At 36.8% G+C, this 57,671-nt stretch carries 53 protein-coding genes and 1 tRNA gene (1 of these 54 only partly in view); 35 read left to right on the forward strand and 19 right to left on the reverse strand.

What is annotated here, in order from left to right; translation table 11 throughout:
• Together KHA93_RS20200 and KHA93_RS20205 are read right to left on the reverse strand one after the other, a co-directional pair.
• A protein-coding gene (locus KHA93_RS20200; protein WP_213112359.1) for a DinB family protein crosses the window boundary here: on the reverse strand, nucleotides 1-306 show its 5' portion. It extends 210 nt beyond the left edge of the window; the window shows 306 of its 516 coding nt (coding positions 1-306); its start codon is at nucleotides 304-306; its stop codon lies beyond the left edge, outside the window.
• A gap of 351 nt (nucleotides 307-657) precedes the next feature.
• Nucleotides 658-1,503: a helix-turn-helix transcriptional regulator gene (locus KHA93_RS20205; protein ID WP_213112360.1), complete on the reverse strand. Its 846-nt coding sequence runs from the start codon at nucleotides 1,501-1,503 to the stop codon at nucleotides 658-660.
• A 122-nt stretch (nucleotides 1,504-1,625) separates the two neighbouring features.
• On the opposite strand from KHA93_RS20205, the gene fabF reads away from it, so the two are divergent.
• Entirely contained in the window at nucleotides 1,626-2,861 is a 1,236-nt protein-coding gene (gene fabF, locus KHA93_RS20210) for a beta-ketoacyl-ACP synthase II (protein WP_213112361.1), read from the forward strand.
• A gap of 419 nt (nucleotides 2,862-3,280) precedes the next feature.
• On the opposite strand, the gene KHA93_RS20215 is transcribed toward fabF, so the two are convergent.
• Nucleotides 3,281-3,354: transfer RNA gene (locus KHA93_RS20215), tRNA-Pro, on the reverse strand.
• A 119-nt stretch (nucleotides 3,355-3,473) separates the two neighbouring features.
• On the opposite strand from KHA93_RS20215, the gene KHA93_RS20220 reads away from it, so the two are divergent.
• The gene (locus tag KHA93_RS20220; protein ID WP_213112362.1) at nucleotides 3,474-4,010 is read left to right on the forward strand and encodes a GNAT family N-acetyltransferase; all 537 of its coding nucleotides are present in this window, start codon (nucleotides 3,474-3,476) and stop codon (nucleotides 4,008-4,010) included.
• 48 nt (nucleotides 4,011-4,058) lie between these two features.
• On the opposite strand, the gene KHA93_RS20225 is transcribed toward KHA93_RS20220, so the two are convergent.
• Nucleotides 4,059-4,760 (reverse strand): GTP pyrophosphokinase, encoded by a 702-nt coding sequence (locus KHA93_RS20225; protein ID WP_213113054.1) that lies wholly within the window; start codon nucleotides 4,758-4,760, stop codon nucleotides 4,059-4,061.
• A 174-nt stretch (nucleotides 4,761-4,934) separates the two neighbouring features.
• Here KHA93_RS20225 and KHA93_RS20230 point away from each other — a divergent pair, with 174 nt between their 5' ends.
• The 7 genes from KHA93_RS20230 (at nucleotide 4,935) to KHA93_RS20260 (ending at nucleotide 9,629) form a co-directional block, all read left to right on the forward strand.
• The gene (locus KHA93_RS20230) at nucleotides 4,935-5,318 is read left to right on the forward strand and encodes a GntR family transcriptional regulator (protein ID WP_213112363.1); all 384 of its coding nucleotides are present in this window, start codon (nucleotides 4,935-4,937) and stop codon (nucleotides 5,316-5,318) included.
• Complete coding sequence (locus tag KHA93_RS20235; RefSeq protein ID WP_213112364.1) at nucleotides 5,315-6,223, forward strand: ATP-binding cassette domain-containing protein; 909 nt, start codon at nucleotides 5,315-5,317, stop codon at nucleotides 6,221-6,223. Before KHA93_RS20230 ends, KHA93_RS20235 begins: the two co-directional genes overlap by 4 nt.
• On the forward strand, nucleotides 6,192-6,941 hold the full coding sequence (locus tag KHA93_RS20240; protein ID WP_213112365.1) for a hypothetical protein: 750 nt from the start codon (nucleotides 6,192-6,194) through the stop codon (nucleotides 6,939-6,941). The genes KHA93_RS20235 and KHA93_RS20240 overlap by 32 nt, the downstream gene beginning before the upstream one ends.
• Nucleotides 6,941-7,627: a hypothetical protein gene (locus KHA93_RS20245; protein ID WP_213112366.1), complete on the forward strand. Its 687-nt coding sequence runs from the start codon at nucleotides 6,941-6,943 to the stop codon at nucleotides 7,625-7,627. The genes KHA93_RS20240 and KHA93_RS20245 overlap by 1 nt, the downstream gene beginning before the upstream one ends.
• A 40-nt stretch (nucleotides 7,628-7,667) precedes the next feature.
• Nucleotides 7,668-8,222, forward strand: coding sequence for a hypothetical protein (locus KHA93_RS20250; RefSeq protein WP_213112367.1), 555 nt, complete (start codon nucleotides 7,668-7,670; stop codon nucleotides 8,220-8,222).
• A gap of 21 nt (nucleotides 8,223-8,243) precedes the next feature.
• Nucleotides 8,244-8,978, forward strand: coding sequence for an SDR family NAD(P)-dependent oxidoreductase (locus KHA93_RS20255; RefSeq protein ID WP_213112368.1), 735 nt, complete (start codon nucleotides 8,244-8,246; stop codon nucleotides 8,976-8,978).
• A 78-nt stretch (nucleotides 8,979-9,056) separates the two neighbouring features.
• On the forward strand, nucleotides 9,057-9,629 hold the full coding sequence (locus KHA93_RS20260; RefSeq protein WP_233711239.1) for a superoxide dismutase family protein: 573 nt from the start codon (nucleotides 9,057-9,059) through the stop codon (nucleotides 9,627-9,629).
• Nucleotides 9,630-9,696: 67 nt separating this feature from the next.
• Here KHA93_RS20260 and KHA93_RS20265 read toward each other — a convergent pair whose 3' ends face one another.
• On the reverse strand, nucleotides 9,697-10,437 hold the full coding sequence (locus tag KHA93_RS20265; RefSeq protein ID WP_213112369.1) for a TIGR00266 family protein: 741 nt from the start codon (nucleotides 10,435-10,437) through the stop codon (nucleotides 9,697-9,699).
• Between the two features lie 189 nt (nucleotides 10,438-10,626).
• On the opposite strand from KHA93_RS20265, the gene KHA93_RS20270 reads away from it, so the two are divergent.
• From KHA93_RS20270 to KHA93_RS20285, 4 genes are all read left to right on the forward strand, one after another.
• Nucleotides 10,627-10,989, forward strand: coding sequence for a DUF2089 domain-containing protein (locus tag KHA93_RS20270; protein WP_213112370.1), 363 nt, complete (start codon nucleotides 10,627-10,629; stop codon nucleotides 10,987-10,989).
• Between the two features lie 15 nt (nucleotides 10,990-11,004).
• The gene (locus KHA93_RS20275; RefSeq protein WP_213113056.1) at nucleotides 11,005-11,397 is read left to right on the forward strand and encodes an SHOCT-like domain-containing protein; all 393 of its coding nucleotides are present in this window, start codon (nucleotides 11,005-11,007) and stop codon (nucleotides 11,395-11,397) included.
• A gap of 5 nt (nucleotides 11,398-11,402) precedes the next feature.
• Complete coding sequence (locus tag KHA93_RS20280; RefSeq protein ID WP_213112371.1) at nucleotides 11,403-11,690, forward strand: hypothetical protein; 288 nt, start codon at nucleotides 11,403-11,405, stop codon at nucleotides 11,688-11,690.
• 106 nt (nucleotides 11,691-11,796) lie between these two features.
• On the forward strand, nucleotides 11,797-12,792 hold the full coding sequence (locus KHA93_RS20285; protein ID WP_213112372.1) for a nuclease-related domain-containing protein: 996 nt from the start codon (nucleotides 11,797-11,799) through the stop codon (nucleotides 12,790-12,792).
• A 718-nt stretch (nucleotides 12,793-13,510) separates the two neighbouring features.
• Here KHA93_RS20285 and KHA93_RS20290 read toward each other — a convergent pair.
• The 4 genes from KHA93_RS20290 to KHA93_RS20305 form a co-directional block, all read right to left on the reverse strand.
• The gene (locus KHA93_RS20290) at nucleotides 13,511-14,233 is read right to left on the reverse strand and encodes an amino acid ABC transporter ATP-binding protein (RefSeq protein ID WP_213112373.1); all 723 of its coding nucleotides are present in this window, start codon (nucleotides 14,231-14,233) and stop codon (nucleotides 13,511-13,513) included.
• 1 nt (nucleotide 14,234) lies between these two features.
• Nucleotides 14,235-14,897, reverse strand: a complete 663-nt coding sequence (locus tag KHA93_RS20295; protein WP_213112374.1) for an amino acid ABC transporter permease — start codon at nucleotides 14,895-14,897, stop codon at nucleotides 14,235-14,237.
• Nucleotides 14,898-14,937: 40 nt separating this feature from the next.
• Nucleotides 14,938-15,708 (reverse strand): transporter substrate-binding domain-containing protein, encoded by a 771-nt coding sequence (locus tag KHA93_RS20300; protein ID WP_213112375.1) that lies wholly within the window; start codon nucleotides 15,706-15,708, stop codon nucleotides 14,938-14,940.
• Between the two features lie 216 nt (nucleotides 15,709-15,924).
• Entirely contained in the window at nucleotides 15,925-16,671 is a 747-nt protein-coding gene (locus KHA93_RS20305; RefSeq protein ID WP_213112376.1) for a GntR family transcriptional regulator, read from the reverse strand.
• Between the two features lie 261 nt (nucleotides 16,672-16,932).
• Between KHA93_RS20305 and KHA93_RS20310 the strand changes: the two genes are divergently transcribed.
• The 11 genes from KHA93_RS20310 to KHA93_RS20360 all read left to right on the forward strand — a co-directional run bounded on the left by KHA93_RS20310 (nucleotide 16,933) and on the right by KHA93_RS20360 (nucleotide 32,788).
• The gene (locus KHA93_RS20310; RefSeq protein WP_213112377.1) at nucleotides 16,933-17,919 is read left to right on the forward strand and encodes an N-acetylglucosamine kinase; all 987 of its coding nucleotides are present in this window, start codon (nucleotides 16,933-16,935) and stop codon (nucleotides 17,917-17,919) included.
• Nucleotides 17,916-19,229, forward strand: coding sequence for a 6-phospho-beta-glucosidase (locus tag KHA93_RS20315; RefSeq protein WP_213112378.1), 1,314 nt, complete (start codon nucleotides 17,916-17,918; stop codon nucleotides 19,227-19,229). The genes KHA93_RS20310 and KHA93_RS20315 overlap by 4 nt, the downstream gene beginning before the upstream one ends.
• A 586-nt stretch (nucleotides 19,230-19,815) precedes the next feature.
• Nucleotides 19,816-21,147 carry an extracellular solute-binding protein gene (locus KHA93_RS20320; protein ID WP_213112379.1) on the forward strand — a complete coding sequence of 444 codons (1,332 nt, stop codon included), beginning with the start codon at nucleotides 19,816-19,818 and terminating at the stop codon, nucleotides 21,145-21,147.
• Between the two features lie 162 nt (nucleotides 21,148-21,309).
• A complete protein-coding gene (locus tag KHA93_RS20325) occupies nucleotides 21,310-24,243 on the forward strand; it encodes an extracellular solute-binding protein (protein WP_213112380.1) in 2,934 nt (977 codons plus the stop codon).
• A 45-nt stretch (nucleotides 24,244-24,288) separates the two neighbouring features.
• Entirely contained in the window at nucleotides 24,289-25,236 is a 948-nt protein-coding gene (locus KHA93_RS20330) for a carbohydrate ABC transporter permease (RefSeq protein ID WP_213112381.1), read from the forward strand.
• 3 nt (nucleotides 25,237-25,239) lie between these two features.
• Nucleotides 25,240-26,109 carry a carbohydrate ABC transporter permease gene (locus KHA93_RS20335; RefSeq protein ID WP_213112382.1) on the forward strand — a complete coding sequence of 290 codons (870 nt, stop codon included), beginning with the start codon at nucleotides 25,240-25,242 and terminating at the stop codon, nucleotides 26,107-26,109.
• A gap of 15 nt (nucleotides 26,110-26,124) precedes the next feature.
• Nucleotides 26,125-27,585 (forward strand): NHL repeat-containing protein, encoded by a 1,461-nt coding sequence (locus KHA93_RS20340; RefSeq protein ID WP_213112383.1) that lies wholly within the window; start codon nucleotides 26,125-26,127, stop codon nucleotides 27,583-27,585.
• Entirely contained in the window at nucleotides 27,569-28,195 is a 627-nt protein-coding gene (locus tag KHA93_RS20345; RefSeq protein WP_349772325.1) for a Yip1 family protein, read from the forward strand. Before KHA93_RS20340 ends, KHA93_RS20345 begins: the two co-directional genes overlap by 17 nt.
• A gap of 15 nt (nucleotides 28,196-28,210) precedes the next feature.
• Nucleotides 28,211-30,838: a DUF5696 domain-containing protein gene (locus KHA93_RS20350; RefSeq protein ID WP_213112385.1), complete on the forward strand. Its 2,628-nt coding sequence runs from the start codon at nucleotides 28,211-28,213 to the stop codon at nucleotides 30,836-30,838.
• 2 nt (nucleotides 30,839-30,840) lie between these two features.
• A complete protein-coding gene (locus KHA93_RS20355) occupies nucleotides 30,841-31,752 on the forward strand; it encodes a carbohydrate ABC transporter permease (RefSeq protein WP_213112386.1) in 912 nt (303 codons plus the stop codon).
• 13 nt (nucleotides 31,753-31,765) lie between these two features.
• Complete coding sequence (locus tag KHA93_RS20360; protein ID WP_233711240.1) at nucleotides 31,766-32,788, forward strand: carbohydrate ABC transporter permease; 1,023 nt, start codon at nucleotides 31,766-31,768, stop codon at nucleotides 32,786-32,788.
• Between the two features lie 66 nt (nucleotides 32,789-32,854).
• On the opposite strand, the gene KHA93_RS20365 is transcribed toward KHA93_RS20360, so the two are convergent.
• Entirely contained in the window at nucleotides 32,855-33,457 is a 603-nt protein-coding gene (locus KHA93_RS20365; protein ID WP_213112387.1) for a YesL family protein, read from the reverse strand.
• A 19-nt stretch (nucleotides 33,458-33,476) separates the two neighbouring features.
• Entirely contained in the window at nucleotides 33,477-34,328 is an 852-nt protein-coding gene (locus KHA93_RS20370; RefSeq protein WP_213112388.1) for an AraC family transcriptional regulator, read from the reverse strand.
• 257 nt (nucleotides 34,329-34,585) lie between these two features.
• On the opposite strand from KHA93_RS20370, the gene KHA93_RS20375 reads away from it, so the two are divergent.
• The 10 genes from KHA93_RS20375 (at nucleotide 34,586) to KHA93_RS20420 (ending at nucleotide 45,411) form a co-directional block, all read left to right on the forward strand.
• A complete protein-coding gene (locus KHA93_RS20375; protein WP_213112389.1) occupies nucleotides 34,586-35,530 on the forward strand; it encodes an aldo/keto reductase family protein in 945 nt (314 codons plus the stop codon).
• Between the two features lie 313 nt (nucleotides 35,531-35,843).
• Entirely contained in the window at nucleotides 35,844-36,599 is a 756-nt protein-coding gene (locus KHA93_RS20380; RefSeq protein ID WP_213112390.1) for a sugar phosphate isomerase/epimerase family protein, read from the forward strand.
• A gap of 14 nt (nucleotides 36,600-36,613) precedes the next feature.
• A complete protein-coding gene (locus tag KHA93_RS20385; protein WP_213112391.1) occupies nucleotides 36,614-37,777 on the forward strand; it encodes a Gfo/Idh/MocA family protein in 1,164 nt (387 codons plus the stop codon).
• Nucleotides 37,778-37,857: 80 nt separating this feature from the next.
• Nucleotides 37,858-39,219, forward strand: a complete 1,362-nt coding sequence (locus tag KHA93_RS20390) for an MATE family efflux transporter (RefSeq protein WP_213112392.1) — start codon at nucleotides 37,858-37,860, stop codon at nucleotides 39,217-39,219.
• Nucleotides 39,220-39,235: 16 nt separating this feature from the next.
• Nucleotides 39,236-39,835, forward strand: coding sequence for a VanZ family protein (locus tag KHA93_RS20395; protein ID WP_213112393.1), 600 nt, complete (start codon nucleotides 39,236-39,238; stop codon nucleotides 39,833-39,835).
• Nucleotides 39,836-39,930: 95 nt separating this feature from the next.
• Nucleotides 39,931-41,157 (forward strand): S1C family serine protease, encoded by a 1,227-nt coding sequence (locus KHA93_RS20400; RefSeq protein ID WP_213112394.1) that lies wholly within the window; start codon nucleotides 39,931-39,933, stop codon nucleotides 41,155-41,157.
• A gap of 99 nt (nucleotides 41,158-41,256) precedes the next feature.
• Nucleotides 41,257-41,958, forward strand: coding sequence for a response regulator transcription factor (locus tag KHA93_RS20405; RefSeq protein ID WP_213112395.1), 702 nt, complete (start codon nucleotides 41,257-41,259; stop codon nucleotides 41,956-41,958).
• Nucleotides 41,955-43,358: a sensor histidine kinase gene (locus KHA93_RS20410; RefSeq protein WP_213112396.1), complete on the forward strand. Its 1,404-nt coding sequence runs from the start codon at nucleotides 41,955-41,957 to the stop codon at nucleotides 43,356-43,358. The genes KHA93_RS20405 and KHA93_RS20410 overlap by 4 nt, the downstream gene beginning before the upstream one ends.
• Nucleotides 43,359-43,474: 116 nt before the next feature.
• On the forward strand, nucleotides 43,475-44,362 hold the full coding sequence (locus KHA93_RS20415; RefSeq protein ID WP_213112397.1) for a peptidylprolyl isomerase: 888 nt from the start codon (nucleotides 43,475-43,477) through the stop codon (nucleotides 44,360-44,362).
• Between the two features lie 296 nt (nucleotides 44,363-44,658).
• Nucleotides 44,659-45,411 carry a hypothetical protein gene (locus tag KHA93_RS20420; RefSeq protein WP_213112398.1) on the forward strand — a complete coding sequence of 251 codons (753 nt, stop codon included), beginning with the start codon at nucleotides 44,659-44,661 and terminating at the stop codon, nucleotides 45,409-45,411.
• A gap of 249 nt (nucleotides 45,412-45,660) precedes the next feature.
• Here the strand turns inward: KHA93_RS20420 and KHA93_RS20425 are convergent, their stop codons facing one another.
• Entirely contained in the window at nucleotides 45,661-46,350 is a 690-nt protein-coding gene (locus tag KHA93_RS20425) for a DUF421 domain-containing protein (RefSeq protein ID WP_213112399.1), read from the reverse strand.
• A 429-nt stretch (nucleotides 46,351-46,779) separates the two neighbouring features.
• Here KHA93_RS20425 and KHA93_RS20430 point away from each other — a divergent pair, with 429 nt between their 5' ends.
• On the forward strand, nucleotides 46,780-48,987 hold the full coding sequence (locus KHA93_RS20430) for an FIMAH domain-containing protein (RefSeq protein ID WP_213112400.1): 2,208 nt from the start codon (nucleotides 46,780-46,782) through the stop codon (nucleotides 48,985-48,987).
• A 99-nt stretch (nucleotides 48,988-49,086) separates the two neighbouring features.
• Here KHA93_RS20430 and KHA93_RS20435 read toward each other — a convergent pair whose 3' ends face one another.
• The 7 genes from KHA93_RS20435 to KHA93_RS20465 form a co-directional block, all read right to left on the reverse strand.
• Complete coding sequence (locus tag KHA93_RS20435; RefSeq protein ID WP_213112401.1) at nucleotides 49,087-50,790, reverse strand: DL-endopeptidase inhibitor IseA family protein; 1,704 nt, start codon at nucleotides 50,788-50,790, stop codon at nucleotides 49,087-49,089.
• Between the two features lie 79 nt (nucleotides 50,791-50,869).
• A complete protein-coding gene (locus KHA93_RS20440; RefSeq protein WP_213112402.1) occupies nucleotides 50,870-52,255 on the reverse strand; it encodes a sensor histidine kinase in 1,386 nt (461 codons plus the stop codon).
• Nucleotides 52,252-52,953: a response regulator transcription factor gene (locus tag KHA93_RS20445; RefSeq protein ID WP_233711613.1), complete on the reverse strand. Its 702-nt coding sequence runs from the start codon at nucleotides 52,951-52,953 to the stop codon at nucleotides 52,252-52,254. Before KHA93_RS20445 ends, KHA93_RS20440 begins: the two co-directional genes overlap by 4 nt.
• 134 nt (nucleotides 52,954-53,087) lie before the next feature.
• A protein-coding gene (locus tag KHA93_RS20450) for an IS3 family transposase (RefSeq protein ID WP_213108995.1) occupies nucleotides 53,088-54,424 on the reverse strand; the annotation gives its coding sequence in 2 pieces (ribosomal slippage) (nucleotides 53,088-54,043 and nucleotides 54,043-54,424; 1,338 coding nt in all).
• Nucleotides 54,425-54,756: 332 nt separating this feature from the next.
• Nucleotides 54,757-55,260, reverse strand: coding sequence for a sigma-70 family RNA polymerase sigma factor (locus KHA93_RS20455; RefSeq protein WP_213112404.1), 504 nt, complete (start codon nucleotides 55,258-55,260; stop codon nucleotides 54,757-54,759).
• 125 nt (nucleotides 55,261-55,385) lie between these two features.
• The gene (locus tag KHA93_RS20460; RefSeq protein WP_213112405.1) at nucleotides 55,386-56,498 is read right to left on the reverse strand and encodes a Ger(x)C family spore germination protein; all 1,113 of its coding nucleotides are present in this window, start codon (nucleotides 56,496-56,498) and stop codon (nucleotides 55,386-55,388) included.
• Nucleotides 56,495-57,592: a GerAB/ArcD/ProY family transporter gene (locus KHA93_RS20465; protein WP_213112406.1), complete on the reverse strand. Its 1,098-nt coding sequence runs from the start codon at nucleotides 57,590-57,592 to the stop codon at nucleotides 56,495-56,497. Before KHA93_RS20465 ends, KHA93_RS20460 begins: the two co-directional genes overlap by 4 nt.
• Nucleotides 57,593-57,671 lie beyond the last annotated feature (79 nt).

Genomic DNA, 57,671 nt, shown 5'->3' on the forward strand with positions numbered 1-57,671 from the left:
TTGCTGAACTTCAAATGGTTTTATATCTGGTTCAACGATTTTTGGAGCTTTAATCTTCTTGGTTCTATCCAATAATATAAGGTCAACATTTTTACGTTCTTTTTGAGTACTATCAATCACTTTTAATCCCCATGCAATAGCTTTTATAGATGCCTCTTCCACTAAAACTAGGTGATGGCAAACTTGTGCTATACTCCACTTATTCATATCAGGCCTACTATTAAATTGAGCATCACTTAATAAAGTAATTTCCTTTACGAGGTTATTTCTCGTATCACATAAATTATCATTTACTGTTTTATTCATGTGATTTCTCCCTTCAGCAGAAATGTGTACTTAGACTCCCATTCTGTATATATTCTCTATTGTTAAAAGTATTCTCGTCTGTCTGATTATTTTAACCCCTTTCTTATGTAGATGGGTCGAATTCCTTCTCTGATTTTTCCAGTTTTTTATCTAACTGTCCGTATGCTCTCCCATAAGTGGAATACGAAATAGAAAACATGAATGCAAATTAGCTTATTTTTCATCGACTACTGCCATCCGCCCTTGGAAAAAGGGGGCATTGTAAAGTCAACTCTTTTTCCCATAAGGAAAAATGACTTAGTTCTGTAATAAGTATCATTTCACTAGCGAAATGAAATTTCTTTATTAATTTTAAACGGAAACACTCTTCATTAATCGCTTTAATTTATTTTCCGTATCTGTTTCCTCTACTGGTGTATAGATACTGCACCGTAAATCCATATCACCTTGAACTTGAAGAGAAGTTAAATTAAACAACATTTTGCCTACTTTAGCATGTCTGAATTCAATTATCATTTCTGGTGCCTTACTCACTTGACTTTCTTGCCATAAATCCTGAAATTCTGAATGTGATTCACTCATTTCTTTAATAAATTGGTTGTACCATTCATCGCCTAAATAGTGGCCATAATAGGTACGGAAAATAGCAAGAAAACCTTTCGCAAAATGTTCCCAATTGACGGCCAATGCTTTTAATTCTTTTCTAGTGAACACTAAACGAATCAAATTTCTTTGATCATGCGGTATTTGTTCAAAATCTAAAAATACATGAGCAGCTGCAGGATTCCAACCCACAATATGGCAATGTCGATCCGAAATGATAGTCGGACAATATGTTAATTCAGCTAATATTCGTTTTAAAGAAGGGCTGAGCTCTGATTGATCCTTTTTTGGATTTGTAATTTCCGATTTTGCTTCTAATGCCAGGTCATATAAGTAGTCTGTTTCATCATTATTTAATTGCAAAGCTGTAGAAATACAATCAAGTACGCTTGAAGAAACTTTTATATCTCTTCCTTGCTCTAGCCATGTGTACCAAGTTGTACTTACACCTGCTAATTGTGCAACCTCTTCTCTTCGTAACCCAGGTGTCCTTCTCCGGGTTCCGGCAGGCAAACCAATAGACTCTGGCTTAATTTGGGCACGCTTAGCTTTTAAGAATGTCGACAAAGCTTCAAGCCTAGTTTTATCATTCATTTTTAAAACTCCTCATCATACCAATTTAACCTAGTAGTAGTTATACCAGGATAAACAACAACTTGTAATAGGATAAAAGGACTGTAAAATACAAGTATATTATTGATTTGGAGTGATGAAAAGTGGAAAGAGTTGTGATTACCGGTATGGGAGTAGTCTCTCCTATAGGAAACAACCTCAAAACATTTTGGAACAATCTAATTAACGGAGAGTCTGGTATATCCCTTATTGATACATTTGATGTTACTAATCATAAGTCAAAAATTGCAGGCATCATACGAGATTTTGATGCAGATGAAATTTTAGGAAAGATAGAAGCAAGACGTTTAGATCGCTTTTCTCAATTTGCTTTGGCCGCAGCTGGTCAAGCTTGGACAGATTCTATGTTAGATCTCGATTGTATAGATGCAGAAAGATTAGGTGTATACGTAGGTTCAGGCATCGGGGGAATTGAAACCTTAATTGAAAATATTGATGCGCTCAGACAGAAGGGGCCAAGAAGAGTCAGTCCAACTCTAGTACCATCTATGATTTCTAATGCTGCTGCAGCACAAATTAGTATTAAATGGAACGCAATGGGACCTTCTATGTCGCCAGTTTCTGCTTGTGCAATCGGAAATACAGCAATCGGAGAAGCCTTTAGACTAATTCGTTCGGGAGAAAGTGACGTTGTGTTTGCGGGTGGAACAGAGGCAGCTATAACAGACTTATCAATAGCAAGCTTTGGTAATGCAACTGCATTATCGACAAGAAACGATGATCCCAATAAAGCTAGTCGTCCATTTGATGAAAATCGAGATGGATTTGTCATGTCAGAGGGAGCTGGAATTCTAATCTTGGAATCTTTATCGCATGCTTTAAGTAGAGAGGCAAAGATTTATGCAGAAGTCATTGGATATGGTGCAAGTTCAGACGCACACCATATGGTAGCTACACATCCAGAAGGTAAAGGGGCCTATCTTGCGATGAGATCAGCTTTAAAAAATGCCAATATAGCTCCTGAAGAAGTTGATGTTATTAGTGCCCATGCTACAAGTACAAAAGTGGGTGACATCTCTGAAACAATAGCTATTAAGCAGCTGTTTGGAAAACAAGCTTATCAGATTCCAGTAACAGCTAATAAATCTATGCTTGGTCATATGTTAGGGGCAGCTGGTGGAGTTGAAGCAATTGCTTTAGCAATGAGTTTAAAAGAAGGGATAGTTCCTCCAACTATTAACTTAGAAAATCCTGATCCATTATGTGATCTTGATTATGTACCATCTGTTGCTCGCGAAGTGAAAATAAATACGGGTCTATCTAATTCATTTGGTTTTGGAGGTCATAATGCAGCTATTGTTTTAAAGAAATACGAGTGAATAAACTTTCTCTCGTTAATCTAACCGTTTCTTCTAGGAACGGTTAGATTTATTCAATTAAATTGCCTGATTGTTGAATTGAAAATTTCAATTTATCAATGTGATTGTGCCAAGCTGTTTTATTAATTAATTGGAGATTATTGAAACGATCAATCTTTATTATAAATTATCAAACTTTATTCCAAATCAACACTTTTCCCAATTCTCACCTTGATTCGAGTTTCCTAGTCCAACTCATTCAATCTTTTGATGTGATCGTAAATCTATTATGCCATCTCCTTTCACGTAAAGAGCGAAAAAATAAACAATATACCACAATTAAACCCCGTAACATCTGTGCTATTTAGTATCAGTTAAACTGTATCAAAATAAAAGCGCCAATCCCTTTATACTAAAGGATTGAACGCTAATCTGATATATCGGGATGACAGGAATTGAACCTGCGACCCCTAGCACCCCATGCTAGTGCTCTACCAAGCTGAGCTACATCCCGAATATTCAGTTTTATTATAGGATACTGGAAAAGAATAAACAATCTACTAAATATGGGAGCCTGAATATTTGATAAAATAAAAATGGATGTTCTTTCTACTTTGCTAAGGTGGTGATAATGTGGATGAACTACTTTTTAAAAGATGTAATAATGAGTTGGATGATTTGGTCTCCATTATGACTAATAATACTTGGGAATATCATTCAGATCCAAATCCTTCATCCGAACAAATTATTAAAGCTTTCAATAATGGGTGGTATCATGAAGACAGAGAAACTTACTGGATTGAAAACCATAATGAAAAAATTGGATTGATTATCATTCACGATATAGAAGATACTATTCCCTTGTTTGATATTCGTTTAAGCACCAAACATAGAGGAAAAGGTTTTGGAACAAATGCTGTTAGATGGATCACAGATTACCTTTTTCGTTTACCAGATAAAAAGATAAGAATAGAGGCATACACACGAAGCGACAACATAGCTATGAGGAAGACACTTAGCAATTGTGGGTTTGTGAAAGAAGGATACTTGCGAAATGCGTGGGAGAATAAGGATGGAAGTGTTTCAGACTCCATCTGCTATGCCATTATTCGCACTGATTGGGAAAACAAAGAACAAACCCCTATAAAGCTTAATGATTTGCCTTTCTAAAACAAACGCCCAGAGTACAGGTGCTCTGGGCGTTTGTTTATGTTTACTTTATTCAAGCTTTTTCTGGTACTCAGACAAGGTTTTCAATAAAATAGCCGGAATTTGCCCGTTTTCTAAAAACGCAAGTCCATTCTCCTCTTCATTTTCTTCCTTAATGACAGACACTTCTTTGTGTAGCCATTCCATTTTTCGATCAAGTTCTGCTGCGACGACAGCAGCATTTCGAAGTTCATTTGCCAGTCCTTCGGGAATTTCCTTATTGTACTTGTAATAAATTTTATGTTCCAAGCTTGCCCAAAAATCCATCGCAATCGTACGGATTTGAATTTCTACATATGTATGCTCCGTTCGGTCCGACATAAAAATAGGAATTTCCACGATCATATGAAGACTCTGATACCCATTTGGTTTCGGATTTTTAATATAATCCTTCACTTCAACTACTTTTATATCCCCTTGATTTTGCAGCATTTCGCTGAGCACATAAATATCAGAAATAAACGAGCACGTAATCCGAACGCCCGCAATATCCCTAATATTCTCCCTGATCGAATCAGGAGAGAAATCGAATCCTTTTCGCAGCATCTTTTTAAAAATACTTTCGGGCGACTTCACACGAGACTTCACATTCTCAATAGGGTTGTAATCGTGAATATAGTTAAATTCGTCTGATAAAATATTGATTTTTGTATTGATTTCATCACACGCAAATTTATAAGCCATCATGAAACGAGTTAGTTCCACCCTCATTTCCTTGAAACGATTTAAGTCAAAAACATGATCATTTTCCACGTAGAGACATTCCTTTCCTGCTGAACTTCTAAAAATATCGTATCATATTTAATTTGCATCTTGCATTATTTAACGATTTATTATATAGTACATTACAACAGTAATGCACTATGGTTGAGAGGAGGTTGCTTTGTGATATTAAACTCGGACAGTTCAAAACCGATTTATGTGCAAATATCGGAATGGCTTGAGAACGAAATAATTAGCGGGAACTTTAATAACGATGACAAAGTGTACTCACAATATCAGCTTGCCGAGTTGTTCAATATTAATCCAGCTACGGCAGCAAAGGGGTTGAATATTTTGGCGGAAGAGCAAATTCTTTATAAAAAACGTGGGCTCGGGATGTTTGTTGCAGACGGCGCACGAGCAAGAATTCTTGATAAACGAAAAAATGAAACATTAAAAGAATTAGTTGATGCTCTAGTCATAGAAGCAAAGCGGTTAAACGTTTCTGAAAATGAACTTATCAATATGATTCAAGAAACAAGCAGAAGAAGGAGTGAAGAAAAGTGAATGTGATCCAATGCGCGAATTTAACGAAAAAGTATGGTCGGCATACTGTACTCGATCAAATGTCCTTCACGATTCAAGAAAATAAAATTACAGGCTTGATTGGTCGAAACGGAGCTGGAAAAACAACTTTATTAAATATCATTTCCGGGTTTATTCATGAAACTTCAGGTAATATTGAGGTTTTTTCAGAAACCCCATTCAATAACTTGATCGTATCGGCAAATAGTATTCATATTGATGATCAAATGACTTTTCCTTCTTCTATGAATCTCGCTGAGATTTTAAATGAAGCAAGGCGCTTTTACGGAAATTTTAACGCTGAGCTTGCAGATGGCCTTTTTAACTATTTTTCTCTTAATCCAAAACAGTTGCATAACAATCTTTCTAAAGGGATGAAAAGTACATTCAATATGATTTTCGGTCTAGCATCGAGATGCGCGCTTACGTTATTTGATGAACCGACAACTGGAATGGATGCGGCGGTTCGGAAAGATTTTTATCGGGCATTGCTAAAAGATTATATCGCCTTTCCGCGTACGATTATTATTTCAAGTCATCATTTGAATGAAATAGAAGATCTTTTGGAGGATGTGCTTTTAATAAAAGGCGGAAAAGCTCATCTTCATCTACCAATTTCCGATTTAAAAGAGTGGGCGGTTGGTCTTCAAGGAAAAAAATCAGCAGTCGCCGGTTGGACACATGGAAGGGAAATCATTTACAAGCAAGAAAGTCAAAATCGTACTTTTACGGTTGTGCGTAATGACTTTACTGAAAGCGATTTTCAAAATTTAAAGCTGGATGGTATAGAAGTTAAGTCGGTGTCATCAAGCGATGTATGCGTATACTTGACGAACTCAGATAAGGGGGGAATAGATGATGTCTTTAATCGAATTGAGTCTATCTGATGTTGTGAAAAAACAATATAAATTTAAATTAAGAGCCTTTTTTGGTAGCTTTAGTTCCCTTGCTTTTATGCAAGTGTTAGGGTTGTTATTTTCATTAGGCGGTTCTGGGGGAATGGGATTTTCTAGTGAGCATTATTCCATTCATATTTCGTATTATTCTGCGGAAGTGGTCCTTATTTTTACGTTTCTATGGGCATTTCTTACAGCCATATTGATTACAGCTAGAGCGGCAAGATATGATGATTTTTCATTCGTATCAAATCGTGTAAGCAGTAATATTGCCAATGCCCTGTTTCTGGTTTCAACTAGTGTTATCAGTGGAACAACGGCAATTTTATCAGGCTATTTACTCAGGGTCATCACCTATTTCACATCGGATATCCAATACGGTGTTAATAGTGGGCTACTTGTTGCTCCAAAAGAATTCTTTCTTGGTATTTCTGCAACTATTTTGTATGTGCTTTTATTCAGCTCAATTGGTTATATGTTCGGCATGCTTGTTCAAATAAACAAAATATTTATTGTGTTACTCCCTTGTCTGATCATTGGGGCCTTCATTTTCTTAGGAATTACAAACGAGGGAATGGTAAAAGTTGTACTCGATTTTATTTTTAGAGAGTCAGTTTTTTCATTGTTCCTCATAAAAGTGGTCGGCATTTCAGGTTTACTTTTTGCAGGTGCTTCGGCATTATCCAACAGAATGGAGGTTAGGAAATAATGAACTTATTAATATTTGGATTATTCTTTGTTCTTATTATCCTCCTTGTCTGGTTTTTGGTAAGTAGTCGATTAAAATACATCTTTATAAATAAACATTTTGTAAAAATCTTTTTATTCACATATGCTGTTCTTTTGGTGTTATCTGTTTTTGTGTACGAAATGCTCCCTCATGATGTAAAGGAACTTCCGATGACCAAAGTGGCTAATTTAGATATATTGGAGTCTGATGTTTTTAATGGAAGAATCGATGATATTGATCCTTCCCTCATTCGTGAAGAGTGGAAGTATGATTATAGTGGTAAAGAGCTACAAATTCGTCAGGTAGAAGGCTATTTCGATGGTACGATTATAGTAGATAGAAAACCCGAAAATGATGGATCAATAGAAGTGAAATATATAGCTGCTAGTAACCTAGATGGATTCGACATAACAGACGAGATGTCGCCATTAAATGCTGAGATTCAAAATAATAACTTAAATCTAAGTTTTAAATCTAGACAAAGAGAAATTAGTTTCACAACGTATAAAAAAGAATTTGTGATTAACCAGTTTACAGGAAATAAAAACTATAATATGTGGTCATCTAGTTCATTTGGAGAAGCTAGGTACGTATTTTTAAAAATCCCAAAGGACCTAAAAATTGTAGAAGATGAGGATATTTGGGTGAACTATACAAATGAATAAGAGAGGTAAGTTATTCCTTATCAACAGGGGAGAAATTGATTTGAAAAGTATAAAATTAGCCATACCATTAATCACTTTAATCATTGTATACCTTATAGGGAGTTGGTTTTACCCATACTCTTGGATAAGTATTAATAAATCTTATTCCTATAACCAAGACAATGTATCAGGAAAGGAATTCCTTGAAAAATACAAACTCGCTAAGGAGTTTGCTAAGGAACAAAATACGGATAAAGTGTCTCTTGCGGTCATGGATTTCTATAACACGGTTGATGATTCATTTATTGTAGAATTAGGGAAACAATCAATCTCTAAGCAAGAATTAGCTTCACTTGAACGGGCGCTAAAGAAAAACAGAAAATCCTTTACAAAATTATTAGCAGACAAAAATGTTAAAATGACTGAAGAATCGAAACAATGTTTATTAAAGGTGATCGATACAATAGAAAATACCGAGAACTGGCTAGAAGACATACAACATCAACTTTTTGATAGGAAGACTGTGAGAAGGTCGATTCGCAACACGCTTGTAACTCTAGTATTTGCAAGCGAGTTAACGGATGATTTTTACCGTAGTTATGTAGAATCAAAATAAAACTACTAGGATGTGGATGTTATGCAAAATCTAGTTGTCATCATTACAGGGGCTGCAAATGGAATCGGAAAAGGAATTGCAAAAGTTTATGCTGAACAAGGGGCAAAAGTGGTATTGGCGGATATTGATGTGAAGAGCGGAGAAACTGTCGCTGAAAAATTAGGTGCATGTGCCTTGTTTCAACGGACAGATGTACGCAAAGCGGATGAAATCATTCAATTAATGGAAAAAGCGGTAGAACACTTCGGCAAAATCGATATATTAATCAACAATACCGGAAAAGGTATAAACCGTTCTCCATATGATTTATCAATCGAAGAATGGGATGAGGTCATCAATACAAATTTACGAAGTGTATTTCTTTGTTCCCGTGAAGCTGCAAAATATATGAGGAAAAATGAAAATGGTGGGGCAATTGTCAATATTGCCTCTACTCGAGCGCTGATGTCAGAGCCGAATTCCGAAGCTTACGCTGCTTCAAAGGGAGGTATTGTTGCAGTGACTCATGCTCTAGCCGCATCATTTGCGGAGGATCGGATTACTGTAAATGCCATTTCACCGGGGTGGATCGAAACGGGGGATTATGCTGCATTACGAGATGTAGATCATACTCAACATCTTTCCCAAAGAGTTGGGAAACCTGAAGATATCGCTAGAGCGTGCCTCTATTTGACTAATCCTTTAAATGATTTTGTAACTGGCATTAACTTAGTCGTGGATGGCGGAATGACTAGAAAAATGATGTATGAAGAATGAAATCGCATAAATTCCTGTGTTTAAAATTTGTATTCTTGGTAATCATGCTAAGGATTTAAAACACAGGAGGTTTTTACTTTGAAAAAAGCAATCATGCTCATCACAACTATGGTTTTTACCATTGCTTTAACGGCCTGTGCTTCTGATAAGGAAGTAAATCCACTGCATCAAGAAGAGGCCATTCCAGTTACGAGCCATACCCCTATTTACGTTAACATGATTAACGCAGAAGGAATCAAAACTGGAAATGCAACACTCACGGAAACAAAAGAAGGCGTTAAGATTCTTCTTGAAGCAGAGGGACTCGAGCCGGGAACAAAAGCGATCCATATTCATGAAACAGGAAAATGTGAAGCACCAGATTTTAAATCAGCAGGTGGCCATTACAATCCTGGACAGAGACAACACGGTTTTAACAATCCGAAAGGGTTTCATGCAGGAGACTTGCATAATATTGAAGTTACGGATAAGGGGACTGTTAATGTAGAAATTACAGCTCCGAATGTTACCTTAAAACAAGGTGAGAAAAATACGTTACTTGATGAGGATGGAAGTGCTCTTATGATCCACACACAAGCGGATGATTATAAAACAGATCCTGCTGGCAACGCTGGTAATCGAATTGTATGTGGAGTTATTAGTAAAAAATAATAGAAGGAAGGGGCTTGTCCAAAGTATTTGGAAGCCCCTTTAAAAATGATCATTCTCAATAGACTTCTTAATCTTTCGAACCTACACCTGACATTGCTGCATAAACACGGCTTGCAAGTCTCGAGAATGGAAGAGATTGGATCCAAACTGTTCCTGGACCGCGAAGTGTCGCAAAAAATAGTCCTTCGCCACCAAATAGAGCAGTTTTTACACCGCGAACCATTTCAATATTGTAATCAACTTCTCCCGTCATCGCTACGAGACAGCCTGTATCCACTTTTAAAATCTCACCTGGACCTAAAACTTTTTTATGAATCGTTCCTCCTGCATGAACGAACGTCATGCCATCGCCTTCAAGCTTCTGCATGATGAAACCTTCACCACCGAAAAAGCCTGCGCCGAGTTTGCGTTGAAAGGCGATTCCGACCGAAACCCCTTTTGCCGCAGCGAGAAAGGAATCCTTTTGACAAATGATTTTTCCGCCCAATCCACTTAAATCCATAGGGATGATTTTTCCAGGATATGGTGAAGCGAACGAAACGTGTTTTTTACCTATACTATCGTTTGTAAACATTGTCATGAAGAGACTTTCACCAGTTAAAAGTCTTCTTCCAGCCCCCATTAATTTTCCCATGAATCCATTTCCTTCATTGGATCCATCCCCGAAAACAGTCTCCATTCTTATGCCATCATCCATCATCATTAAACTACCAGCTTCTGCGACAACCGTTTCGCCAGGGTCAAGCTCAACCTCGACAAATTGCATATCGTCGCCAAAGATTTCGTAATCAATCTCGTGATTAGTCATCTATTCCACCATCCTTTAAGTAAGAGTACGGATTGTTGCATAAAAAAGATTCAATAAATCAATTTATTTAATTAAAAACTGAAGAAAAATTAATTATTTTAATTAAAACATTAATATTTTTAATAAATATTATTTACATTTTTAATTTCGTGTAATATGATGTTAATAACATTAAGAGAGGAGAAGAATATGGCTTACCCAATTATCACGAATTGCCCTGTTTGCAGCGAAGCGTTAAAGATTACAAAATTGCAATGTACGCATTGCCATACAACGATTGAAAATGAATTTGAGCTATCTAAGTTGGCAACTCTTAGTCAAGAACAGCTATTTTTTATAGAAATATTCCTCAAAACTCGCGGAAATATTAAAGAAGTTGAAAAAGAATTGGGAGTATCCTATCCGACTGTACGCGGGAAGTTGAACGAAATCGTTTCTGCACTGGGGTACGCCGAAAAGAAAAGTGAAGTAGATGAAAAGAAAGTAATTACAATGCTTGAAAGAGGGGAAATCTCTCCTGATGAAGCATTAAAAATAATAAAGGGAAATTAAAGGAGGAACTGGATGATGAAAGAAGAAATTACAAAAGTACTTACGATGGTTCAAGAAGGAAAGCTTGACTCAGATGAAGCAAGTGAATTAATCCAAGCGTTAAAGGAAAAAGATACTACTCCAGCTACAATTAAAGGATCGAACTACCTTGATAAAATGTTAAAAATTCGCGTTATGTCTGAGGAAGGCGATAAAGTAAACGTAAACTTGCCATTGCGTCTAATCAAAGTCGCTTTAAAAACGGGCCTTAGCATTGCTTCTGCTATACCTGAATCCGCAAAGTACGTTAAAGATATCGACGTTATTGATGTAGACTTAATAGTAGAGGCCATTGAAAATGAATTGTCAGGTCAAATTGTTGATGTAGAGAGTTCGAAGGGCGAAAAAGTCTCTGTAGTTATTGAGTGATTGCCATGTTAAAAGTCAAAGTAAAACTTAAAGACAAGAAAGAATTCACAGTTCCTTTACCGTATGCGCTTTTACAAGCTGGCGGGTGGGTTGCATCTTCACCTATGCTTTGGAAATTTGTAAATAACACTATTATCCAGAAAAACGTAGACCAAACAGCGCAATCCTTTATTCCAACCTCAATTGATCGAAAAGCGGTTAGGCATTTATTGAGAGAAATCAAACGATATCGCGGGTTAACAATCGTTGAAGTGAAAGAAAAGGATGGGACCGAAGTGGTTGTTAGGTTATAGGTGCAGGGGCATTCCGAGGTGCGGGATGCCTTTATTATTTTATAAAAAGAGGGGAAATAGAAGTATTGTAGAAGACGTATCATACTATCATTTTTGAGGTGATGAATTGATTAAGAAAAAACGAATCATTCCAATTATTATTTTTATGCTTGAGGCATTGTTAAGGAGACTACCGCAAAATCATCCAAAAAGGAGTGACATCGTAGACGAATTATCCAGACGATGGGCTGGATATCGTGGAGAGCAGAGCCTAGATTACTATGTCGAGAGTCTTCTCGACGGTGGAAAATATGTTGTTTTTCATGATTTACGTCTTCCGCTTGCAGCTGAAAAATGTTTTCAAATAGACACCCTAATAATCAGTCTAAGCTTTTTCGTCATTCTAGAAGGAAAGAACATTCTAGGTGAACTGTTTTTCGATCCAAATCAGTTGGAAAGAATATTGGATGACAAGGTAGACATATTCCCCAATCCGATTCTTCAAGCAGAAAATCAACAGTATTTTTTATCCGCTTTGTTGGAGAAACATTCTATACCCCAAGTGCCGAATCCCTCCTTTGTAGTGATCACCAACCCAAATTCCATCATCAAACCGAATCCCCATTATCCCGCGGTTTCCCAAAAAGTCATACGCCCAGCTGCCATTAGAACTAATTTAGAAATGGTCAGCCATAAATTCCGTAATCCGATTTTAGATAAAAAAGACATACAGAAAATAACTCGTCTGTTGTTAAAACTGCACACACCCGATAGGCCTAATGTAATGGAGAGATTTCAAATACGTGAGAACGAACTTTTACGGGGGATGTATTGTCATGCATGTAGTCGTTTATCCGTTGAAAGAAAAGGGCATTCCTGGGTTTGCAATATTTGTAGTGGTGAAGAAAAACATGGACTTATTAATGCATTGATCGACTATATTCTTCTTGTGGATTCTAAAACTACAAATGGTAAGTTTAGGGATTTTGTTGGGATACCTTCTGTGCATGTGGCCTCCAAAATACTAAAATCGCTAAATTTAACGTATAAAGGTGACCGACGACATAGAGTATATGAATTGAATCTAAATGACCTTCGGAAGCTGCGGGATCTTGATGAATAGGGATGATCCAGTGTAATGAAGGTAAACTTTAAAACTATAGAATCGCAAAGAATAGAGCGGCCTAAACATATAAGAAAAGCGAAACATCTAATAGAGTTCTCCAAACGTCTAATAGAAAAGCGAAACATCAAATAGAGTTCTCCAAACGTCTAATAGAATGGCGAAACATCAAATAGAGTTCTCCAAACGTCTAATAGAATGGCGAAACATCAAATAGAGTTCTCCAAACGTCTAATAGAATGGCGAAACATCAAATAGCGTTCTCAAAACGTCTAATAGAATGGCAAAACATCAAATAGAGTACTCAAAACGTCTAATAGAATGGTGAAACATCTAATAGAGTACTCAAAACGTCTAATAGAATGGCAAAACATCTAATAGAGTACACAAAACGTCTAATAGAATTGCAAAACATCTAATAGAGTACTCCAAACGTCTAATAGAAAAGGGAAACATCTAATAGAGTACTCCAAACGTCTAATAGAAAAGCGAACCATCTAATAGAGTACTCCAAACGTCTAATAGAAAAGCGAAACATCTAATAGAGTACTCAAAACGTCTAATAGAAAAGCGAAACATCTAATAGAGTACTCCAAACGTCTAATATAATTGCAAAAAATCTAATAGCATCGCGATTCTCGGTATTTATAAAAAAGCATTGAAAAAACCGCCTCTCACCAAATGGAAAGGCGGTATTCTCTCATATTTTTAATATACACTACAAAATCTTACTCAAAAACTCTTGGGTCCGCGGATTTTCGGGTCGATCAAAAATTTGTTCGGGGCATCCTTCTTCCATTACTATTCCTTCGTCCATAAAGATTACTCGGTCGCCGACTTCGCGGGCGAATCCCATCTCGTGAGTCACGACGACCATCGTCATTCCTTCTCCCGCTAATTCTTTCATGACTTGGAGGACATCGCCGACGAGTTCTGGATCGAGGGCTGATGTCGGTTCGTCGAATAACATCACTTTCGGGTTCATGGCCAGTGATCGGGCTATGGCTACTCGTTGTTTTTGGCCGCCCGACAAACTCAGTGGAAAATCATCCGCTTTATCTGACAACCCGACTTTTTCCAGTAAGGGCAAGGCTTCTCGTTTCGCTTCTTCCCTAGACACGCCCTTTACTTTAATAGGTCCCAATGTGATATTTTCTAACACGGTCATATGTGGAAATAGATTAAAGTGCTGGAACACCATGCCGACTTGAGAACGCAAACGGTTAATGTCCACTTTATCGCAGGTAAGATTTTCTTCGTCGATGATGACATCTCCTGAGGTTATATCCTCGAGCAAATTCAAACAACGGAGAAAGGTGCTTTTCCCAGACCCGGATGGACCGATGACGCAAACTACTTCATTTTCTTCAATTTCGGCATTGATTCCTTTCAATACTTCTAGGTCACCAAAGTATTTATGCAAATTTTTCACAGTGATCATACTAGACAACCATCTTCCTTTCTAGTCTTCTTAAAAAATATGAGGTTGGTATCGTTATAATTAAATAAAGGACACAAACCATCGTTAATGTTTGGAAAGGTGTATAGGTAACGTTGTAATATTGCTTACCCATGTATAAAAGCTCTCCTACTGCAATGACGGAAAAGAGGGATGTATCTTTTAAACTAATAATAAATTGGTTTCCTAATGGGGGGATCATGCGTTTAAAAGCTTGAGGCCATATGATATAGCGCATCGTTTGCTTTTTTGATAGTCCAATCGATCTTCCAGCTTCATGCTGACCTTTATCAATTGAATCGACAGCTCCTCGAACAATTTCAGCTATATACGCCCCCGCATTAATAGAAATTGCAATGATAGAGGCGGTCACTTTATCAATATTCACCCCGATAACTTGTTCAGTTAATCCTAAGTAAATGAACAAAACCTGTACAAGGATAGGAGTCCCGCGGATCACTTCGACATAAACGGTACAAATCATACGGATAAATTTCTTATTTGAAAGTCTTCCGAGTCCAACGAGTGCCCCAATGATAAATCCCAAAATGAGGCCAATCACCGTAATCAGTATCGTCCACACCAATCCTTTTAAGAGGAAGGGTAGACTTTGCATATAATGACTTTCGATAAAAGTATTTATCATTCAATAAATCTCTCCCTTTGCTAAATGAATTGTTTTCCTCTTAATGTTCTTTTCCGAGCCATTTGTCGGCAGGTGGTTCTCCAAAGTATTTTTCAAAAAGCTCTGCATATGTGCCGTCATCAATCATACTTTGTAAGGCTTTGTTCGCATCATCAACGATCTCGGACCCTTTTGAAAAAGCTATACCGTACGATTCACCTTGTAGTACTTCTCCGACTGTTTTTAATTTGTTTTCTCCCTCTGTAGCAATATAATTCTTCACGTTTGGCAAGTCATAGAGAGCGCCGTCAAGCCGGCCTTCCTTTACATCCAGATAAGCTGTTACAATTTCGGGAAACGCTTCTACTTTCGCTGAAGTAAATTCTTTTAAATACGTTTGACTTGTAGAGCCTTGACGGGAGCCGATTTTCTTCCTACTTACATCATCAATAGATTGTATATTACTATTTTCCGGAACCATTAAGATTAACCCAGAGTCATAATACGGAATTGAAAAATCTATTGATTCTTTCCGTTTTTCGGTTATGGACATACCTGCAACTCCAATTGGGTAACGACCAGATTGCATTCCAGCGAGCAAGCCATCAAAATCCATTGTCTCAAACTCAACTTCAAATTCTGCTCTTTTCGCAATTTCTTTAATTATATCGATATCAAATCCTTCTAATTCTCCAGTTATCGGATTTAGATATTCAAAGGGTTTGAAGTTCGAATCCGTTGCGACTGTATACTTCTTTACATCACCGCTTGACTTAGAACTGCTCCCACATGCGGTTAGCGGGACTAAAAGCATCATAAACACTAAAAACATAACGATCGTTTTCTTAAAAATAATAGATTCCTCCTATGTTTTTCTATTTTTAGACATTCTACTTTACCCTTTATTCGACAAGGTAATCGCGGAAATAGATCATTTGATACGCATTTCATCTGTTATCACAAAAAAAGAGCCCTTCCTTAATAGGAAAGTCTCTATAAATGATAACGTTTTCAGCTTACTTTTGCGTTAATATTTATTACAATATAACTATATATCCAGAGCTGTATAAAAACGTTCGATTGTAAACTTAGAACGATCGCCCCTAAATACAGAATCTGAAAACTCAATAGGTTTCAAATCTTCATTATAGGTAACGGTTTCTAATGAAAAAACGGGTGATCCTTCAGAAATGCCTAGATACTCACTTACCGTCTCATTTGCAAGGATTGGTTCAATGGTTTCGATCGTTTTATGAACTTCAACGTTATATTTTTCTTGTAAAAGTTGAAACAATGAACTTTTGCATCCTTCTTCATCATTTACTAATCCCGGAGCAAATTTCCATGGAATATATGAAATGGAATAAAAAAGCGGCTCATCATTAGCGTAGCGGATGCGAGTTAATCGCGTAACAGGATCATCTTCATTTATTTGTAAATGTATGGCAAGTGTTTGATCAGCGGGAATAACTCTAAGATCAAGAATGTCTGTTTTTGGTTTATAGCCTTGTTCAATTAATTGACTAGCAAATCCTTTTTCAGTAGTGGATAAAGATGTTTGAATTTTTGGTTTGGATACAAATGTCCCTTTACCTTGAATTCTGTGAATTCTTCCTTCAAGGGCTAGTTGCTGCAGAGCGATTCTTACGGTTGTACGACTAACGCTATATTCCTCACATAATTCCATTTCAGTCGGAAGCTTATCGCCAACTTTGAATTTGCCTGCTTTGATTTGATCAAGAATTTTATTTTTAACGATGTTATATAGTGCTGGCTGCTCTTTAACAGAATCCATGAATACTCCTCCCATCTTCTTTCTATTATGGTCATAACAAATAAAATGTTTCGTTATAATCGGATTAAAATCTATTATAATCGTATATTTTTGCAAAAGATATAGGAATTTTTATTATTGACTATTTGTTATAACAAGTGTAAATTAATGATAGTAACAATTTTTTGTGTATAAAATATCATCTGTCGTTAATGCATACGTGTTTTTTCGCATTAAAGAAAACGCTATCAAAACAAACGAATTCGGTTGAGGGGGATGAGAATGCCAATCATTATGGGTGTGGACGGTGGAGGTAGTAAGACATTTACCGTCATTTCCGATGAACATGGAAATTTGCTTGGAAAAGGGGTATCTGGTGGAGGCGGTGGAAATTATCAAACTGTAGGGATTGATAAGGCAGTTGAAAATATCACAGCATCTATTGAAGCCGCATTGAAGTCTGCCGGACTTGATTACAAGGATATTGATTTTGTTCAATATGGCCTTGCAGGTGCTGATAGGCCAAAAGATATCGCCATTATTGAGTCTGGTTTAAAAAGAATTCCGTTTGAAAATTGGGGTCTCGTTTGTGACACGATGGAAGGTTTACGGATCGGTTCTAAAAACTTTACTGGTGTCGTATTAGTATGTGGAACAGGGACAAACGCAGCAGGTAGAAACAAAGAAGCGAAACAAGTCCAAATAGGTGGATTTGGTTACTTTTTTGGTGATTATGCTGGCGGATCGGCAATGGCTCAAGAGACGTTTCGGGCAGCTATGCGTTCTTGGGAACAACGGGAACAGCCATCAGTATTAACGGAAAAAGTATCAAAATACTTCGGATTCAACAATATGGAAGAGGTATATAACCATTTCCTCGATAATGACATTTACCATGTCCCAAATGATCTTGCCCTTATTCTCCACGAAGCAGCTGACGAGGGTGATCCATTAGCAATCAATCTCATGGAAATGATGGGCAAGGAATTAGGTTTGGCAGCTAGTGCCGTTATAAAAAATCTCGGGGAACTTGATCAACCGATTCCGATTGTGTTAACAGGAAGTATTGTTCAAAAGGGGCAGAATAAATATTTGCTTGAAGCTCTGCGTAAAACAATAGAAGCGGATCATCAAAAGCAAACTGAGTTAGTTATACCGAAGATGGAACCGGTTTATGGATCTGTTTTATTAGGGATTGATCATTTAGGTATCAACGCTACAGATGATATATATGAAAAATTTAATTCGTATGGAGGCTATGAAGAATGAAAAAAGCTTTAAAAGTGGCTGTTATTGGAGGAGGTTCCTCCTATACACCAGAAATCGTTGAAGGTTTTATTAAAAGATATGATGAAATGCCAGTAAGAGAACTTTATTTAGTTGATATTGAAGAAGGAAGACACAAACTAGAGATCGTTGGCGCGCTTGCTAAAAGAATGGTTGAAAAAGCAGGAGTTCCAATCGATGTAAAACTAACTTTTGACCGAAGAGAAGCGATTAAGGATGCAGACTTTGTTACAACTCAGCTTCGTGTTGGTTTGCTTGACGCACGTAAGCGTGATGAGCATATCCCGCTCAAACATAATGTGATCGGTCAAGAAACAACAGGTGCAGGCGGATTTGCTAAGGCGCTTCGTACAATTCCTGTTATTCTAGATATTTGTAAAGATATTGAAGAATTAGCTCCAAATGCATATCTATTTAACTTTACAAATCCAGCGGGTATTGTGACAGAAGCTGTAATTAAATATACGAATGTAAAATCAATTGGTCTATGTAACTTGCCAATCGGTACAAGAATGCAAATTGCTAGATTATGTGATGTTGAGCTAGACAAAGTATACATTGAAATGATGGGGATTAACCATCTTAACTGGACTACTAGAATTGTGGTGGATGGCAATGATATCACAAATGAAGTGCTATCAAAAGTGTCTGAAGCTAAAGGTGTAACAATGAAAAACATTCCTGATTTTGGATGGGATAAAGAATTCCTTCAATCTTTAGGAGCATTACCTTGTGGCTACCATCGCTACTATTATATGAAAGATGAAATGCTGCAAGAGCAATTAGAATCAGTAGAAAAGAATGGTACTCGCGCAGATGTCGTAAAAAGAGTCGAAGCCGAATTGTTCGAACTTTACAAAGACCCTGAGCTTGCTATTAAGCCGCCACAATTACAAGAACGCGGTGGAGCTTACTATTCAGAAGCTGCACTGAATCTTATGAGTTCGATTTATCTAAACAAAGGTGATATTCAAACAGTTAACGTCCGTAACAATGGAGCAATCTCCTGCTTGCCAGACGATGCTTCTATAGAAATTAACTGTGTAATTGACTCTCAAGGTGCACATCCGGTTCAATTGCAAGCAGAAATGACTCCACAAATTAGAGGATTGCTGCAAGTAGTTAAAGCTTACGAAGAATTAACTGTCGAAGCTGGAGTTCATGGCGATTACGAAAAAGCTCTTCAAGCGTTAACGATTCATCCGCTAGTTGGTACTGCAGCCTTAGCAAAAACTCTATTGGATGAAATTTTGGAAGCGAACAAAGGTTATTTACCTCAATTTAATAAATAATGTTTATAACAATCCGTGGAAACTCTCTCTGCGGGTTGTTTTTTATGTTTATAAGTAGATTTCTATTGTATGGGACAAGTAAATATGTTGGTTATTATCTTGTGGCTAAAGGGACAAAAATGTTGATCATGATTGGTTTATTTAGTACTTAATAGTTTACTTAGCAAAAAAATAAATATTAATCGACAATAAACATCATATTTAGTGTTTTGGAAAAATAATGATAGTCAAATTTTATAATAAAAATGAATAATTATCTGAAATTTACTAGCAAAATAACATATAAACTAGCAATATTCCATTTACGTAGTAGAAAAGTTTGAATAATATTATGAATAATGAAAGGGCTTTCTATTTTTTAGATTAACAGATAATAAGATATAAGGTAATTTCTGACTAATTACTTTATTTTTTAAAGTAAAAAGAAAGGGTTTACATTACTTAATCTCGATTCGCTACCTCTTTTGGCATAATTATTATAATATTTAAATATTTATGTTGTAATACCAAATTAAGGAGGTGATATGAGGATTTTGGCACCAAATATGGCATTATATTAAATTATTTTAATAAGGAGGGGTCAATTTTGAAAGCAAAGAAACTTTCTTTTCTGCTCATGTTAATTTTCGTATTACTTCTTTCTGCATGTAGCGGTGGTAAAGAAACAGGTGGTAATGCAAGTGATCCTGTAAAGGAAGATGATCCACCAGCTAAAGAAGAAGAACCAGTGGAAGAAGAAGAGACGTATGATTTAGGCGGTCGTGTCATTCGTATTGTCAATCACTGGGATATGACACCACAAGAGGGTACCGAAACTGGTGATATGGCAGTAGCAAGATGGCACGATATTGAAGAAAAATATAATGTAAAGATTGAATGGACTGTAGTCCCTTGGGAAGAGAAGATAAATCAACTGACAGCTTCTATTTTAGCTCAAGAGCCGATGGGAGATATAATCGGAATCGATAGTAACCAAACTGCTCAACTAGTCCAACAAGATTATCTTTATGCATTGGATGATCTTATGGATGTGTCAGAGACGAAAATGAATCAAGCAATGAAAGACTTAGGGATTTTTAATGGAAAGCTCTATTTGTTTAGAAATGAAGTAAATGAAAGCGGTGGCATGTTCTACAACAAAACAATGTTTGAGCAAGCTGGTCTTCCTGATCCATATGAGTTGCAAGAGAAGGGTGAATGGACTTGGGACGCTATGCTAGATGCAGCTAAGAAGCTTACAACAGGTTCAAATTTTGGCATGAGTGGAGATCCAAACTTATTAGCTGAATATTCCATTGCTACAAACGACGCTAAAATCCTAGATACGGATTCTGGAGAAATTGTAATGGATTCTCCTAATGCAATGGAAGGTCTAGAATTTATGGCCTCTCTTATTAATGAACATAAAGTTGTTAAGCCAAATGAGGGAAGTACTTGGGATGATCCTCGCCAGTATTTCTCTGAAGGCTTGGTAGGGATGACTCAAGGTTGGGTTTGGGAAGCTGAAGGACGATTAGAAGCTCCGTTTGATTGGGGATATGTTTTCTGGCCAAAAGGACCAAAAGCATCTGATTATTCGACTATTGTTTCTAACACAGGTGGTATGGTCATTCCTAAAGGTGTTAAAGATCCAGAAGTTGTATATAAAATCTGGGAAGATATGCAACTTTGGGAGATTGGACAAGATGGCGTAATCGAGTGGTTCGAAAACGTACTTCCGAATGAAGGGTCTATTGATACAGCAACACAAATGCTTGAAAAGATTAATGTAAACTACTGGTCTGCGTATGATCTTTATGATGCATTCTGGGGAACATTTGGCAGTATAGGTTCAGGTGAAGAGTCACCATCTCAGGCCATTGCCAAAGTTAAATCAGAGGCTCAAGCGCGTGTAGATGCGTTTATGGGCAAGGAATAGAAATAAAGGGGAACTGGCAAGCAATTTGCCAAAGTCTTCAATTTAGTGGAACAGAAATTCCCGTCTAATGAGATGTTAGCGGGGATTTCTTATTCCAAGATTGGAATTTATCTTTCTTTTTATAACTTACGCTTTCGTTCATAAATAAAGGAGGTGGTTTGAATGTTCAATCACCAAACTATAAAAAAGTTACTTTTAGTGTCAGCAGCATTTCTCTTGTTCTTCTCTGGAGTTAGTTTACATGGTGATCTATCTCCTTCTAGCCACAAAGCATTCGCCCAGTCTGAAACGGAAGAAAATCTTGAAGTAAACGATAGATTTATTCGCAAAGATTTATATTCGAATTACATAGAAACATATGGGCATCTACCAAAACCTCAAACTGAAACCCTCATACAGGGAGAAGACTTTATTAATACAGATGATATGAATTCCGAAATATTAACCAATTTTGAAGGGGCTAAGGGCCAGGTAGTTAAAACGGATGAGACTGGATCCATTACTTGGGAATTTGATGTCCAAGAAGAAGGTTTATACAATATTTCATTAAAGTATTTTCCTATAGAGGGAAAAAGCTCTTCTATCGAAAGGGAACTCTTAATAAATGGTGAATTGCCATTCCAAGGTGCAGCTACTTTAACTTTTCCACGGACTTGGAAAAATGAGTTGGATGAAATAGAACGTGATAACCGTGGGAATGATTTAACACCGCGTCAAGTGGAAAATCCAATATGGATGGAAGTAGATATAAGAGATAGCGAAGGATATTATACAGAACCGTATTCGTTTTATTTTAAAAAAGGAAAAAATACAATTACCTTTGTGTCTTCAAGAGAGCCAATGGTGATCGATTTTATAAAACTATATCAAGTGAAGGGCGTTCCTACTTATGAAGAGGTAAAAGCAGAATATGAAAAAATGGGTTATTCAGAGGCTGAAGGTGTTCAAATAAAGTTTCAGGGACAAGATGCTTCTTTAAAATCGGCACCAACTCTGTATCCTATTAATGACCGATCAAGCCCTTCGACAGAGCCTTATGATATTTCGAAAATTAGGATGAATACGATTGGCGGTCATAATTGGAGATGGCCGGGCCAATGGATTTCATGGAATGTTGAAGTGCCTGAAGATGGCTTGTATAAACTCGGTGTGAAATATAAGCAAAATACGTTAAGAGGTATCTTTTCAGCCCGAAAGTTATTCATTGACGGGGAAGTTCCATTTAAGGAAATGGAAAATATCCCATTTTATTATCATAATGGCTGGGAATTAGAAGTGCTTGGTGGGGATGATCCATATTTATATTACTTACCAAAAGGAACACATGAAATAAAATTGGAAGTTACGCTCGGTGAAATTGCCCCATTGCTTCGCACGGTGGAGGAGAGCGTTTTAGAACTAAACTATATTTACAGAAAAATTCTAATGGTAACTGGAGCTGTGCCAGATCCGTATAGGGACTATCAATTAAATAAAAATGTTCCTGAAATGATGGAGATTTTTGCTCGTCAAAGCAAGGTGCTTAACGAAGTAGCAGATGAACTAGCGAGAGTAACGGGTGAAACAAGTGATCAAACAGCTATTTTGAAAACAATGGCATACCAGTTGGAAGACTTCGTCAATCGCCCAGATACGATTCAAAGAAGGCTGGATACATATAAAATCAATGTCGGCGGATTAGGTACATGGATATTAACAGTAAGAGAACAGCCACTGGAAATCGATTACTTTGTACTTAGTGCTCCTAACAAAAAAATGCCAAAAGCGGATTCTTCTTTTATCCATAAAGCAGTACATGAAATTGGCAGCTTCTTTTATTCCTTTATTGAGGATTATAACAGTATCGGAAATGTGTCAGAAGATGCTGATGCTGATACAATCACAGTCTGGATTGGAACAGGGCGAGATCAGGCGCAAGTCTTAAAGGCGATGATCGATGATACTTTTACCCCTGAAAAAAATATTAATGTGAATTTAAAGCTTGTACAAATGGATGTGCTTCTTCCTGCAACTTTGGCAGGGCAAGGCCCGGATGTGGCGATGCAAGTTGGAAATGAAATCCCTGTTAACTATGCTATGCGTAATGCAGTAGCTGATTTATCCCAATTTCCAGATTTTGAAGAAATCACTCCAAGGTTTAGAGAAAGCGCTATTCTCCCGTATCGTTTTAATGGTGGAGTATTTGCCTTACCGGAACAACAAATATTTAATATGTTGTTTTACAGAAAAGACATCTTCGAGGAACTAGGCTTGGAAGTTCCGCAAACATGGGAAGATCTATATAAGATTATTCCTGCTTTACAGAAAAATCATATGGATATTGCATTACCACTCGTACAGGACCCTCAATTCCCAGGAGAGGTACAAAACTTGATTCCAAACCAAGCTTTTACAATGATGTTATTCCAGAAGGATGGAGAGCTATATCGGAATAATGATACATCAAGTGATCTGGATTCTGAGATATCGATGGAAGCTTTTAAAGATTGGACAAGTTTATATACGAACTATAAACTGCCATTGAAATTTGATTTCCCTAACAGATTTAGAACAGGGGAAATGCCACTCGGAATTGCTGATTATACGTTTTATAATCATCTTTCAGTATCAGCGCCGGAAATAAGAGGTTTATGGGAGTTTGTTCCAATTCCTGGAACTGTTCAGAAGGATGGAAGTATTAGAAGAGAGGTTAGCAGTATGGGGACATCTGCCATTATTATGGAGCAATCTAAAAATAAAGATGCTTCATGGGAATTTTTAAAATGGTGGACTAGCAAGGATGTGCAAGTCCGTTTTGGTAGAGAAATGGAAGGTTTGATGGGTGCAGCTGCTAGGTATCCAACAGCTAATATTGAAGGATTAAAAGAACTTCCATGGCCTGTAAAGGATTACATGCAGCTTGAAGAACAATGGCAATGGGTACAAGGAGTACCTGAAGTACCGGGAGGATATTTTACAGGTCGACATTTGGATAATGCATTCAGGGAAGTAGTAAATAACGGCACAAATCCTCGTGAAGCATTGAATGATTTCATTATTTATATTAATGATGAAATCCGTGTAAAGAGGAAAGAGTTTAACCTGCCGCTGGAATAGGAGGGGGACACCATTTTACCAGAAACAAAGCAATCAGAAACCGCTATGGCAAGCCCCATTGCAGGAATACAGCAGTTTCCTGTAAAGAAGCCGTCATTCTTTCAAAGAGTGAAACGGAATTTAGACTTGCATAAACATTCATATATCTTGATGGCACCTTACTTTATATTATTCTTTTTGTTTACGATTCTTCCGGTCTTAATTTCAATTGGTATCAGCTTTACTTACTTTAATATGCTGGAGTTTCCACGCTGGGTCGGATGGGATAACTATGCGAGACTATTCCTGGAAGATGATGTATTTTTAATTTCTTTAAAGAACACGATTTTATTTGCGGCCATCACAGGTCCAGTCAGTTATGTTGCTTGTTTTGTGTTTGCCTGGTTAATCAATGAATTTCCACCTAAAATTAGGGCGTTTATGACTTTGATATTCTTTGCCCCCTCTATTTCGGGTAATATTTATTTCATTTGGCTAATCATTTTTTCGGGTGACACATATGGTTATGCGAACGGATTTTTAATGAAAATTGGCTTAGTTTATGAGCCGATTCAGTGGCTGCAAGATCCTAAATATGTGCTTGCCATTGTCATGCTTGTACAGTTATGGCTTAGCTTAGGTACTAGTTTCTTGGCATTTATTGCAGGATTACAAACGATTGACAGAACATTGTATGAAGCGGCGGCAATTGATGGTATTAGAAATCGTTGGCAAGAGCTTTGGTATATTACACTTCCGTCCATGAAACCGCAATTATTGTTTGGAGCGGTTATCCAAATTACTACTTCGTTTGCGGTAGCGGATGTATCGATGGCTCTTGCAGGGTTCCCGAGTGTTCAATATGCGGCACATACAATTGTGACACACTTAATAGATTATGGGACCATTCGTTTTGAGATGGGTTACGCATCGTCTATTGCAACGATCCTTTTCATCATAATGATGACGACAAACTTGGTAACACAAAAGTTATTGCGAAAGGTGGGTGAATAGCCGATGGCATTTGCATTACCTTTAAAAAGAAAAAAGAAGTTGAATCGTTCATGGTTCGTTACCCTCATGCTCTTGTTATTCCTTGGATTATTTGGTTCCTTTATGGCACTGCCATTAATTTATACGATCAATAACGCTTTTAAGCCATTGGATGAAATATTTCTATTCCCACCAAGATTTTTCGTAAGAAATCCGACAATTAATAATTTTATCGATTTATTCAATTTAATGGCAAACTCTTGGGTTCCGTTTACGAGATACGTTTTTAACACATTTTTCATCACGATTATTGGAACTGCCGGCCACATTATTTTCGCCGCAGCCGCAGCCTACCCGCTGGCAAAACATAAATTTCCGGGCTCTAATTTTTTGTTTCATATCGTCATATTGTCATTAATGTTCTCACCTCATGTTACAGCGATTCCTAACTATATGACAATGGCTGCACTTGGGTGGGTGGATACGTATTGGTCAATCATTGTTCCATCCTTCGCCTTTTCGCTCGGACTGTATTTAATGAAACAATTTATGGAGCAAATACCTGATACGTTACTTGAAGCCGCAAGAATTGATGGGGCAAGCGAATATCGTATATTTTGGACAATCGTGATGCCCATGGTTAAGCCAGCTTGGTTAACGTTAATGATTCTTCTCTTCCAACAGTTGTGGGGAACGGATGGCGGGAATTTTATTTACAGCGAGGAATTGAAAACAATGCATTATGCGATGGGGCAAATCATCCAAGGTGGAATTGCAAGGGCGGGAGCTGCAGCAGCAGTAGCCTTACTTCTTATGTCGGTTCCTATCACAGTCTTTTTATTCTCGCAATCTAGCATTATCCAAACAATGTCTTCTTCTGGAATGAAAGACTAAGGGGGCGGAAGAGATATGAAGCTTATTTCAAGAACTATTTGTTCAATTACAATATTGTTGTTGCTTGCGGCATTCGTAGTACCTTCTGCTTCTGCTGATGCACCATATGACGGATACAATTTTTCTTATTGGAAAAAATCGGAGCCAGCTGCAGTCCCATATCTTCCTGACATGGTTATTGATGGACGGGATTCTAATTTTGGAGTATTTAATGCACCAGACGATCTGTATGTAACAAAAGACAAAATATATATATTAGATACAGGAAATAACAGGATCGTTATCTTGGATAAAAATTATGAGTTCGTGTCTGAGATTAAAGAATTCCATAATGGTAACCAGTCTGACAGCTTTAATCTGCCCCAAGGTATATTTGTAACAGATGAAAATCGAATTTATATAGCGGATACGGGAAATCAAAGGGTAATAGAACTAACTGGGGATGGGAATTTTGTAAGAGAAATTGGTCCTCCTGAATCTGATGTTATTCGTAAAAACTTTGAATATCATCCAATCAAAATTGCTGTTGATAAAGCACAGCGGATTTACGTGATTGGTAGAGGAATATATGATGGCATCATTGAATTTGATTCAGACGGAAATTTCACTGGATTTACAGGCGCGAATAAAGTGAAATTTAAACCCATTGATTATTTTTGGAGATTATTAGCAACGAAAGAACAAAAGGCAAAGATGTCCCTATTCATCCCGATAGAATATAACAATCTTGATCTTGATGAAGAAGGGTTTATCTACACAACGAACTCTGAAAAAAATACAACTACCCCACTGCAAAGGCTGAATCCAACCGGGACAGACGTAATCCGGAAAGATGGTTACCACAATGTTGTTGGTGATATTTATTTTCCGCAAAGGGGAGTTATGGCGGGTGGCTCATCGTTCGTTGATATAAGTGTAAATGAATATGGAATGTATAGTGGGCTTGATTTAAGAAGGGGCAGAATCTTTACATATGATGAAGATGGTAACCTTCTCTATATTTTCGGGAAAACAGGTAACCAAGTAGGTACGTTTAAAACACCTACAGCAATTGCCAGGGTGGATGAAGATATTTTAGTACTAGATAAAGGTTTTCATAATTTAGTTGTGTTTAAACCGACTGAATTCGGATCAAATGTTAACCAAGCAGTAAAGCACTATCACCTTGGGAATGACAATGAAGCTGCTGAATACTGGAAAAAAGTATTACGTCTGGATGCCAATTATGAAGTGGCATATGTAGGAATTGGAAAAGCGCTCTTAATGGATGGAAAAAACAAGGAAGCCATGACCTATTTTAAAAATGGAAATAGCAAAAAATATTTTTCAAAGGCATTTAAACGCTATAGGCAGGAAGTAATGCGTGAGAACTTTGGTTTTGTCATGGGTGCTATCGTCCTGTTACCGTTATTATACTTCGGATATAGATTCTTTATAAAGGTACGAAGAAGGAGGGCGAATGCTGTTGTGGAATGAATTAATTAAATATCCTTTCTACGTAAGCATCCATCCATTTAAAGGTTTCTGGGATGTTAAGTATGAAGGAAAAGGAAGAACTAAGATTGCTTTGTCCATTCTTTTACTATTAACGATCATTGCTATTTTGAAACGGCAATATACCGGTTTTGTTGTAAATTTCAGTAATCCAAATACATTAAACAGCTTAGACGAGCTAATTTATATTATATTGCCATTCTTTCTCTTTTGTGTCGCGAACTGGGCAATTACAACTTTGATGGACGGTGAAGGGAAGTTCGTAGAAATTATTACAGTAACCGCCTATTCACTGATTCCGATGGTAGTCATTTATGGAGTGACTACAATCATTAGTAATTTCATTACATTTGAGGAAGCACCACTATTCTTTTTATTAGAATCAGCAGCGATGTTTTGGTTTCTTGGTTTGCTGTTTGTTGGGGTAATGACCGTTCACCAGTATTCTGTAAGTAAAACAATCGCCACCTTTATTCTGACAGCAATCGTAATGGGAGTAATCATTTTTTTAGGTTTACTTTTCTTCAGTTTACTCCAACAACTCATGACATTTGTAGAAACAATCTACAGAGAAATTATTTATCGGTTCTAGAAGGGAGGTAAAGATATGTCCCGGACGCTAAAAATCATTAGCATCTTGTGCATAATTCTATTGTTAGGTGGGATGAATCCATCTGTTCTTGCGAATACAGAAGAATCCGACACAACAGAAGCAGAAGTAAGTGAACTGGAAACAACAGATGTAGATAGTACAGATGTCAAAACAACTGAAGCAGACTCTGCGGAAGAAAAACCGGAAGAAGCTACGATTATTTCTCATCCAATAGGCGCAAACGGAATAGACGATATGAAATTAGTAACTTCTACTGATAAGCTTGAATTATTTTTTAATGAAGCTAATGCTGAATTTGCGGTAAAAGAAAAAAAGAATGGAATGACTTGGTTTTCAAATCCAGCTGACCGCGAAAATGATACGCTTGCAGCTGCTGAAAATAAAGGCTTATTAAATGCTCAATTGGCTATAAACTACTTCAATCCGAATGGGCAGACAACTCTCGTAGACAGCTATAAAGATAGTGTATCGAAAGAGCAATTCGAATTTGAGAAGATTGAGAATGGTATAAAAATAACGTATAACTTCGGAAATGCTTCAAAAGGACTTGAACAGTTACCAAAAAAAATAAGTAAAGAGAGATTCGAATCTTTGATTTTAGACAAAATTGAAGACGAGAAGGTTAGAAAAGATTTTGCCAAACGCTATAAATATATTAAGGAAGAAAATGTATATGAGCGAAGGGATGCATCCTTTTCTAAGGTAATTCTAGCTAGAGCTGTAAAATTGTTGGAAGAGATCGGCTATACAGAGGAAGACTTGGCTGAAGATAAAGCCGAGCATGGAGAGGAGGAAGGAGAGGAGCAAAACTTCCCTTTCTTTACAGTCCCATTAATTATTCAGCTTGAAGGTAATAGCTTAAGAGTTAACATTGATGGTAGCGAACTGGATTTTAACCCTCAATATCCTATTAATGAAATCCAGGTATTGCCTTTTTTCGGAGCCGCTAATAACAGTACAGAGGGGTATATATTTGTTCCTGATGGCTCAGGAGCTTTAATCGATTTAAATAATGGTAAGTTTGATTATCAACCCTTTAAAGCACCGATTTATGGGAAAGATAAAGCGGTTCTGGAGAGATGGAATAATCTTGTAAGCGAAACGATTAAACTTCCCGTTTTTGGTATGAAGCAGGGAGATCATGCATTTTTCGGAATTATTGAAAAAGGTGATGCTGTTGCTTCCATTGAAGCGGATGTATCAGGTCGAGTGAACTCATATAATTCCATATTCAGTACATATACCCTTAAGGAATCGGGTGAGATTACACTTTCGGGAAGAGATCGTTCCAACACTGTATTCTTGATTCAAAAAGGTGAGTTCAAAGAGGATATCACAATACTCTATTCATTTTTGGATGGCGACGAAGCAAATTACGCTGGGATGGCCGGGTATTATCAAAATTATTTAATTGATAAGTATCAGCTAGAACCATTAATCGAAGATGATAACACCCCTTTTTACCTTGAAATAACGGGATCAATTTGGAAAAGAAAAACGGTCCTTGGAATTCCATATAAATCATTAGTACCTTTAACGACATTTAGTGAGGCTGAAAAAATAGTTTCGGAATTGGTAGATGCTAATATTAATAATTTAAAAGTCCGATATACAGGTTGGTTTAATGAAGGTGTAAATCATAAGATTCCTTCTAGTGTTCACATAGATCGTAAAATAGGTGGCAAAAAAGGATTTAAGGAGTTTTCGGAATTCCTTGAGAAGAAAAACATTGATTTCTATCCCGATGTTGCCTTTTCAAACGTTTATCGTAATACGATTGGGTTCAGTCCTACGAGAGATGCGTCAAGATTTATTACGAGAAAAGTTGCTGAAATCTATCCAATGGATTTAGCCACTTTTAGACAGGATCAGATGAACCAAAATCGAACTTCACATTATTTATTATCACCTAAAAAACTTCCAAGCTATATCGATGGTTTCACTTCAGACTATGAGAAGTTAAATATTAACAGTTTATCACTTAGAGATTTAGGTGAACAAATTCATGGAGATTATCGAGAAAAGAACGTCATTAACCGCCAGCAAGCAAAAGAAATAGCGGAAGAACAAATAAGTAAATTAGCGAAAAAGTTCCCTGACATACTAGCTGAAGGTGGTAATGCAGTTCTATTTCCATATGCCAAGTCTATTTTGGATGCACCATTATCGAGCAGTGGATTTAATATTACAGATCATAGCGTTCCATTCTATCAAATGGCTATCCATGGATATATTGATTATGCGGGAAGTCCGGTGAACATAAGCGATGATCAAAATGTACAAAAGAATATACTTAAGGCACTAGAGACTGGATCTAATGTTTATTTTAGTATGTTTTATAAAGAGCCTTCCATCATTAAAGATTCGGAGTTTAACCATTTATATTCAGCCCACTATGAATTGTGGATGGAAGAGGCAATAAATATGTATAACGAAGTTAATGAAGTGTTAAAGGATGTTAGGACAAAACCTATTACATCGCATAAGGAACTTGCTAATGGCGTTTATGAGACAACATACGGAAATGACTATTCAGTCATTGTCAATTACAACGGACAGGCTGCAGTAATAGATGGCGTAACCATTGAAGCTGAGAGCTATAAGATTAGACAGGGGGAATAAACATGATTCTTCAAAAGAAAAGACTGTCCCTGGAAGAAAGAAAGGGATTATGGGGCTGGGTTTTTATATCGCCCTGGCTAATTGGTTTCACGTTTCTATTCGCCGTTCCATTATTGCAATCGCTTCGCTATAGTTTTAGTAAGTTGACCCTTACGCCATTTGGCCTAAACCTTGAATATTTAGGACTGGCTAACTATAAAAATGCGTTATTGGAACATGCGACCTATAACAGAACTCTTGCAGAAGTGGTCGTTAATATGGTCGTTAATGTCCCGCTCATTGTTATCTTTAGTCTGTTTATTGCTACGGTGTTGAATCAGAAGTTTCGAGGAAGGATGATTACACGGGCCATTTTCTTTTTGCCAGTTATCCTTGCTTCGGGCGTCATTAGTAATATTGAAAGTGGCGATTTTCTGCAAAGTGCCATGATGGGTGGAGGCGTAAACCCTGAAGAAGCCGGGGGCAATCAATTTGGTCTTAAGAGTTTCGAACTTCAGAAGCTGCTTCTAGACGCAGGTATGAGTGAATTCCTCGTCAATTATTTAACGGGAGCTGTAAATAGGATTTATGAAATCGTCAGTGCATCCGGTGTACAAATCATAATATTCCTTGCCGGACTGCAATCAATTTCACCCCAGCTTTATGAAGTGGCGAAAATTGAAGGTGCTACTGGATATGAATCATTCTGGAAAATCACACTTCCGATGATCAGTCCTCTCATTTTAACGAATGTAATCTACAGTGTTATTGATTCTTTCACGGATAATAAAATGACCACACTACTTCAAAAAACAGCATTTGGACAATATGATTATGGTTTAAGTGGAGCGATGTCATGGATCTATTTTCTTATCATTTCAGTTATTTTATTAATTAGTACCTTCATTATATCCAGGAAAGTATTTTACCAGTAAAGGAGGGGAAGACATGCAGTCAGCTATCACTGAAAAAAAGGAACAGATTCAAGAAGTTACTACAACAAAGTGGGATAGGATAAGACAACACTTTTTCTCTTTTGAAATGGTAAAGAGTATGACATGGGTGATTGTCAGGTCAGTGTTAATCATTGGGTTGTCTTTTGTCATTTTATATCCTATTATATTGAAAGTTTCCATTGCATTTAAACAGAAATTGGATATGTATGATCCTACTATTGTGTATATTCCTCGAAACTTTACATTAGAGAATTTTAAATATGTAATGGAGACCATGAATTACTTTAAAGTGGTTTGGAATTCTTTCCTTCTTTCTTGTGGAACGATGCTTTTGACTACGCTTTCTTGTGCATTAGTAGGATACGGATTTGCTAGATTTAAATTTAGGGGTAGCAATATTCTCTTTGCGCTTGTCATTTTAACGATTCTTGTACCACCGCAAACAATCATGGTACCGACGTATTTACAGTATCGAAACTTCGATTTGTTTGGACTGATTGGCTTGTTTAATGATGGGAACGGAATCAAACTGCTTGGAACGTATTGGCCCTTTGTTATTTCATCGATGACAGGCATGGGACTAAAAGCAGGATTATTCATATTCATTTTCCGCCAATTTTTCAAAGGGGTCCCAAGGGAAATTGAAGAAGCGGCCCTTGTAGATGGAGCGGGTGTTTTCAAAATCTTTACTACTATTATGCTACCAAATGCGGTTCCAGCCATCATTACGGTCATGCTATTCTCTTTTGTTTGGCAATGGAATGACATTTACTTTACGTCGATGTTCATCGACAATGCGAAGGTTATCTCAGTGCAGCTACAAACAGCGGGAGCAACCATTGCACATAAACTGGGGACCGAAGCAGGCAGCTCTTCGGGCACCGTCGATCCGTTTTATTTATCAATGCTCGTAAATACGAGTGTATTACTTTCCATTTTACCGTTGATCATTATGTATATGTTCGTGCAAAGACATTTTGTTGAAAGTGTCGAACGAACGGGAATCGTAGGATAATTTATAGAGGAATGATCTATCAGAGGATGGAAAAAGGGATTGCCCAAAAGGCAGTCCCTGAATTATTTATTGTGACTGAAGAGATCGTGCTTTACTAAAGCACCTGTAACAGAATAAATAAATGACCTGAGCAATTACGCTAAACGCAATCACTGACAAAAATGGAAGGAGGTAAATAAGTACAGCTGACATTACTAAAAGAATGATTGAAATTAATGTAATAGGAAAATACATAATCGAGTACATAAAAGCATGCTTCATCGTTTGTTTGAATCGTAGTTCAAAATGAACGAGAACTGGGAAAAAATAAATAGACATAAACAATAAAATAATTCCGAGTAGTAAAATTGTAGATAAGACGATTATACGCATGAATGTATTTAATTGATCAATTAACATGTAATCCAAATATAAGATGGAAAAGCTAATAAAGAATAATAGCCCAGCCCAAAAGCTTTGTTTAAAGTACTTTTTAAAATATGTGAAGAATGATGAAAAAACATTGATGTGCTTTCCTTCCTTCCAATCTTTTAAAATAGCAAACATAGAAGTTGTTGCAGGGAAAAAAGTAATAAATGGGAATGCGAAAAATAACCAAATTAAATTTAAAAGAAAGAAATTGGAAATGGTCTCCATGACTTCATAAAAGCGATTATTTAATAGTTTCATAGTGGTCCCCCAGAATAAGTCAGTTTGTCAGGTTAATCAAGGTTGAGTAAGATTCAAGGCGATAGTGTTTAGGGGAGACTCCCTTATATTTTTTAAACATTTTGGAGAATAAAAGTGGGTCCTCATAACCAACGGATCGAGATATATCACCAATCGATAAATCACTATTGCTAAGAAAAGAACAGGCTTTGTTTAATCGATATTGAATCAAATATTCTTGAATACTTGAATTAAGATATTCTTTAAACAAAGAAGAGAGATAACTTCGATCAAGTCCTATGTATTCGGCGATACTGGCAATCGAAATTTTGCTCGCATAATGAGCTTCAATATAATCAATGACTGTATGAATATATTCTTCTTTTTTTATTAATCTTCTAATTGTTTTTTGCTTTGGATATTCTCCTACTAAAGTTGATAGAAGTAAAAATAATAGTCCGTGAATTTTAAGTTCATCTTCCGTATTATTGTATTCTTGATCAATACAAGATAGAAACTCCTGAAAAAACATCTCATTTTGATCATATGAAAAAACGGGAGATTCCATAGTTAGGTTCGTTTCATTAATAATATTTTCTGCTTGAATTCCGTGAAAGGCTATCCAGCAATACGTCCATGGGTTGGAATGATCTGCTTTATAATATGTTACAACGCCAGGTTTAATTAAGAACGCTTCTCCTTTTTTAATATAATGAGTTTTATTTCCTACTTTAAAGGTGCCTTCACCTTCGATTACAAAGTGAATCAAATAACATTCACGAGTATCTGGACCGTGATAATGACTAGGATAGCAATACTCAATTCCATAATTATGTATAAATAAGTCTTTATAGAAAAAGTTATTAGGTACATAAACTAAGGTTTGAGTCAACGAGACAATCCCCCCTTTATAAACTTTTGAAAGCGCTTTATAATTAATTATAACATATCAAAATTATATTGTTGCATATATTTACAATATTTATATTATTTGGAATAAGAGAATCCGAGTAAGTCGATTGCAATGATTGTAAACCTATGAAGCAATCGATACAGAAACCTTGACACTTATCATGAAATATCTGATGATAAAAGAGTAAAATCGCTTAAAAATGCGAATTATTTTTACAATGAAAAGGAGATGTCTGGATGAATTATCGTCGACTTGGAAGATCAGGTTTAAAAGTTAGTGAAATTAGTTTAGGCAGTTGGCTGACATACGGTAAGTCAGTAGAAGATGATACAGCGACAAAGACAATACATAAAGCGTACGAATTAGGCATTAACTTTTTTGATTCTGCAAACGTTTACGAGCGTGGCCAGGGTGAAACAGTTATGGCTAAAGCATTGAAGGAGTTTCCACGTGAATCATATGTCATCACGACAAAAGCTTTCTGGCCAATGGGTGATGGCCCAAATGACAGAGGTTTGTCGCGTAAGCATGTATATGAAAACCTACATAATAGCTTAAAGCGTATGGAATTGGATTATGTCGATATTTTCTATTGCCATCGCTATGATCCTGAAACACCAGTGGATGAAACATTGCGTGTCATTGATGATTTAATTCGTCAAGGAAAGATTCTTTATGCAGGAGTAAGTGAATGGACTGCAGCTCAAATAGAAGAAGCAGTTGGAATTGCTGATAAATATTTATTAGATAGAATAGTTGTAAACCAACCTCAATATAATATGTTGCATCGCTATATTGAAGATGAGGTTATTCCTGTATCTAGTAAATATGGAATCTCTCAAGTTGTATTTTCTCCACTTGCCCAAGGTGTTTTAACTGGAAAATACTTGACCGGCAGCATCCCAGAAAATAGTCGCGCTGCAAACGATAATATTAACATGTTTGTAAAAGGCTTCTTGAATGAAGATGTACAAAGAAAAGTAGCTCAACTAGATACATTAGCAAAAGAACTAGATACAACATTGCCTGCTTTGGCGATCGCTTGGATTTTACGTCAACCAAATGTAGCAAGTGCATTAGTTGGTGCAAGCCGTCCTGAACAAATTGAAGCAAATGTAAAAGGTGCAAGCTTGCAATTATCAAGCGAAGTGATTAATAAAATTGAAGAAATCTTAGCTTAAACATTGAGGATGTTCCAAAGTGCTTTGGTTGGTCCTCTCCACACCATGAATTAAAAATGGGAGGAGACGGTTTTTCCCACCTTTCTTTGGAACGCCCTCTTTTTATAGGTTCTGATAAACATGTATGTTGATTTCCGCTCCAGGCACTCGCTTTCCGCGGGCGGTGCGGGAGCCTCCTCGGCGCTAAAAGCGCCTGTGGGGTCTCCCGTTAACCGTGTTTCCCACAGGAGTGCGCCTTCCGCTCCAATCAACAGTGGGAAATCCACAATGTTTAACAGAGCCTTTACAAAAAATATGAGGGAGAGGTTGAAGCATGGAACAAAAATTTGCAGCTCAATTATTTACAGTTCGTGAGGAATTGGTAAAAGGAATCAGACCTGTTTTTCAAGAATTAAAACAAATGGGGTGGGCCGGTGTTCAGATTTCTGCACTTCCAGAAGGACATGACCCACATGAAGTTGCGGCTATTTTAAAGGAGACCGGTTTAGGGACTGCCGGGATGCATATTTCATTAGATCGCCTGGAAAATGATCTAGAAAATGTCCTTAAAGAGGCAGATCTTTATGGCACGAAAGACATTGTTTGCCCATACCTCCCACAAGAATATTGGAATCAAGAAGGATATACGAAAGTAAAAGAAAGCTTGAATGCTATTGCGAGAAAAGCTCCAGAATATCGAATCAGCTATCATAACCACGCTTTTGAATTAGAGACGGAAATCAATGGAGTTTCTGCTCTTGAATTTTTATTAGAACCTTCAGAAGATAATTTGATTTTAGCTGAAGTTGACGTGTACTGGGTAAAAAAAGGAGGACGAGATCCGCTTTCCTTTATCCAACCTTATGCCAACCGAATGCCGATCATCCATTTAAAAGATATGACGAATGACGAGAAGGAATTTTTTGCAGAAGTCGGTACAGGTCAAATTGATTTTGTTCCAATTTTACAATGGGGCGAAAAGTCGGGTGTTGAATGGTATGCGGTAGAGCAAGATGTTTGCCCAGGAAACCCGATGGACAGCTTGAAAATCAGCTTGGAAAATTTAATGAAATTAAAAGAGCGCGTATAATTGGAGGTGTGTTCATGGATCAGGTAAGAATAGGCATTATCGGAATGGGTAATATGGGATCAGGTCATGCTAGTAATATTTTTGATGGCCAAATAAGTGGTGCTGTTTTAACTGCGATTTGTGATGAGAGGCCAGATCGACTCCAATGGGCCGAGAACATGTTTGGAAATAAGGTTCAGAGATTTAGTTCGTATGATGACTTTTTCTCCAATGCCGATATAGATGGAGTCATTATTGCCACTCCGCATTATGATCATCCTTCACTTGCCATTAAGGCTTTTGATCGTGGATTGCATGTTTTGAGCGAGAAACCAGCTGGGGTTTATACAAAAAATGTAAGAGAAATGAATGAGGCTGCTGAAAGAAGCGGGAAAGTATTTAGTATGATGTTCAACCAACGGACCAATCCGCTCTATCAAAAAGTGAGAGAGCTCATTTCTTCCGGGGAGCTAGGTGAAATCAAACGGACGAATTGGATTATTACAGATTGGTACCGCTCACAAAGCTACTATGACTCTGGTGGCTGGCGTGCTACTTGGGCTGGAGAAGGTGGTGGCGTTATGCTCAATCAATCCCCACATCAGCTTGATTTATGGCAGTGGACAACGGGCCTAATGCCAAAGCGGGTTCGCGCATTCAGTGGCTTCGGGAAATACCACGATATTGAAGTGGAAGACGATGTTACTGCTTATGTCGAATATGAAAATGGAGCGACCGGTGTGTTCATTACTTCTACTGGAGAGGCACCTGGAACGAATCGATTTGAAATTGCCGGTGACCGTGGAAAACTCGTCGTAGAAAATAATAAACTAACCTTTTCACGATTAAGACAGTCAGAACGTGAATTTAATCGTACATATAAAGGTGGCTTCGGCGAACCAGAATGCTGGAATATTGATATTCCAATCCATGGAAAGACGACGGAACATATAGGTATTATGAATAATTGGGTCGATGCCATTTTAAATGGGGCGGAACTGCTTGCACCAGGTGAAGAAGGCATTAAAAGTCTAGCGATTTCAAATGCAGTCTATTTATCTAGCTGGACTGATGACTGGGTGGAAATGCCGATTGATGAAGATCTTTATTATGAGAAGCTACAAGAAAAAATTGAACAGTCTACTTTTAAAAAGGCAGCCGCAAAGGATATTACGTTGAATGTAGGCGGAACCCATTAATGATATGATAGATTAAATCCGGTGAGATCAAAAGTCTCTCCGGATTTTAAATGTCAAGAATGAAAGGGGAGCTGTTTTAATTGAAGCAACAAAATTTTACAAGCGGAAGTATATGGAGGCAGCTCATTACATTTTCAGCCCCCATCATGGCAACGAACCTTCTACAAATCTCTTATCAATTCATTGATAGTTTATGGGTTGGTAATTTAATAGGTGCCGATGCTCTTGGAGCAGTTGCGGTATCGAGCACCGTTATTTTTACGGTCTTATCTTTTATTATTGGTATTAATAATGCTACGTTAACGATATTGTCTCAGCTAAAAGGGAAGGAAGATCCAGCTGGTCTACGGAGCCATGTAAATGCCTTTACCGTCATTCTTGGAATGATGGCAATTATTCTTGGAGTAGTCGGGTTTGTATTTACAGAAAATATTTTAAGAGTCCTTGGGACGCCTGACGCCATGATGGCGGATGCATCGAGTTATTTAAAAATCAACTTTTTAGGTATTCTTTTTTTATTTGGCTACAATTTTATTGCTACAGTATTCCGTGCACTGGGTAACAGTAAAACTCCATTACGATTTGTCATGATTGCGGTCGTTTTAAATGCGGTTTTAGATCCTTTATTTATCTATGTGTTCAAATGGGGGATTCAAGGAGCCGCCTATGCGACGATTTTTGCCCAAGGAACAGCATTTATATATGGACTATTCATCAGTCTCCATCATAAACAAATCCCGTTTTCTGTGCCTTCGATCCCTAGAAAAGAGGAAGTTTCTCTAATATTAGGTCAAGGAATTCCATCAGGTTTACAAATGATGGTGATTTCCGCTGGTTCAGCAGCCATTATGAGTGTTGTAACAGCGTTTGGAAGTGGTACAGTAGCTGGGTTTGGTGCTGCACAGCGTTTAGAGAGCATCATTATGCTTCCGGCATCTGCACTTGGAACTGCTGTGAATAGTATGGCTGGGCAAAATATTGCAGCTGGCAAATGGGATCGGGTTCACAAAATTACATTATACGCAACACTACTAAATCTTGGTGCAATGCTTGTTGCTTCTACATCCATCTTCCTTTTAGCCAGTTTAGGTATTCGATTATTCATTTCCGATGCAGAAGCTGTGAAGTTTGGGACTGAATATATTAAACTAGTTGCCTTTTTCTTCCCGTTTTTAGGGTTTAATTTCGTATGGAACGGGGTCGTAAGGGCTTCAGGTGCAGCCGTTCAAGTGCTCGTGTTGAACATAATATCTTTTTGGCTACTGCGCTATCCATTAACATTCTTGTTTTCTAATATTCTAGGCGAAAAAGGGATTGCCCTTGGCATGGGAGTCAGCTTTTTTATAAGCAGTTTCTTTGCCTTTGGGTATTATCAGTTTGGGAAGTGGAGGAAGAAGGATTTATTTGTAGATAGGGAAAATAAAAAAAGTGTAAACGCATGAAATGAGTGGATAATATATGAGTATAATAAAAATGTACATGATAAAAATGCTAGGATATATGATTGTGGCACTGCCATTCTATATTATTGGTAGGGTTATTTTTTTAAAAAAGAAGAAAAAGCGAGTAGAACCTATACGTGAGTTGATACTTGCTCTATTTGTTTTATACATAATTGGACTAGCTTCACAAACCATTATTCCAAGGTGGAATGCTGGAATATTAGGAGAAACAGGTGAATTCTATTTTGATATTTATTTATTTAATGAAATTGCACACGTAAATCTGATCCCCTTCCACACTATTAGTCAATATTTTTTCACTACGAATGCAAATGTAGATAATTGGAGTGGCTTATCGCTAATAAATATCGCTGGAAACATATTTGTGTTTTCGCCGATTGGAGTATTTGTTCCTATCCTTTGGAGCAGATTGAGATCCTTGGGAAAAATCTTTTTACTAGGGTTAGGTGTTACTTGTTTTATCGAATTTGTCCAATTATTCATTGGGCGCAGCACCGATATTGACGATGTGCTTTTAAATACAATTGGTGTTGTAATTGGATATGGGATTTATTCTTTGTTAAAAATTCCTTACTATAAAGTAGCCTTTCGTTAATAATTATTTATTTTCTAGTAAACAATCGTTCATAATTTGTTAATAACTCCTGCCTATGATGAAAACAAGTAATCAATCGTTAGGAGGAATGGACGATGACAGAGATGAATGATCAAAATCAAGAAGTTATGGATTCTACGGAAAGAGCAAAACCATATTTGAAACCGAAAAAAACAGGATTAAAAAGGTTTTTTTCAACGGTAGGTGCTGGTGTGATTGGGTCAGCTTTAACACTGACAGCTGTAACGTATACTCCATTATTAAAAGATGCGAATACATCTAATATAACTGATGTTCCTGCTTCAACCGTGCAAAAAGGGAATGATAGTTCATATTCAGTGCAAAACGTATCAGCCAACACAAAATCGCTTGCAGATATGGTAGAAAGTACATCGAAAGCAATTGTGGGAGTTGTTAATTTTCAAAATAAACGTAGTCAATTTTCACCTATAGAAGAAAGCGCTGAAGTCGGTTCTGGATCCGGCGTTATTTTTAAAAAAGAAGGGGATCAGGCCTATATTGTCACTAATAACCATGTAATCGAAGGAGCTCAGAAAATTGAAGTTTCATTCTATGATGGTGAAAAAGCGAATGCTGAACTCGTCGGAGCGGACGCATTAACTGATCTAGCTGTCCTAAAAGTTGATGGAAAATATGCTGATACTGTATTAAAGTTCGGCAATTCTGACGCATTACGTGCTGGTGATCAAGTCGTTGCAATTGGAAATCCGTTAGGCCTTGATTTTTCAAGAACAGTGACTCAAGGGATTGTCAGCGCCGTTAATCGAACTGTAAATGTAGTTACCTCAGCGGGTGAATGGGATTTAAATGCCATCCAAACTGATGCAGCGATTAACCCTGGTAATAGCGGCGGTGCGCTGATTAATGCTGATGGTGAGCTCATAGGAATTAATAGCTTGAAAATTTCAGAAAGTGGAGTAGAAGGACTCGGATTTGCCATTCCTATTAATGATGCTATACCTATTATCGATGAAATCATTAAAAGCGGGAAAATTGAACGTCCATACATGGGAGTGAGCTTAGCTGACCTAGATCAAATTCCAGAGCAATACCTACGTGGAGTGCCTCTAAGTGTTGAAGATGGCGTAATGGTTGCTTCCATTGAGCCGAATTCAGCAGCAGAAAAAGCAGGTCTTGAAGTGAAAGATGTTATTGTTTCCGTTAATAAAAATAAAGTTAAAAATTCAGGCGAGCTACGAAGATATTTATATACAAAGCTAAAAGTTGGAGATAAAGTTTTGTTAGAAATTTATAGAGATGGAAAGTTAAAAACAATTGATATTACTCTTGCTAGTAAATAGCTTGGAAAAACCTCTTGCTACATAGTAAGAGGTTTTCTTGCTAAATTTTAGATTTCGTTTTAAGTTTAAAGAGAGAGCCCGTAAGGTGGTGTAGCTGGAATGAAAATTTTAGTAATCGAAGATAACGAGAGTGTTGCATCGATGATTGAAATGTTTTTTGCAAAAGAAAACATTAAGGGAGTATTTGTGACAGATGGTTTGGAAGGTTATCATCGAGCCATACATGAGGAATGGGATTGTTTAATTATTGATTGGATGCTTCCAAATATGGATGGTGTGACAATTTGCCGCAAAATTAGGCAGGAAAATAATTCAGTACCCATTATTATGCTAACTGCTAAAGACAGTGAATCTGATCAAGTGCTCGGTCTTGAAATGGGAGCGGATGATTATGTAACAAAACCGTTCAGTCCATTGGCACTCATGGCAAGAATTAAGGCTGTGACAAGAAGATATCATCCTATAAAGGATCAGAAAACAGAAGCAGATATGATTGAAACGACACATTTTAAAATCAATAAAAATACGAGAGAAGTATTTCTTGATGGTGCCCCTATTACGAATTTGACACCAAAAGAATTTGATCTTCTTTTTCATTTTGTTCAGCATCCACGTCAAGTTTTTTCACGTGAGCAGCTGCTTGAAAAAGTATGGGGATATCAATTTTACGGAGATGATCGTACGGTTGATGTCCATATTAAGCGCTTGCGCAATAAAATTGACAATGAGGATCAATCTTTTTTTCAAACGGTATGGGGTGTTGGATACAAATTTGAAGAAGGAAGTAATGCTCAAACATGAGAGTCAAATATTTATATCAGCAGCTTGCGAGTCATGTCAGTGTTATCGTTATTGCCTTTTTAATATTAAGTTTGCTTTTTGCCCATTTTATGAAAAACTTTGTGTATGAAAATAAAATTGATGAGTTAACGTCATACGGCCAAAATATATTGAAAGATTTGGAAAGAAATCGAGGAAGTTCTCAGCAAATCCTTTCAGAGTATGGGCGTGTACTAGCGGGGCGTGATATTCAATATAGCCTATTCGATCAAAGTTCTACCATCATTTATTCAATAGGTAGAACTCCTATTGTAGAACTGAAGGACGAAGAGTGGAGCAAAATTAAGCAAGGCTACACGGTCGTCGTCAAACAAGACTATAAACGACTCGAAGAAGGAGTCACGTTCGTATTGCTTCCGTATATCCATAATCATCAATTTGTAGGAGGCATTTTATTAGCCTCTCCAATAAAAGGGTCAAGGCAGGTAATTTCGCAAATTACTGAGTATTTATTATATACCGTATTCATAGCTGCGGTTGTAGCCTTTATGCTTAGCTGGATTTTATCCGCCTTCCATGTGAAGAGAATTAAACGGCTACGAGAAGCAACTTCACTTGTTGCAGGTGGAGATTATTCTGTCCGTATCCCTTCTTCAGATTTTGATGAAATAGGTGAACTTTCTAGAGATTTTAATAAAATGGTAGAAAAATTAAATATCTCAATGGAAGAGATTGAAAGTCTTGAAAATCGCAGGCGCCAGTTCATGACTGACGTTTCACACGAATTAAGGACGCCGCTTACGACAATCAGCGGTGTCATCGAAGGTATTCGAAATGACATGATCCCCGAATCTGAAAAAGAAAAAGGGATGCTGCTTGCGAGCAATGAAACAAAAAGACTGATTCGTCTCGTGAATGAAAACCTTGATTATGAAAAAATCCGATCCAATCAAATCAAGCTTTATAAACAAGACATACAATTAAAAGAAATGCTAGAAATTATAAAAGATCAATTAGATGTTTTAGCTGAAGAAAAATATAATAAAATCGTTGTAGAAGTGGAAGAAGATGCTGTCGTTCATGCTGATTATGATAGGCTTACACAAATATTAATCAATATTACAAAAAACAGCATCCAATTTACTGAAAACGGACTTATTATTTTAAGAGGTAGAATGGAAACGGATAAAACGATTATTGAAATTGAAGATAATGGGATTGGTATTGACCCGGAAGAAATAGAGAAGATTTGGCGACGATTTTACAAGGCGATGCTCTCAAGAACAACTAATCCATACGGAGAATTTGGGCTTGGATTATCGATCGTGAAACAGTTAGTAAACATGCATAATGGTGAGATAGAAGTATCCAGTGAAAAAGGAAAAGGAACAAAATTTATATTGAAAATTCCATTAAAATAGAAAAAAATGAAAAGTAGGGCTTCCACTTTTGTTCATCTTCATTTAAAATCTTGTTAATAATTTGTTCATATTTACTAGATATCCTATTTTTAAGTGACTTTGAAGGGGGAAAAATAATGGAGAAAAAATCAAGTAAAAAATTCACAATTAGTGTGATTATATTAATTGTAGTAGGATTAGCCGCTATTTTTACAGCTGCTTTTTCAAAAAGAGAGATTGTTGCGAATGTCGGTGGTGAAAAAATCACTCAAGCTGAATTGAATGATGTACTTGTGAAACGTTATGGACAAGATACACTCGATTCATTAATAGAGAAAAAAGTAATTGAATTAGAAGCTAAAAAGGAAAAAGTATCGATTTCCGATAAGGATAAAGAGAAGGAAATGGATTCTTATATTGAGCAATATGGAGGCAAGGATGCATTCAACGCAGCCCTTCAGCAAAGTGGATTATCGAAAAAAGATATTGAACAAGACGTTATTCAATATTTATCGATTAAAAAAATGCTAGAACCAAAAATTAAAATTACCGAAGAAGATATGAAAAAATATTTTGATGAAAATAAAGATTCTTTTGATGAAAAAGAACAAGTACAAGCTAGCCATATCTTAGTGGAAGATGAAAAGAAAGCTGAAGAAGTAGAGAAGAAGATAAAAGAAGGCAAAGATTTTGCTGAACTTGCGAAAGAATATTCCACAGATACAGGAAGTGCTCAAAATGGTGGGGATTTGGGATACTTTCCAAAAGGAAAAATGGTAAAAGAATTTGAGGACAAGGCCTTTTCAATGAATATCGGGGATATTAGTGACCCAGTAAAAACGGAGCATGGATACCATATCATCAAGTTAACAGGCAAAAAAGCAGCGAAAGACGCAAAATATGAAGATCATAAAGATGAAATCAAAGAAACGTTGTTTAACAAAGAACTTCAAAGTCAATATCAGCCTTGGCTTGAAGGAATAAAAGCAAAATACGATATTAAGAATAATCTAAAGGTTTCTTAAAAGTTTTATATGCTTGAAATATGCCTGATACGCTATAAGTCAAGGAACGACTTAATTCGTATCAGGCTTTTTCTATTTGACGAAAAGCTAGCGAAAAAGGCAGGAATGAAATTTGGTAAATCTCTAAATTTGTTTTCGATTCGGACAAATGCGGTAACGAATTATGACAAATCCCCGATTTCGTTCTCGAACCGGAATCCAGCATTTCTATAAATTTTCCATTTCCAAACATTTTTGTAAAGAGTATCGGGCATGCTAAAAGATGTGACGATTGATAACGAAGGAGGAATGGAAAAATGAATAAGAAAGCGTTGGCATATATATTTATGCTCGTGCTATTTTTCGGAATGGTAGGGACAGGAACTGTATATGCGCAAGACGTAAGTGGAGCACACCAAAAAATCGGAAACTACCATCATAAAGGTGAATTCACCCAAGATCTTGAGTTGCTAAAACAAAAAGCAAAAGAAATGGGAATCGAAACAGAAGGAAAAGATGCACAAACGCTTCATAAGGAATTAAAGGAAGCGTATATCAAAAAACATGCCGAAGCACTTGGGATTAAAACAGAAGGAAAGGATATGGAAACGCTAAAGAAAGAAATTCGGCATGTATGGACATTACAGATTGCCAAAGAGTGGGGCATTAGCACAAAGGGCAAAGATGATAAGACTATCATGAAAGAAGTTAAAGAGGCTAAGCTAAAAAAAGAAGCGAATGAATTTGGTATTTCCACAAAAGGAAAAGACTTTAAACAAATCAAACGCGAAATTTATGCAGCAAAAGTTTTAAAATATGCGAAAGAGATGGGTATCTCGACGGAAGGCAAAGATATTTACGAATTAGGTAAGGAAGTCCATGATAAGATGATTTACAATGCAGCTGAAAAGTTAGGCGTTGAAACGGAAGGTAAAACACCGAAAGAAATTTTCCATGAAATCATGATCAATCATGGCGAAAAAGCAAGGGAAATGAAGTTGTTCCCTTTTAGAGAAGAAAAAATATATTTCTTCAGAGATGAACAAGAAGACCAAGATCACGGTGAATAACATGAAAGGAGCTTTCCAGTATGGTAAGCTCCTTTTATAGTATGAAACCGAGGACGGGACATCAAAGCCAACCGGTTTTGTATTATGGAACAACAGTTGAACTGTGCTAGTTTTACCAAGGGTAGGATCCTTATGATAAAGCGGGAGCATCTCCAATATGTCGACTAAGTACTTTATTATAGGTGGAGAAATCTCGATGAAGGTGGTCAAGAATTTAAAGTCACCTCTAATAATAAAAAATTATATAAATCATCCATTACAATCTGCATATGTTTTAACAAAAAAGCCACTTGTCGAAGACCATTCAGCGACAAAGATATTTGAAATGTATGGATAACCCTCTTTTTGAAGTGCATCTTGTAACCATTTAGTAGACTTTCCCGCATACTGCAGGTTGTCATTTCTTATCTTGCCCTCGTCAATAAGCAAAATGGAAGGTGCTTCGTCTACGACTTCAATATCGAGGATTTCAGCGGTTGGTGGCTCTTTTTTTGTATGTTTCCTTATACTGATGGTTCCTCCAGTCTCTAAATATAAATCTCGAACCTCACTAAGGGATAAAACACCTTGTTCTTGCATCATCGCTCGAAGCTGCTCCAACTCAATATGGTTTTTCTTCATGGCCTTCAAATCTAAATTGCCTTCTCTTACGATGATGGATGGTTCTCCCTTTAAAATCTTTCTGATAGGGCCACTTTTTACAGCAAGAACTTCAACTATATAAATGAGAATCCCCCAGATAGCTATTCCAAAGAGCATATGAAAAAATGATATCTTGTTATCATACAGGCTTTCTTCAAGTAAAGCACCGAGAATTAATACATACACAAAATCAAATGGCGTGAACTGCCCTATTTCTTTTTTTCCTAAGAGTCTTGTTACAACGAGTAAGGCGAGTAAACCGAATACTAGTTTGAAAACGGTATCTAAATAAAGCATGTAATATACCTCCTCATAGTTCTTTATATACCCGGTTTTTTATTTTTTTCTCCTTATAAACTCTTATTATTCTACAAATAAATTGCGCATAATTTTTCATATATTTGCAAAACATCTATCCAATTACATTCTATTGTCCTACTATTTGATTGAGTTTTTTGATGGAATTAATAGTAATTTGCCGTAATTACACGTATAAATCTGCGCATATTGTTGTAACAATGTCATTCGATTTGTATTTACAAATTAATAGACTTGAATTATAAATGTTATAAATAAGTACTATCGTCAATATTTTAGGAGGGAGGTATATTTTTATTTTTGTGGATGATAGCGCTTTCAAACTACACCTTTGAAACACAGGAATATTGACCAAGTAAAAATAAGATTATTAGGCTTTAGTGCTCATGAAAGGGGAACTGTTTTATTGTGACAAATACAAGACTAATAGGGGAAAATTCAAAGCGGATTTTTATTATTGTTATAACATTCCTAATGATTTTACCATCTGTTTTCTACTCTCAGGATGTAGTGGGATTTGCTGCTGCACCGACGCCTGACCAGACTGTAACAGATATGATTAATGCGCTTGATGTGACCTCTCTTGACGATCGTGAAGGGGTTGTGCTTGCAAGGCGCTATTATACTAGGCTAAGTGCTGCACAAAAAGCTTTGGTTACTAATTTACAATCGTTAGAAAAAGCGGAAGCGGAAATATTAAAGCTTTGGATTGATAGTGCCGAGGTTAATACTCTAGTTGATGAGGGGATAGTGGGTGTACTCAGAGAAGAATACGATGCTTTAAAGCCTTCTCAAAAAGCCTTGATTACGAATGTGGACAAGCTTGATCAACTTGATGCAAAGCATGAGGGCTTAATGGAAATAAAAGATCAAAATTATGCAAAGGCAAAAGAAGTTCAATCTATTATTGAACAAATGCAGGTTCTTAGTTATTCTGATAAGCCTGCTGCTGCTAACGCCAGAGCGGCATATGATTCCTTAACTGGGGATCAAAAAGCAATAGTTACCAATTATCACCTTCTTAAAGAAGCGGAGAATAAAATTTCTGCATGGGAAGGTGGTTCTCCAGTTCACAAGGCACCAGAAAATATTGTTTATGCTGGTACACGTTCGTCCGATTATGGCGTAAATGGACAATGGTTGGGTACTGAGGATTGGCAACACATAACAGATCAAATGGATGGGTATTTCCCGGGAGCGGAGCCTACTTATATTTGGATTATAGGAAGATTGAACACAAGTGTAGGAGCAGGTGGTGTCAGGCTGGAATTTGAGCAGCCAAATGATGGAGTAGACTACGCCTCGAAAAATATTAGTTTCGGTCCACCAACAAAGGCAGGACATTTAACGCATGAGGAATATCTAGACTATTTTGATAAGCATGGAATTAAAGTTTACTTGCAGGTAGAATCAGGTTTTGCCGACATGAAAACGTTAATGGATCTCATTTTTAATAAGTATGGGCATCATGAAAGTGTCGTAGGATTTGGCGTCGATGTCGAATGGTACTATGGTATTTCCGAAGATGCTGGAATTCCAGTTACTGATACGCGTGCGCAAGAATGGGATGAGCACCTGAAATCAATTAATCCTTCATACCGCATGTTTTTAAAGCACTATAACCATCGTTGGCTGCCGCCTACTTATCGAAGCGACATTTTGTTCTGCGATGATAGTCAGAGCATTGGTAGCATTGATGGAGAAGTGGAAGGGATGTATGAAGATTCTATGGGATTCATTCCGGAATTTAAGGCTTGGGCCGATTATTTCTATCCAAATGAAGTTCTTTATCAAATTGGGTACCGTCCTGATGCAATGTGGTACTATCCATTAGAAAAGCCGGTTATCAAGGATCTTGGCGAACGTTTGGCCGAGGTAACGAGACAAAATTTAGGGATTGCATGGGTTGATTTTACAATTAAAGATCCTCTCACATTCCCAGCATTGTTTAAAGCTGATAGTGAGGTTGTAACTGCAGTTAATACTTTAGTAGGATATTTAAGAAGTACTGGTAACAATATGGTAGGAAGGCGTTTTGCTGCTGGAGAGGGAACTTTAACTGATGCGCTTTATGTTGCAGAAATTCGTAAAGTGGTTAATTCTTTAACTGATTCCCAACGAAATGCATTAAACCAAAGTTACCTAGAAAATTTAATAAATCTTGAGCCGAAAGCAGTAGACATTCGTATAAACAATTTAGATATTACAAAACTGCAAGTAAAAGATAAAGCAAAAGTAGCTGATATTAGGGCGACATATACGGCACTTACGGTTGCCCAAAAAGCTCAGGTAACACAACTTAGTCATCTTGAAGCCGCGGAAAAGGCATTAGCTGCGATAAAGGAAGATGGCAGTAGAAAAGCATTGGCAGATTTGAATGCTCTCTTGGAACACTTTGTTTCCACAGGTGATATTAACGGACCGTCTGTGAACCAACTTTCCAATCGCCTTGATCAAGTAGAACAACACTTAAATGCGGGGCGTACTAAGCAAGTTGCTCAGCATTTAGACCAGTTCAAGAGTCATTTGAATCAACCGCCTCAGAGCAAAAATGTATCGAATAAGGCAAAAGAATCGTTAAATAAGATGTTAAACACCCTTAATGAAAAACTCTAAATGATTATTATTAGGACTGTTCCACAAGGAGCAGTCCTTTTCGTGTCTTTTACACAAAAAAATCGGCGAATCATAAAAATTGATTCGCCGGTTTCATCATTAAAACGTCCCAATATCCGAAGAAATTCTCCATCCGTCTTTCGTTTTAGTAAAGACTACATGTATATATTCATAGTAAAGGCTGTTGCCAAGGGGAACTTTTAAATCAAATTCTTTTTCGTTTCCATTCTCTCTCGTTCCAGTAACAATAGCTTTTTCATGATTAACGATGGAGCCGCCATCTGCGTTTGGTTGGGCTAGTTTACCTTTATGATTGATAATTCTAGCACGATTAATATAGGATTGAATGGCGCTTGATGTATACGCTTCTCCGAGGAAAATATTTAGTTTTTCCCTAGTATCCAAGTCGGAGCCCATATATCGATATTCCCAATCTTCATAGGTAAACGTGACCATTGTATCTGAAATTCTTCCTCCGCTCGTAACGTACCAATATTTATTTGCGGCTTCTGTGATGATTTTTATAGCTTCTGACTCTTCTAAACTCGTGTACGATGGGTAAATAAGACCTGGTCGAACATTGGCGATCATTTTATCTACTAACGCGAAGCTTTGCTCATAAATATCTTTTGCTTCAGCACTCAACCCAGACAAATTAATATCTTTGTCATTCCTTTTAGAAAAATAAATATACTGTTCATTTTCTGCAATTTCTTCAAGATCAGAATCTTTCTCTGGCATATACATGTCTTTTGAATAAATTTCAATCGTAAATAAGAGGTCCTTCTTTTCTTCAAGAGGTGAGATATATACAGATGCAGTATATCCAACTGATGGTGCATTTTCTTCTTCAATCGAAATATAAGGTGCAATTTCTTTAGGAATATCAAGGGTTATTCCAGCAACACGAATTTCATATTGAATATCAGGATTGCTATATTCCTGTAATCTCTTTTCGATCTTCTCTTTTAGTTCTGTGAATTGGTTATAGCTAGGTACAACTGTTTTGAGTGTCATCCCTTTTTCAACAGACTTGAGAGCCTGTTCGGGATGGTTGGATTTCAATTGTGCATCCGCTAAATAATACCAGTAGTAGGATGCATCTGGAACCCGATCTATTCTATTTGTATAATAGTCCACAGCTTTTGGGAAATACGTCGGATAATGCTCTTCATCTGGCATTAATGCTCCATTTTCCCATTTTAATAATAGGATATCGTAAATATCGTTTACATCTTTTTTCCATATGGCAAGCCTTGTCTTCGGGTCGTCCTGAATGTGGATGGATTCCAAAATGTGATAATTGACTTTAGTGAGCTGCTTAAGCCCTTCGTCTCCCCACGTATAAATCTCAAGTACATTTCCAGCGGAGCTTCCTATCTTCCAACCGACCAATAAGTCTTTTTTTCCGTCACCGTTAAAGTCAGATGCACTTGCCCAGTTAACTTCATACCCTAAACCCTTTTTAGCAAATATCTTTTTCCATTCCCTTTTTTGTTTTTCTAGCACAAACATGCCTACTTGATCGGGACTATTTTTTGATTGGTAAAAAACAATTGCTTCTTCTAGCCCATCTCCATTCAAATCAGCATATAGCACTGGATCTGAACTGACAGGGGCGTTTGCCGTTAACAGCGTCGTTCCTTTTGGTAAATATTTTTTTGCAATTGATTGGATGCTTTCATTTTCTATTGATGTGGCGGATGCTAGCTTAGGTGCTTGTATTAAACTACCTGGTTCAGGGAGAATATTACATCCGCTAAGAAGAAAGCAAGCTGCCAGAATGAATAGAACATTTCTCATTGAAGGATCCTCCGATGCTCTTTTGATCTTACTATACATGCAATAGTGAAAATAAAAGTTATTAAAAAATTAATAATGTTTACATAAAGGTTACAGGTAATACTATTCTTACGGTTGTTCCTTCATCAGGTCGACTATCTATATGCAATGTTCCGTGGTGGCCTTTTATTATTTCTTCACAAATCGCCAATCCAAGGCCTGTCCCAGATTCTTGTGTTTTCCCTTTTACGAACTTGTCCTTTATTAATTCCAATTTGTCAGTTGGAATTCCAACTCCGGTGTCCTTAATGTGGATGACGACAGATTCTCCATTTCCCTCATTCATGGATATCATAATTGTCCCGTTTGTCGGAGTAAATTTAAGTGCATTATCTAATAAGTTGATAAATAATTGGATAAGTCTATTCTTATCTGCTCTAATCTCCCTTTTATCAGAATGTATATGTGTTATAAATTGTATTCCTTGTCTCTCAGCTCTTGGCTGTAATTGAGATACCACCTTTTTAATAGTGGCAGGGAGATCAACATCATCAAAAACAAAAGAAAGCTTTCCGCTCGATAAGCTAGAAAGGTCTAGTAAATCACTTACGAGACTTGTTAATCGGTCACTTTCATTCGTTATGATTTCTAATCCTTCTTTGAATAAATCATCGGTTGCCATCGATTGTAAGGTTATCGCCCAACCTTTTACAGACGTTAGCGGAGTTCTTAGATCATGGCTGACTGAGGCAATAAATTCATTTTTTAGCTGCTCGTGCTTTTCCACCTGCTCGGCCATATAGTTTAATGTGTCTGCCAGTCTACCTAATTCATCGTCTTGCTTTTTTGATATTCTTGTAGAAAATTTCCCTGCAGCCATCTGTTCAGCGGCTGTGATGATTTGGCTTACTGGCTTTGTGATCGTTCCAGCTAAGAAAAAGCTAATAACAGCAGCCAATACTACAACGATTCCGCCAATGGCAAGAAGTAAAAGGGCGTTCTCGGTAAAGACGGAATTCAATGGAGCAAGAGAGGTTGTGAGTCGTATTGCTCCTTTTGTTTCAACGCCAGCAATTAATGGATACGTAACAGCCATAACCTTTTCTCCATTAATCTGGCCGGTCCAAAAGCTTGACTCACCTGTAAGTCCAATTCGAACATCTTCTTCTTGGCTAAGACTATTTAAATGACTTTTATGTGTTTCAGCTAAAATTTTTCCGTCTTTATTGATTAACTGTACTTGTACGTTGACTAAAAAGTTATACTGAGCTAATAACTGTTCAGCTTCTTTCTCAAATCTTCCTTCAAGCAGTTCCTGTTCGTAAAAAGCAGAGAACATGGCGCCCTGATCTCGAAGAGTCTGCTGAACGCCACCTTTGTAATACACCATTAGGGCTGACAAAATAATTGTTTCAAATAAAGCGACTGTAAAGATAATCAAGAGCAGATAGCTCCAAACGAGCCTTCTTTTTATACCTTGTTTCATTGTGTATCCTCATCAAAAAAGGAATAGCCATATCCCCATACTGTTTTTAGAAATGATGGGTTGGACGGATCGTCCTCAATCTTTTCTCGTAGTCTACGAATATGGACATCTACTGTTTTAGGATCTCCGAAATAATTTAGCCCCCAAATTTCATCAAGAAGTTCATCTCGTGTAACGGGTTCATTCAACTTTTCTGTGAAAAATTTCATCATTTGGAATTCTCGTGTCGTTAATTTCATAAGTTTTCCCGCTTTATAGACTCTTTGCGTTTTAAGTTCGATCATAAAAGGTCCTGTTTTGATTACATCATGATTTGCTTCTTTCTCGGATTTCCCTGTCCTTCTCAGAACAGATCGAATTCTTGCAACAAGCTCAAGTGGATTAAATGGTTTAACAATATAATCGTCCGCACCAAGCTCCAATCCCATGATTTTTTCCATGTCTTGTCCTCTGGCTGATACGATGATGATTGGGGTTCCTGGATGTTTTTCTGTAAATTTCTCACAAAGTTCAAACCCATCCGCGTCTGGAAGGTTTAAATCTAATAAAATGAGGGATGGTTGATGTTCTTTTGCTAATTGTAAGGCTAATTTACCTTCTCCTGCTTCGACTACTTCAAAATTGGAACGCTGCAAATTAAATGAAATTAATTTGCGAATAGATAACTCATCTTCAACAACTAAAATTTTCCCTTCCATCACTGGCGGGACCCCCTTAATAATAATCTCTCTGGATTCATTATATTGGATTGTGCTTAGAAAAAAATGTAATTTTGCAAAAAAAAGAAGAGCCATTTTAAACTGTACCCTTTGTAAAGGACATTAGAAAAAGGTTATGCAACTTGGAGAAGATGATTTCTGTATTCAACAGGAGTCATCTTCTTTAAATTCCATTGATACCTAAAATTATTGTGATAAGTCATATAACTTCTTATTTCCTTTTTAAGTTCATCTAAAGAACTACATGTCTTTATAGTAGCTTCATCCTTAAGATGTCCAAAAAAAGATTCTTGTGGTGCATTATCCCAACAGTTTCCCCTTCTTGACATCGATTGCTTTAGCCCCAGTTGCTTAACTTGTTTTTGAAAAGTAGGACTAGTGTAATGTCCGCCCTGATCCGAATGAATAAAAGCTCCTTCAGCAAACTCTATTTTTCTATTATTTTTTAACTTTACTAATGTATCCGTAGCTAGATCCAATGTAAGTTTATCGGATACGTTATAGGCCACTATTTCATTCGTTGACCCGTCTAAAATAGTGGATAAATAAGCCTTTTGATTCTTTCCATAATAAAGATAAGTGATGTCTGTAAGCAGCACTTTACCTGGAATATCTTGTTTGAACTCTCTATTTAGTAAATTGGGCAATATGGAGTGTTCCTGGGTAGCCTTTAACATTTTCTTATAAGGATTAGCTCTTCTAATAGGACATACAATATTATATTTCCTCATGATTCTTCGTATTAGCTTTAAGTTGTATGTAATATTAAACTGCTTTTCTAAGGTCATTTTAATCTGTCGGGCGCCTTTAGTACGGCGTTTATAATGAAAAGCCTTTAAAATAATATCTTTTAGTACTAAATCTTTCTTCTCTCGTCGATTTCTTATTTCCTTTGATTCTACAGAGAAATATTTATAGTAACCTGATCGTGAAACCTGTGAAAGCTCGCACAAATAACCAACCATATTTTTAAGTTCGTACTCTTCAATCACTGAGTGAATTAAAAGAAACTTCTGTTCAGCAGAAACCTTTACTTGTTTATCTTCACTCCCCTTTCCATCATGTCTAGCTTTTTTAACAACTCGTTCTCCGCACGAAGAAGGTGAATCTGAGCCTCTAACTTTGCATTTTTTTCTTCTAGTGAAAGTTCCTTTTCAGACGGTCTCCCAGAATTCGTTGTACGTGCATCCTGAAGACCAAATACCCCAGATTCTTTAAATGCTTTTCTCCATCTATAGGCAGCCTTATGAACTCTGACTATTCCAATCAGTTCAACGTCAAAACCATGATCTTCAAAAACCTGTCTAGGTGTCTTGCCATTCTCTGTTTCAGCTATCAATATTCTTTTAAATTCATCTGAATAAGTAATACCCTTTGAACTAACAGATTTAGCATATGGATTATTAGAAAGTAATTTTATTTCTTTCTCTGAAAAGTGTTTTTTTGTCATTTTATTGTTCTCCGATTCCCCATTTTGTTCATTATACAAAAAAGTACCCTATAGGGCAGACCTTTTTTAGTGTCTACTCTATAGGGTACAGTTTATTTCGCTCCCTGCTTTTACGTGGTTAGCTGCATCATTGTCGACCAGCAGATTCTTTCTTCTTTTTCCAACAATATGCCAACATCGAATTGTCCTATCAGTCTCATCGTGTTTCCTTTATCTCAGTCAAGGGCCGAAAAAGGAACTTCGACTAAAACCGCCACGTCCTGTGGCGAAGTCGACGGACCCACATCCTGTGGGCCTGTACGTCGATGAGCAAGGCGCTTTCGCTTTTCTTATTAGCTTGCCTTTTTCCGATAATGGTCTTTTAAATATTGAATGGCACGGTGTTGGAGGGTTTTAACTTTGCTTTCGGACCATCCTAAAGTGCTGGCTGTTTCTGAAATGGACAAGCCGCGTATAAAACGAAGGTCAAGAATAACTTTTTGATTAGGTTTCATTTTACATGAGTAAATTTGCTGAACTTCGTCTTTTCGTAAGACGATTTCTTCTGGAATAGGACTAGTATCTTTCAATTGATAAGCATCTATTTCGCTTAAATGAGTTTCGTTTATTCCCTTCTGTTTGCGGATATAGTCGATGGCGACATTACGGGCAATAGCATAGAGCCATGTTTTCTCTCTGCTTTTTCCTTCGAATGTTTCATAGTTTTTATATACTTTTACATACACTTCTTGTACAAGGTCTTCAGCAAGTTCACGGTCTCGTAACATATAATATAAATGCCTTAGCAAATCTTGATAATAAGAACGATATAAGTGATTAAATACAGATTCTAACATTTCCCCTAAACCCCTTTGAATCATTTCTGTCCATTTCATCATAATCGTTTGGATCAGTTCAAAAGTTGCAAATAGGTAAAAGTTTCATTTGTTTTTGTAACCTTTTTGTAATAATTGAATCACCCTTATTCGATAGTACCTGTACTTTTGATGTTTGCTTTTACAGTGACATCGAATCTAACATCGGGATATAAGCTTTTCCATTCTGCAAATGTATCCCGATTATGGAGCCTTGTCGCTTTATATCTTAGCCCGAAGCCAATTGGATCAAGATTTTCTTTTTGCAATTTATTTAATAGCTGTAGAACATCCTTCTTTGTTTTTTGATTAACTAATTTATTGTATTTATTCAATGAAGTGGGAGACAAGCTCTTATTCGATTCCTCGATAATACCACGCATCTTTATTTCCATTTTAATAACAGGCTGCGTATTAGGCGCGGTTATAATTTTATATTTTACTTTTGATGAATCGACGGCCATCGTGAAGGCTATTTTCTTTTTACTTACAATTATTTCTAGTTTTTTTGTTTTATTTGCCAATAAATTATACATTTTCGTTTCATTTGAAGAGAGCATAATATTGTTATTACTTTTCGGTGCAATAATAGATTTGTTCACTATTAGTTTTGTTTTATCACGATTTGCCTTAATCAGAGGCAGTATCGGGTCTATACCATTTTCAAGTAATTTTCTTCTCAAATCAAAAAGATACGTTGATACAATATAAGGACTCTCAACCCCGTTATTTGAGAAAAAGTTAGGTAGCACGATTGATCCAGCCATTTCTGAAGGAGGTTCAGTCTTTAATACTTTTTCGGCAGAGGGTTGGCCAATACCAACCCAAGAAATCATTTGAATATCCCTTCTTCTAATCAAAAGGTCCATTACATCTTTTAAATCCTGTTCTAGAACTTTTTTTCCTAGAATAATGACTCGTGAATGCCCAAAGTCAATATCTTTATCTATATGAGTTTTCATAATACGAAAAGCACTAGCAAGGGTAGGGCTTTCTTTAACAACATACGTATATTTATCTCCACCTTGTGCACCTTTCAAAGCACCAGAGGCGATCGCTAACTTTAACGTAACTTTGTACGGTTTCTCCTTATTATTTGTTAAATCAATGCCAATCGCCATAACGAATATTCTTCTATCAATGTCTTTGAAGTCACACGCAGAAAGAAAGAAAAGTGATAAACAGATTAAAAGTAATATCCCTTTCCTAAGATCCCTCATACTTTGACCCTCCTTTTAATGAACCAAAAGGTTAAGATAATGATGGAGGTTGTAATCGGCAGCATATAAAAGAAGTAACGTGCGTATGTAAACACTTGATATTCATTTAAATAGGTTGCCGTTATTAGAGCAACAATCCAGAAAGTTGTAAGGAAAATAAATGGAGTCAAGTTGTTTTCTTTGTGTTTAAATTTTTTAATCCAAAACAAGCTTTTCAAAAATTCAATGGATACATGCCAATGAATTAAGAGATTTAAGAATGTAATGGCCAAAAAGAATAACAAAAATAAATATAATACACGTTCTATAATCCCGTATCTCATTCTTAACGTGTCACTTGTTGAGATAGAAGGGTAGACAAGTTTATCTATTTGCTCGAAGCCACTCATGCCAATCGGTGCAAAAAATATGGTAGATAAGATCACTACTCCTGCTGATGCCATTAATAATACTTGTTTTCTTGATATTTGAATTCCATGTTTAGTAAAGGCACGATTAAAAATGACAAGATTTGTAATCCCTAAATATACATAAAATGCTGCCGTAAAGGCCATATAAGAGGGAAAGTGATAAACGTACATAATTGATTCCCGTACAAAATCCCACACAAACTCAGGACTTGAATATGTTTTTACGATTAAAAATAAAATTATGGGTACAAATATTAATAGTAGGGCCTCAATGGTGTAAAGGATGCTTTTGGTATGCATCAAAATGCCATAGGAGATAAAAATTAAAAATGTAGATGCAATCCATATAATCGACATATCAGGAGTCAGGAATCGTTTCAGTAAAAATGAATAAGTAACCAATGCATGAAGACCAGCTATGAACCAAATTAATGCTAAAAAGAGAAGATAAGGAAAATAAAGCCAAGGGGAAAACGTTTTTTTTATTAATTCAGGATAGTCTTTTCCAGGGAAGGTTTTAAAAAAGCGAACGAAGGCATAAATAACGATTGTACCCGCTATTATTGCAAGAACGATGGCAATGATGGCTCCGTCTTTGCGACTATACAACAAAATTTTAGGTACGGAAACAACCATATTCGCAAACATATTTACGTATAGCAAATAATACACATAGCGGTTCATATTCTACTCCTTGCTTACAAAATTATCTATAGAACTTTGTGGATAACTTTTCTAGTAGCTCTCGTTTAGTGTAAGCAAC

Source organism: Lederbergia citrisecunda (genome assembly GCF_018343695.1).
GTDB classification, from domain to species: Bacteria; Bacillota; Bacilli; order Bacillales; family Bacillaceae_C; genus Lederbergia; species Lederbergia citrisecunda.

Bases quoted from the DNA above. Each gene is read 5' to 3' on its own strand.
- KHA93_RS20205 (WP_213112360.1), bottom strand. From the start codon at position 1,503: ATGAATGATAAAACTAGGCTTGAAGCTTTGTCGACATTCTTAAAAGCT.
- KHA93_RS20225 (WP_213113054.1), bottom strand. From the start codon at position 4,760: ATGAGGGTGGAACTAACTCGTTTCATGATGGCTTATAAATTTGCGTGT.
- KHA93_RS20240 (WP_213112365.1), top strand. From the start codon at position 6,192: ATGATGTCTTTAATCGAATTGAGTCTATCTGATGTTGTGAAAAAACAA.
- KHA93_RS20245 (WP_213112366.1), top strand. From the start codon at position 6,941: ATGAACTTATTAATATTTGGATTATTCTTTGTTCTTATTATCCTCCTT.
- KHA93_RS20255 (WP_213112368.1), top strand. From the start codon at position 8,244: ATGCAAAATCTAGTTGTCATCATTACAGGGGCTGCAAATGGAATCGGA.
- KHA93_RS20265 (WP_213112369.1), bottom strand. From the start codon at position 10,437: ATGACTAATCACGAGATTGATTACGAAATCTTTGGCGACGATATGCAA.
- KHA93_RS20270 (WP_213112370.1), top strand. From the start codon at position 10,627: ATGGCTTACCCAATTATCACGAATTGCCCTGTTTGCAGCGAAGCGTTA.
- KHA93_RS20275 (WP_213113056.1), top strand. From the start codon at position 11,005: ATGAAAGAAGAAATTACAAAAGTACTTACGATGGTTCAAGAAGGAAAG.
- KHA93_RS20280 (WP_213112371.1), top strand. From the start codon at position 11,403: ATGTTAAAAGTCAAAGTAAAACTTAAAGACAAGAAAGAATTCACAGTT.
- KHA93_RS20290 (WP_213112373.1), bottom strand. From the start codon at position 14,233: ATGATCACTGTGAAAAATTTGCATAAATACTTTGGTGACCTAGAAGTA.
- KHA93_RS20295 (WP_213112374.1), bottom strand. From the start codon at position 14,897: ATGATAAATACTTTTATCGAAAGTCATTATATGCAAAGTCTACCCTTC.
- KHA93_RS20300 (WP_213112375.1), bottom strand. From the start codon at position 15,708: ATGTTTTTAGTGTTTATGATGCTTTTAGTCCCGCTAACCGCATGTGGG.
- KHA93_RS20305 (WP_213112376.1), bottom strand. From the start codon at position 16,671: ATGGATTCTGTTAAAGAGCAGCCAGCACTATATAACATCGTTAAAAAT.
- KHA93_RS20310 (WP_213112377.1), top strand. From the start codon at position 16,933: ATGCCAATCATTATGGGTGTGGACGGTGGAGGTAGTAAGACATTTACC.
- KHA93_RS20315 (WP_213112378.1), top strand. From the start codon at position 17,916: ATGAAAAAAGCTTTAAAAGTGGCTGTTATTGGAGGAGGTTCCTCCTAT.
- KHA93_RS20325 (WP_213112380.1), top strand. From the start codon at position 21,310: ATGTTCAATCACCAAACTATAAAAAAGTTACTTTTAGTGTCAGCAGCA.
- KHA93_RS20330 (WP_213112381.1), top strand. From the start codon at position 24,289: ATGGCAAGCCCCATTGCAGGAATACAGCAGTTTCCTGTAAAGAAGCCG.
- KHA93_RS20335 (WP_213112382.1), top strand. From the start codon at position 25,240: ATGGCATTTGCATTACCTTTAAAAAGAAAAAAGAAGTTGAATCGTTCA.
- KHA93_RS20340 (WP_213112383.1), top strand. From the start codon at position 26,125: ATGAAGCTTATTTCAAGAACTATTTGTTCAATTACAATATTGTTGTTG.
- KHA93_RS20345 (WP_349772325.1), top strand. From the start codon at position 27,569: ATGCTGTTGTGGAATGAATTAATTAAATATCCTTTCTACGTAAGCATC.
- KHA93_RS20350 (WP_213112385.1), top strand. From the start codon at position 28,211: ATGTCCCGGACGCTAAAAATCATTAGCATCTTGTGCATAATTCTATTG.
- KHA93_RS20355 (WP_213112386.1), top strand. From the start codon at position 30,841: ATGATTCTTCAAAAGAAAAGACTGTCCCTGGAAGAAAGAAAGGGATTA.
- KHA93_RS20360 (WP_233711240.1), top strand. From the start codon at position 31,766: ATGCAGTCAGCTATCACTGAAAAAAAGGAACAGATTCAAGAAGTTACT.
- KHA93_RS20365 (WP_213112387.1), bottom strand. From the start codon at position 33,457: ATGAAACTATTAAATAATCGCTTTTATGAAGTCATGGAGACCATTTCC.
- KHA93_RS20375 (WP_213112389.1), top strand. From the start codon at position 34,586: ATGAATTATCGTCGACTTGGAAGATCAGGTTTAAAAGTTAGTGAAATT.
- KHA93_RS20380 (WP_213112390.1), top strand. From the start codon at position 35,844: ATGGAACAAAAATTTGCAGCTCAATTATTTACAGTTCGTGAGGAATTG.
- KHA93_RS20385 (WP_213112391.1), top strand. From the start codon at position 36,614: ATGGATCAGGTAAGAATAGGCATTATCGGAATGGGTAATATGGGATCA.
- KHA93_RS20395 (WP_213112393.1), top strand. From the start codon at position 39,236: ATGAGTATAATAAAAATGTACATGATAAAAATGCTAGGATATATGATT.
- KHA93_RS20400 (WP_213112394.1), top strand. From the start codon at position 39,931: ATGACAGAGATGAATGATCAAAATCAAGAAGTTATGGATTCTACGGAA.
- KHA93_RS20405 (WP_213112395.1), top strand. From the start codon at position 41,257: ATGAAAATTTTAGTAATCGAAGATAACGAGAGTGTTGCATCGATGATT.
- KHA93_RS20410 (WP_213112396.1), top strand. From the start codon at position 41,955: ATGAGAGTCAAATATTTATATCAGCAGCTTGCGAGTCATGTCAGTGTT.
- KHA93_RS20415 (WP_213112397.1), top strand. From the start codon at position 43,475: ATGGAGAAAAAATCAAGTAAAAAATTCACAATTAGTGTGATTATATTA.
- KHA93_RS20420 (WP_213112398.1), top strand. From the start codon at position 44,659: ATGAATAAGAAAGCGTTGGCATATATATTTATGCTCGTGCTATTTTTC.
- KHA93_RS20425 (WP_213112399.1), bottom strand. From the start codon at position 46,350: ATGCTTTATTTAGATACCGTTTTCAAACTAGTATTCGGTTTACTCGCC.
- KHA93_RS20435 (WP_213112401.1), bottom strand. From the start codon at position 50,790: ATGAGAAATGTTCTATTCATTCTGGCAGCTTGCTTTCTTCTTAGCGGA.
- KHA93_RS20440 (WP_213112402.1), bottom strand. From the start codon at position 52,255: ATGAAACAAGGTATAAAAAGAAGGCTCGTTTGGAGCTATCTGCTCTTG.
- KHA93_RS20445 (WP_233711613.1), bottom strand. From the start codon at position 52,953: ATGGAAGGGAAAATTTTAGTTGTTGAAGATGAGTTATCTATTCGCAAA.
- KHA93_RS20455 (WP_213112404.1), bottom strand. From the start codon at position 55,260: ATGTTAGAATCTGTATTTAATCACTTATATCGTTCTTATTATCAAGAT.
- KHA93_RS20460 (WP_213112405.1), bottom strand. From the start codon at position 56,498: ATGAGGGATCTTAGGAAAGGGATATTACTTTTAATCTGTTTATCACTT.
- KHA93_RS20465 (WP_213112406.1), bottom strand. From the start codon at position 57,592: ATGAACCGCTATGTGTATTATTTGCTATACGTAAATATGTTTGCGAAT.